Annotated in this window: 49 protein-coding genes and 2 tRNA genes (2 of these 51 running past the window's edge); 36 read left to right on the top strand and 15 right to left on the bottom strand. The window is 72.5% G+C overall.

From position 1 onward, the window contains the following. From ppdK to PVK74_RS14275, 10 genes are all read left to right on the top strand, one after another. On the top strand, nt 1–1,819 hold the 3' portion of the coding sequence (gene ppdK, locus PVK74_RS14320) for a pyruvate, phosphate dikinase (RefSeq protein ID WP_274479209.1). It extends 890 nt beyond the left edge of the window; the window shows 1,819 of its 2,709 coding nt (coding positions 891–2,709); its start codon lies beyond the left edge, outside the window; it ends in the stop codon at nt 1,817–1,819. A 117-nt stretch (nt 1,820–1,936) separates the two neighbouring features. Next, the gene (locus PVK74_RS14315; protein WP_043329055.1) at nt 1,937–2,302 is read left to right on the top strand and encodes a VOC family protein; all 366 of its coding nucleotides are present in this window, start codon (nt 1,937–1,939) and stop codon (nt 2,300–2,302) included. Then, nucleotides 2,289–3,524, top strand: coding sequence for a deoxyguanosinetriphosphate triphosphohydrolase (locus PVK74_RS14310; protein WP_140946238.1), 1,236 nt, complete (start codon nt 2,289–2,291; stop codon nt 3,522–3,524). The genes PVK74_RS14315 and PVK74_RS14310 overlap by 14 nt, the downstream gene beginning before the upstream one ends. Before the next feature lie 38 nt (nt 3,525–3,562). Beyond that, nucleotides 3,563–4,399 carry a siderophore-interacting protein gene (locus PVK74_RS14305; RefSeq protein WP_274479208.1) on the top strand — a complete coding sequence of 279 codons (837 nt, stop codon included), beginning with the start codon at nt 3,563–3,565 and terminating at the stop codon, nt 4,397–4,399. A gap of 165 nt (nt 4,400–4,564) precedes the next feature. Beyond that, nucleotides 4,565–6,199 (top strand): BCCT family transporter, encoded by a 1,635-nt coding sequence (locus PVK74_RS14300; protein ID WP_274479207.1) that lies wholly within the window; start codon nt 4,565–4,567, stop codon nt 6,197–6,199. Nucleotides 6,200–6,243: 44 nt separating this feature from the next. Next, nucleotides 6,244–7,218, top strand: a complete 975-nt coding sequence (locus PVK74_RS14295) for an ABC transporter ATP-binding protein (protein ID WP_104115043.1) — start codon at nt 6,244–6,246, stop codon at nt 7,216–7,218. Then, the gene (locus PVK74_RS14290) at nt 7,215–8,066 is read left to right on the top strand and encodes an ABC transporter permease (RefSeq protein WP_043329061.1); all 852 of its coding nucleotides are present in this window, start codon (nt 7,215–7,217) and stop codon (nt 8,064–8,066) included. The genes PVK74_RS14295 and PVK74_RS14290 overlap by 4 nt, the downstream gene beginning before the upstream one ends. Nucleotides 8,067–8,076: 10 nt before the next feature. Continuing rightward, entirely contained in the window at nt 8,077–8,322 is a 246-nt protein-coding gene (locus PVK74_RS14285; RefSeq protein ID WP_013287928.1) for a helix-turn-helix transcriptional regulator, read from the top strand. Between the two features lie 73 nt (nt 8,323–8,395). Beyond that, nucleotides 8,396–10,294: a DNA primase gene (gene dnaG, locus PVK74_RS14280; RefSeq protein ID WP_166456725.1), complete on the top strand. Its 1,899-nt coding sequence runs from the start codon at nt 8,396–8,398 to the stop codon at nt 10,292–10,294. After that, nucleotides 10,294–10,836 (top strand): hypothetical protein, encoded by a 543-nt coding sequence (locus PVK74_RS14275; protein WP_043329065.1) that lies wholly within the window; start codon nt 10,294–10,296, stop codon nt 10,834–10,836. Before dnaG ends, PVK74_RS14275 begins: the two co-directional genes overlap by 1 nt. A 92-nt stretch (nt 10,837–10,928) precedes the next feature. Here PVK74_RS14275 and PVK74_RS14270 read toward each other — a convergent pair whose 3' ends face one another. The 4 genes from PVK74_RS14270 to PVK74_RS14255 are packed head-to-tail and all read right to left on the bottom strand — an operon-like array spanning nt 10,929 to nt 13,403. Continuing rightward, nucleotides 10,929–11,183, bottom strand: coding sequence for a type II toxin-antitoxin system Phd/YefM family antitoxin (locus tag PVK74_RS14270; protein ID WP_043329066.1), 255 nt, complete (start codon nt 11,181–11,183; stop codon nt 10,929–10,931). Nucleotides 11,184–11,205: 22 nt separating this feature from the next. Further along, a complete protein-coding gene (locus PVK74_RS14265) occupies nt 11,206–11,757 on the bottom strand; it encodes a TetR/AcrR family transcriptional regulator (protein ID WP_104115041.1) in 552 nt (183 codons plus the stop codon). Continuing rightward, the gene (locus tag PVK74_RS14260; protein WP_274479206.1) at nt 11,754–12,545 is read right to left on the bottom strand and encodes an ABC transporter permease; all 792 of its coding nucleotides are present in this window, start codon (nt 12,543–12,545) and stop codon (nt 11,754–11,756) included. Before PVK74_RS14260 ends, PVK74_RS14265 begins: the two co-directional genes overlap by 4 nt. 36 nt (nt 12,546–12,581) lie before the next feature. Further along, nucleotides 12,582–13,403, bottom strand: coding sequence for an ABC transporter ATP-binding protein (locus PVK74_RS14255; RefSeq protein ID WP_274479205.1), 822 nt, complete (start codon nt 13,401–13,403; stop codon nt 12,582–12,584). A gap of 179 nt (nt 13,404–13,582) precedes the next feature. Between PVK74_RS14255 and PVK74_RS14250 the strand changes: the two genes are divergently transcribed. Beyond that, entirely contained in the window at nt 13,583–14,122 is a 540-nt protein-coding gene (locus PVK74_RS14250; RefSeq protein ID WP_274479204.1) for a GNAT family N-acetyltransferase, read from the top strand. A gap of 16 nt (nt 14,123–14,138) precedes the next feature. On the opposite strand, the gene PVK74_RS14245 is transcribed toward PVK74_RS14250, so the two are convergent. The 5 genes from PVK74_RS14245 to PVK74_RS14225 all read right to left on the bottom strand — a co-directional run bounded on the left by PVK74_RS14245 (nt 14,139) and on the right by PVK74_RS14225 (nt 21,147). Next, the gene (locus PVK74_RS14245; RefSeq protein WP_064448158.1) at nt 14,139–15,110 is read right to left on the bottom strand and encodes a TAXI family TRAP transporter solute-binding subunit; all 972 of its coding nucleotides are present in this window, start codon (nt 15,108–15,110) and stop codon (nt 14,139–14,141) included. Continuing rightward, on the bottom strand, nt 15,107–15,499 hold the full coding sequence (locus PVK74_RS14240) for a roadblock/LC7 domain-containing protein (RefSeq protein ID WP_030503989.1): 393 nt from the start codon (nt 15,497–15,499) through the stop codon (nt 15,107–15,109). The genes PVK74_RS14245 and PVK74_RS14240 overlap by 4 nt, the downstream gene beginning before the upstream one ends. Beyond that, nucleotides 15,496–17,859 (bottom strand): sensor histidine kinase, encoded by a 2,364-nt coding sequence (locus PVK74_RS14235; RefSeq protein ID WP_069088864.1) that lies wholly within the window; start codon nt 17,857–17,859, stop codon nt 15,496–15,498. Before PVK74_RS14235 ends, PVK74_RS14240 begins: the two co-directional genes overlap by 4 nt. 64 nt (nt 17,860–17,923) lie before the next feature. Further along, on the bottom strand, nt 17,924–18,943 hold the full coding sequence (locus tag PVK74_RS14230) for a TAXI family TRAP transporter solute-binding subunit (protein ID WP_043329078.1): 1,020 nt from the start codon (nt 18,941–18,943) through the stop codon (nt 17,924–17,926). Beyond that, entirely contained in the window at nt 18,919–21,147 is a 2,229-nt protein-coding gene (locus PVK74_RS14225; protein ID WP_274479203.1) for a TRAP transporter permease, read from the bottom strand. The genes PVK74_RS14230 and PVK74_RS14225 overlap by 25 nt, the downstream gene beginning before the upstream one ends. Nucleotides 21,148–22,057: 910 nt before the next feature. On the opposite strand from PVK74_RS14225, the gene PVK74_RS14220 reads away from it, so the two are divergent. The 17 genes from PVK74_RS14220 (at nt 22,058) to PVK74_RS14140 (ending at nt 44,164) form a co-directional block, all read left to right on the top strand. Next, complete coding sequence (locus PVK74_RS14220; RefSeq protein ID WP_043329080.1) at nt 22,058–23,074, top strand: YihY/virulence factor BrkB family protein; 1,017 nt, start codon at nt 22,058–22,060, stop codon at nt 23,072–23,074. 211 nt (nt 23,075–23,285) lie between these two features. Continuing rightward, nucleotides 23,286–24,464, top strand: a complete 1,179-nt coding sequence (locus PVK74_RS14215; protein WP_043329082.1) for an ROK family protein — start codon at nt 23,286–23,288, stop codon at nt 24,462–24,464. Then, on the top strand, nt 24,461–26,023 hold the full coding sequence (locus PVK74_RS14210) for a sugar ABC transporter ATP-binding protein (protein WP_043329084.1): 1,563 nt from the start codon (nt 24,461–24,463) through the stop codon (nt 26,021–26,023). Before PVK74_RS14215 ends, PVK74_RS14210 begins: the two co-directional genes overlap by 4 nt. Continuing rightward, complete coding sequence (locus PVK74_RS14205) at nt 26,020–27,108, top strand: ABC transporter permease (protein WP_043329086.1); 1,089 nt, start codon at nt 26,020–26,022, stop codon at nt 27,106–27,108. Before PVK74_RS14210 ends, PVK74_RS14205 begins: the two co-directional genes overlap by 4 nt. 92 nt (nt 27,109–27,200) lie before the next feature. Further along, entirely contained in the window at nt 27,201–28,253 is a 1,053-nt protein-coding gene (locus tag PVK74_RS14200; RefSeq protein WP_043329088.1) for a substrate-binding domain-containing protein, read from the top strand. A gap of 53 nt (nt 28,254–28,306) precedes the next feature. Beyond that, nucleotides 28,307–29,479 (top strand): Gfo/Idh/MocA family protein, encoded by a 1,173-nt coding sequence (locus PVK74_RS14195; protein ID WP_369830119.1) that lies wholly within the window; start codon nt 28,307–28,309, stop codon nt 29,477–29,479. Nucleotides 29,480–29,686: 207 nt separating this feature from the next. Next, complete coding sequence (locus tag PVK74_RS14190) at nt 29,687–30,835, top strand: inositol-3-phosphate synthase (protein ID WP_187693112.1); 1,149 nt, start codon at nt 29,687–29,689, stop codon at nt 30,833–30,835. Further along, entirely contained in the window at nt 30,832–31,740 is a 909-nt protein-coding gene (locus tag PVK74_RS14185) for an SCO3242 family prenyltransferase (protein WP_187693113.1), read from the top strand. Before PVK74_RS14190 ends, PVK74_RS14185 begins: the two co-directional genes overlap by 4 nt. Next, nucleotides 31,737–32,612 carry a sugar phosphate isomerase/epimerase family protein gene (locus PVK74_RS14180; RefSeq protein ID WP_187693114.1) on the top strand — a complete coding sequence of 292 codons (876 nt, stop codon included), beginning with the start codon at nt 31,737–31,739 and terminating at the stop codon, nt 32,610–32,612. The genes PVK74_RS14185 and PVK74_RS14180 overlap by 4 nt, the downstream gene beginning before the upstream one ends. A gap of 34 nt (nt 32,613–32,646) precedes the next feature. Beyond that, nucleotides 32,647–33,252 (top strand): EboA domain-containing protein, encoded by a 606-nt coding sequence (locus PVK74_RS14175; protein WP_069088872.1) that lies wholly within the window; start codon nt 32,647–32,649, stop codon nt 33,250–33,252. A 1-nt stretch (nt 33,253) separates the two neighbouring features. Then, entirely contained in the window at nt 33,254–34,105 is an 852-nt protein-coding gene (locus PVK74_RS14170) for a TatD family hydrolase (RefSeq protein WP_104115026.1), read from the top strand. Next, a complete protein-coding gene (gene eboE, locus PVK74_RS14165; RefSeq protein ID WP_187693115.1) occupies nt 34,105–35,292 on the top strand; it encodes a metabolite traffic protein EboE in 1,188 nt (395 codons plus the stop codon). Before PVK74_RS14170 ends, eboE begins: the two co-directional genes overlap by 1 nt. A 58-nt stretch (nt 35,293–35,350) precedes the next feature. Continuing rightward, on the top strand, nt 35,351–36,745 hold the full coding sequence (locus tag PVK74_RS14160; RefSeq protein WP_187693116.1) for an alkaline phosphatase family protein: 1,395 nt from the start codon (nt 35,351–35,353) through the stop codon (nt 36,743–36,745). Continuing rightward, a complete protein-coding gene (locus PVK74_RS14155; RefSeq protein WP_043329105.1) occupies nt 36,742–37,809 on the top strand; it encodes a polyprenyl synthetase family protein in 1,068 nt (355 codons plus the stop codon). Before PVK74_RS14160 ends, PVK74_RS14155 begins: the two co-directional genes overlap by 4 nt. Nucleotides 37,810–38,030: 221 nt before the next feature. Then, nucleotides 38,031–40,865 (top strand): RICIN domain-containing protein, encoded by a 2,835-nt coding sequence (locus PVK74_RS14150; RefSeq protein ID WP_187693117.1) that lies wholly within the window; start codon nt 38,031–38,033, stop codon nt 40,863–40,865. Between the two features lie 20 nt (nt 40,866–40,885). Further along, a complete protein-coding gene (locus PVK74_RS14145) occupies nt 40,886–42,982 on the top strand; it encodes a ThuA domain-containing protein (protein WP_187693118.1) in 2,097 nt (698 codons plus the stop codon). Nucleotides 42,983–43,156: 174 nt separating this feature from the next. Next, nucleotides 43,157–44,164: a sugar phosphate isomerase/epimerase family protein gene (locus PVK74_RS14140; RefSeq protein ID WP_043329109.1), complete on the top strand. Its 1,008-nt coding sequence runs from the start codon at nt 43,157–43,159 to the stop codon at nt 44,162–44,164. A 117-nt stretch (nt 44,165–44,281) separates the two neighbouring features. Here PVK74_RS14140 and PVK74_RS14135 read toward each other — a convergent pair whose 3' ends face one another. Both PVK74_RS14135 and PVK74_RS14130 read right to left on the bottom strand, forming a co-directional pair. Then, nucleotides 44,282–45,466, bottom strand: coding sequence for an ROK family transcriptional regulator (locus tag PVK74_RS14135; RefSeq protein WP_166456707.1), 1,185 nt, complete (start codon nt 45,464–45,466; stop codon nt 44,282–44,284). Between the two features lie 96 nt (nt 45,467–45,562). Further along, nucleotides 45,563–45,958 carry a hypothetical protein gene (locus PVK74_RS14130; RefSeq protein WP_030503967.1) on the bottom strand — a complete coding sequence of 132 codons (396 nt, stop codon included), beginning with the start codon at nt 45,956–45,958 and terminating at the stop codon, nt 45,563–45,565. A 268-nt stretch (nt 45,959–46,226) separates the two neighbouring features. Here PVK74_RS14130 and PVK74_RS14125 point away from each other — a divergent pair. The 4 genes from PVK74_RS14125 (at nt 46,227) to PVK74_RS14110 (ending at nt 50,039) form a co-directional block, all read left to right on the top strand. After that, nucleotides 46,227–46,299, top strand: a tRNA-Asn gene (locus PVK74_RS14125). A gap of 174 nt (nt 46,300–46,473) precedes the next feature. Beyond that, nucleotides 46,474–48,609 carry an MMPL family transporter gene (locus tag PVK74_RS14120; protein WP_064448175.1) on the top strand — a complete coding sequence of 712 codons (2,136 nt, stop codon included), beginning with the start codon at nt 46,474–46,476 and terminating at the stop codon, nt 48,607–48,609. Then, entirely contained in the window at nt 48,602–49,837 is a 1,236-nt protein-coding gene (locus PVK74_RS14115) for an FAD-dependent oxidoreductase (protein ID WP_274479202.1), read from the top strand. The genes PVK74_RS14120 and PVK74_RS14115 overlap by 8 nt, the downstream gene beginning before the upstream one ends. A gap of 125 nt (nt 49,838–49,962) precedes the next feature. Continuing rightward, nucleotides 49,963–50,039, top strand: a tRNA-Ile gene (locus tag PVK74_RS14110). A gap of 14 nt (nt 50,040–50,053) precedes the next feature. Here PVK74_RS14110 and PVK74_RS14105 read toward each other — a convergent pair. The 3 genes from PVK74_RS14105 to PVK74_RS14095 all read right to left on the bottom strand — a co-directional run bounded on the left by PVK74_RS14105 (nt 50,054) and on the right by PVK74_RS14095 (nt 52,837). Then, nucleotides 50,054–51,040 carry a tyrosine-type recombinase/integrase gene (locus PVK74_RS14105; protein ID WP_274479201.1) on the bottom strand — a complete coding sequence of 329 codons (987 nt, stop codon included), beginning with the start codon at nt 51,038–51,040 and terminating at the stop codon, nt 50,054–50,056. Nucleotides 51,041–51,409: 369 nt separating this feature from the next. Then, the gene (locus tag PVK74_RS14100; RefSeq protein WP_064448186.1) at nt 51,410–51,625 is read right to left on the bottom strand and encodes a hypothetical protein; all 216 of its coding nucleotides are present in this window, start codon (nt 51,623–51,625) and stop codon (nt 51,410–51,412) included. Between the two features lie 672 nt (nt 51,626–52,297). Next, nucleotides 52,298–52,837: an ATP-binding protein gene (locus PVK74_RS14095; protein ID WP_069088881.1), complete on the bottom strand. Its 540-nt coding sequence runs from the start codon at nt 52,835–52,837 to the stop codon at nt 52,298–52,300. 593 nt (nt 52,838–53,430) lie between these two features. On the opposite strand from PVK74_RS14095, the gene PVK74_RS14090 reads away from it, so the two are divergent. Then, nucleotides 53,431–53,772, top strand: a complete 342-nt coding sequence (locus PVK74_RS14090) for a hypothetical protein (RefSeq protein WP_244206252.1) — start codon at nt 53,431–53,433, stop codon at nt 53,770–53,772. 226 nt (nt 53,773–53,998) lie between these two features. On the opposite strand, the gene PVK74_RS14085 is transcribed toward PVK74_RS14090, so the two are convergent. Further along, entirely contained in the window at nt 53,999–54,706 is a 708-nt protein-coding gene (locus PVK74_RS14085) for a DUF899 family protein (protein ID WP_209962865.1), read from the bottom strand. Between the two features lie 137 nt (nt 54,707–54,843). On the opposite strand from PVK74_RS14085, the gene PVK74_RS14080 reads away from it, so the two are divergent. From PVK74_RS14080 to PVK74_RS14070, 3 genes are all read left to right on the top strand, one after another. Next, entirely contained in the window at nt 54,844–55,764 is a 921-nt protein-coding gene (locus PVK74_RS14080) for an RNA polymerase subunit sigma-70 (RefSeq protein WP_274479200.1), read from the top strand. Between the two features lie 1,082 nt (nt 55,765–56,846). Continuing rightward, nucleotides 56,847–57,188 carry a CU044_2847 family protein gene (locus tag PVK74_RS14075; protein WP_069088884.1) on the top strand — a complete coding sequence of 114 codons (342 nt, stop codon included), beginning with the start codon at nt 56,847–56,849 and terminating at the stop codon, nt 57,186–57,188. Continuing rightward, nucleotides 57,185–57,671, top strand: partial view of a S1 family peptidase gene (locus PVK74_RS14070; RefSeq protein WP_210888150.1) — the beginning only. 578 nt of this gene lie beyond the right edge of the window; the window shows 487 of its 1,065 coding nt (coding positions 1–487); the start codon lies at nt 57,185–57,187; the stop codon falls past the right edge of the window. The genes PVK74_RS14075 and PVK74_RS14070 overlap by 4 nt, the downstream gene beginning before the upstream one ends.

Genomic DNA, 57,671 nt, shown 5'->3' with positions numbered 1-57,671 from the left:
GCAGGAGCTGGAGCAGCTCGACAAGACCTCCTACGACCAGCTGCTCGGCATCATGGCCCGGCTGGAGGAGCACTACAAGGACCTCTGCGACATCGAGTTCACCATCGAGCGCGGCAAGCTCTGGATGCTGCAGACCCGGGTCGGCAAGCGCACCGCCGCCGCCGCGTTCGTCATCGCCGGGCAGCTCGTCGACGAGGGCCTGGTCGACCTGGACGAGGCGCTGCACCGGGTCAACGGCGCGCAGCTCGCCCAGCTGATGTTCCCGCGCTTCCAGCTCGACCACGAGTTCGAGGCGGTCGCCAAGGGCATCGGCGCCTCCCCGGGCGCCGCGTCCGGCAAGGTCGTCTTCACCTCGGCCCGGGCGGTCGAGCTGGCCGCCGAGGGCGAGTCGGTCATCCTGGTCCGCCGGGAGACCAACCCGGACGACCTCAACGGCATGATCGCCGCCAAGGGCATCCTGACCTCCCGGGGCGGCAAGACCAGCCACGCCGCGGTGGTGGCCCGCGGCATGGGCAAGACCTGCGTCTCCGGCGCCGACGAGCTGGACGTGAACGTGCCGGCGAAGAGGTTCACCGTGGGCGACCACGTGGTGAACGAGGGCGACGTGGTCTCGATCGACGGCACCACCGGCAAGGTGTACCTCGGCGAGGTGCCGGTCATGCCGTCCGAGGTGGTGCAGTACTTCGAGGGCGAACTCGACCCGGAGAACACCGACGACGCGCTGGTCCGCTCCGTACACCGGATCATGACGCACGCCGACGCGGCGCGGCGGCTGCGCGTGCGCACGAACGCCGACACCGGCGCGGACGCGGCCCGGGCCCGGCGCTTCGGCGCCGAGGGCATCGGCCTGTGCCGCACCGAGCACATGTTCCTCGGCGACCGGCGCGAGCTGGTCGAGCGGCTCATCCTGGCCTCCGGCGCGCGGGAGCGGGAGGACGCGCTCGCGGCGCTGCTGCCGCTGCAGCGGGCCGACTTCATCGAGATCTTCCGGGAGATGGACGGCCTTCCGGTCACCGTGCGGCTGATCGACCCGCCGCTGCACGAGTTCCTGCCCCCGCTGGAGCAGCTCGCGGTGAACGTCGCGGTCGCGCAGGAGCGCGGTGAGGACGTCGCGAAGGAGGAGGCGCTGCTCGCCGCCGTCCGGCGGATGCACGAGGAGAACCCGATGCTGGGTCTGCGCGGCGTCCGGCTCGGCCTGGTCATCCCGGGCCTGTTCGCCATGCAGGTCCGCGCGATCGCCGAGGCCGCCGTGGCGGTCGTCCGCGACGGCGGCAGGGCCTGCCCGGAGATCATGGTGCCGCTCGTCGGGGCCGTGCAGGAGCTGGAGACGGTACGCGCCGAGGCCGAGCGGATCATCGCCGAGGTGGTCGGGGACAGCGGCGTCGAGGTGCTGATCGGCACGATGATCGAGGTGCCCCGGGCGGCGCTGACCGCCGGGCAGATCGCCGAGGCGGCCGAGTTCTTCTCCTTCGGCACCAACGACCTGACCCAGATGGGCTGGGGCTTCTCCCGCGACGACGTGGAGGGCGCGTTCTTCTGGCGCTACCTGGAGCTGGGCATCTTCGGCATCTCGCCGTTCGAGTCGATCGACACCGACGGCGTCGGCCGGCTGGTCCGCATCGCCGCCGAGGAGGGCCGGGCGGCCCGCCCGGGCCTGAAGCTGGGCGTCTGCGGCGAGCACGGCGGTGACCCGGACTCGGTGCACTTCTTCCACGAGGTCGGCCTGGACTACGTCTCCTGCTCGCCGTTCCGGGTGCCGGTGGCGCGCCTGGAGGCCGGCCGGGCGGCGATCACCACCACCGGCTCCGACTCCCGCTGACGCCGACGCGGGGCCGCCGGTGTTCATCGACGGCCCCGCGTACCGCCTGGCGCGCCTTTCCGGCCTCCTCGGCGTAACCTGAGCTTCCGCCACGTGTCGATCAGGAGGGGTGGGCGCATGACCGCCGTCTGGGAGAACCTGACCATCGACGCCCGGGACCCGTCCCGGCTCGCCAGTTGGTGGGCGGAGGCGCTCGGTTATCAGGTGGTCACCGACAAGCCGGACGAGGTGGAGATCCGCCGCACCCCCGACACGCTGCCCGGTCTCGTCTTCGTCCCGGTCGCCGGGCCGAAGGAGGGGAAGAACCGGCTGCACATCGACCTGCGCCCGGCCGACCTGGAGGCCGAGGTCGAGCGCCTGGTCGACATGGGCGCGCGGCACGTCGACATCGGCCAGGGAGACGTGGAGTGGACGGTGCTCGCCGACCCGGAGGGCAACGAGTTCTGCGTGTTGCGCCAACGCGGCAACGGTGACCGGGGCTGACGACGCGGCGCGGCTGGTCGACGAGGCGCCGAAGGACACCGGGTACGGCCGGTCGCCGTTCGAGCGGGACCGCGCCCGGGTGCTGCACTCGGCGGCGTTCCGGCGGCTCGCCGCGAAGACGCAGGTGCACACCGCCGGCACCGACGACTTCCTGCGTACCCGCCTGACCCACTCGCTGGAGGTCGCGCAGATCGCCCGCGAGATGGGCGCCCGCCTCGGCTGCGACCCCGACGTGGTGGACACCGCCGGGCTGGCCCACGACCTGGGTCACCCGCCGTTCGGGCACAACGGCGAGTACGCGCTGGACGAGCTGGCCGCCGCCTGCGGCGGGTTCGAGGGCAACGCGCAGACGCTGCGGGTGCTCACCCGGCTGGAGGCCAAGGTGCTCACAGCGGACGGGCGTTCGGCCGGGCTGAACCTGACCCGGGCCGCGCTGGACGCGGTGAGCAAGTACCCGTGGCCGCGCCGGCCCGGTGAGCGCAAGTTCGGCGTGTACGCCGATGACCGCCCGGTCTTCGACTGGCTGCGCGAGGGCGCGCCGCCCGGCACCCGGCGCTGCCTGGAGGCCCAGGTGATGGACTGGGCCGACGACGTGGCGTACTCGGTGCACGACGTCGAGGACGGCATCCACGGCGGATACGTCGACCTGCGCCCGCTGCTGGCCGACGCGGACGAACGGCGGGCGCTCTGCGCCGACGTGTCCGCCACGTACTCGGGTGAGGCGCCGGAGGACCTGGGCGAGGTGCTCGCCGACCTGCTCGCCGACCCGGTGCTCGCCCCGCTGGCCGCGTACGACGGCAGCCACCGTGCGCTCGCCGCGCTGAAGGCCACCACGAGCGTGCTCACCGGGCGGTTCGTCTCCCGCGTGGTGGCCGCCACGCAGCAGCGCCACGGGCCCGGCCCGCACCGCCGCTACGCCGCCGACCTGGAGGTGCCGCGCCGGACCCGGGCGCAGTGCGCGCTGCTCAAGGGCATCGCGCTGCGGTACGTGATGCGCCGCCCCGGTGCCGAGGGCCGGTACGCGCGGCAGCGCGACGTCCTGGCCGGGCTGGTGACGGCGCTGCTGGACCGGGCGCCGGACGCGCTCGACCCGGTGTTCGCGCCGTTGTGGCGGGAGGCGGCGGACGACGCCGGACGGCTGCGCGTGGTGATCGACCAGGTCGCCTCGCTCACCGATCCGGCCGCGCTGGCCTGGCACGCCCGCCTGGTGTCGCCGAGCTGACCGGATCACCCCGGCGAGCTTAGGTTAGCCTAAGTGGCATGACGGACCGCCCGAAGAAGCTCACCGCCGCCACGGTCGTCCGGACCACGCGGCCCACCCCGCACCTGATCCGCCTGGTCCTGGGCGGTCCCGAGCTGGCCGGGCTGCCGGTGGGCGCGTACACCGACCACTACGTGAAGTTCGTCTTCCCGCCGGCCGGGGTGACCTACCCGTACCCGGTCGACCTGGCGACGATCAAGCGGGAGTTCCCGGCGGAGCAGTGGCCGCGCCTGCGCGCGTACACGGTGCGGGCCTGGGACGCCGCGGCGGGTGAGATGACGGTGGACGTGGTGCACCACGGCGACGAGGGGCTGGCCGGGCCGTGGGCGGCGGCGCTGCGGCCCGGCGACCGGGTGTTGTTCACCGGGCCGGGCGGCGCGTACGCGCCGGACCCGGCCGCCGACTGGCACCTGCTGGCGGGCGACGAGAGCGCGCTGCCGGCCATCGCCGCCGCCCTGGAGCGGCTGCCGGCGGGCGCGCGGGCGAAGGTGTACGTCGAGGTCGGCGGCCCGGCCGACGAGCTGCCCCTGACCAGTGCGGGCGCTGTCGAGGTGTGCTGGCTGCACCGCGACGGCCGCCCGTACGGCGAGCCGCTGGTCGAGGCGGTGCGGGCGCTGGAGTTCCCGCCCGGCCGGGTGCACGCGTTCGTGCACGGCGAGGCCGGCGCGGTGAAGGAGCTGCGGCGGCTGCTGCGGGTCGAGCGCGGCGTGCCCCGGGGCGACCTGTCCATCTCCGGCTACTGGCGGCAGGGCCTGGACGACGAGGGCTGGCGCTCCACCAAGCCGGCCTGGAACGCCGCGGTGGAGGCCGAGGAGGCCGCCACCGTCCCCTCCTGACCGCCCTCGCCGCCCGCCGCCCCCGCTCCCGACGCCGATCTTGGAGTTGTGGCGCCTCTGATACCGGTGTGAAGCGGGCATCCTGGGCGCCACAACTCCATGATCGACGGAGGCGGAGTGGGCGTTTCGTCCTACCCGGGCGGCTGCGCTGCCCAGGATGGGGTCATGGGGGAAGACGTGGGGGAGCGGGCCGGGACGCAGCCGGCCGACCGGGTGGTGCTCGGGGTCGGCGTGGCCGGGGTGCTGGCCGTGGTGGCCTGGGGCGTGTTCGCGCGTGGTTCCCTGGCGTCGTTCGGCGCGGCCGGGCTGAGTTGGACCGTGAGCACGTTCGGCTGGTTCTTCGTGCTCGCGGCGGACGCCTTCCTGGTGCTGGCGGTCGTCGTGGCCGCCTCCCGGTTCGGCCGGATCCGGCTGGGCGCCGACGACGACGAGCCGGAGTTCGACACGCTGGCCTGGGTCGCCATGATGTTCAGCGCCGGCATGGGCATCGGCCTGGTGTTCTTCGCCGTGGCCGAACCGATCCAGCACTACGCGACGCCGCCTCCCGCCTCCGGCGTCGCGCCGCAGACCGGGGCCGCCGCCGCGACCGCCATGCAGTACACGCTCTTCCACTGGACGCTGCATCCGTGGGGCATCTACGCGATCGCGGCGCTGGCCCTGGCGTACTCGACGTTCCGCAAGGGGCGGGGCAACCGCATCTCGTCCGCGTTCACGCCGCTGCTCGGCGACCGGACCGACGGCCCGCTCGGCCGCGCGATCGACCTGCTCGCCGTCTTCGCCACCGTGTTCGGCTCCGCGACCAGTCTCGGGCTGGGTGCGCTCCAGGTGGCGGCCGGCCTCGACCTGGTGGCCGGTGTGCCGGACGGCCGGGCCGTCGAGCTGACGATCATCGGCGCGCTCACGCTCGCGTTCGTCGTCTCCGCCTTCTCCGGACTGCACCGGGGCGTCAAGTGGCTGTCCACCACGAACGTGCTGATCGCCGTCGTACTGATGCTGTTCGTGTTCGTGGTCGGTCCGACCGTCTACACGCTGGAGGTGTTGCCGGCCTCGGTCGGTGACTACCTGAGCGGCCTGGTGCGCATGTCGACGCGTACCGGGGCGTTCTCCGATCCGGCCTGGCTGGGCTCGTGGACCATCTTCTACTGGGCGTGGTGGATCTCCTGGGCGCCGTTCGTGGGCACGTTCATCGCCCGCATCTCACGCGGCCGTACGGTCCGCCAGTTCCTGATCGGGGTGCTGCTGATACCCAGCGGCGCGAGCACCGTCTGGTTCGCGGTGATGGGCGGGACCGCCCTGCGTACGCAGACCACCGGCACCCGGGACCTGGTGGCCGACGTGGAAGCCGGGTCCGAGCAGGCGCTGTTCGGGCTGCTCGACGCGCTGCCGCTGGCCACGCTGACGAGCGTGCTCGCCATGGTGCTGATCGCGCTCTACTTCGTCACCAGCGCGGATTCGGCGTCGCTGGTGCTCGGCTCGCTCAGCTCGCGCGGCGCGCTGCGGCCGCACCGCGGGGTGGTGGTGCTCTGGGGTGTGCTGATCGGCGCTGTCGCGGCGGCGTTGCTGCTGGCCGGCGGGCTGGCCGCGCTGCAGCAGGCGACCATCCTGGTCGCGCTGCCGTTCGTCGTGGTGATGCTGGGCCTGGCCGTCGCGGTGCTCCGGGAGATGGCCGCCGATCCGGTGCTGCGCGCCGGGCCCCGGCCCCGCCGCTCCGGCCTGGCCGCCGCGGTGAACGCGGCCCGGTCGTACGAGGAGGAGGAGCCGCCCCCCGTCACCCGCTGGTTCCACAGTCGGCGCCGCTGAGTGGGGGTACCTCGGTTTGTAGTATAGGTGCTACATTTCGAGGCATGACTGCGGTCGAACTTCCTGGGGCCGTCGCGTCCCCCCGACCGCCCGACGAGGATCTCGTCCTCGACGTGCGGGATCTGCGTATGCGCTACGGCGCCGTCGACGTGCTGCACGGCGTCGACCTGACCGCCCGGCGGGGCGAGGTGGTGGCGCTGCTCGGGCCCAACGGCGCCGGCAAGACCACCACCATCGAGATCCTCGAAGGCTTCCGGCTGCCCTCGGCCGGCACGGTGCGCGTGCTCGGCAGCGACCCGGCCCGCGGCGACGAGCGGTGGCGCGCACGACTGGGCGTGGTGCTCCAGTCCTGGCGCGACCACGGCAAGTGGCGGGTACGGGAACTGCTCGCGCACCTCGGCGACTTCTACGCGCCGTACGGCACCGACCGGATCCCGCGCCCGTGGCCGGTCGACGAGCTGCTGGAGACGGTGGGCCTGACCGCGCACGCCGGCAGCCGGGTGTCGCGGCTCTCCGGCGGTCAGCGCCGCCGGCTGGACGTGGCTGTCGGCATCGTCGGCCGCCCGGAGCTGCTGTTCCTGGACGAGCCCACTGTCGGCTTCGACCCGGCCGCCCGGCGCGAGTTCCACGAACTGGTGCACCGCCTGGCCGACCTGGACGAGACCACGATCGTGCTGACCACGCACGACCTGGCCGAGGCGGAGAAGCTGGCCGACCGCATCCTCATCCTGGCCGGCGGCCGGATCATCGCCGAGGGGTCGCCCGACCAGCTCGCCCGGCGCGTCGCGGGGGACGCCGAGGTGCGCTGGACCCGCGACGGCGAGCGGTACGTGCACGCCACCCCCGACGCCACCGCGTTCCTGCGCGACCTGCTCCGCGAGCACGGCGACCGGATAGGCGAGCTGGAGGTGCGCCGGGCCAGCCTGGAGGACGCGTACCTGGCGCTGGTGCACGAGGAGGAGACCGGCATCCGGACCGGCCGGGCCGAGCGGGTGTGGCAGCAGGAGGCGGACCGATGAACCCGACCACGAACGCGCTACGGGCCGGGCTGCGCCGCGGCGTGATCGAGCTGCGCGCGACGTTCACAAACGGCCAGGATCTCTGGACCTACTTCTTCCCCACCGTGGTGCTGCTGATCGCGGTGTTCTGGATGCGCGGCTCGACGGTGCCGGGCACCGACTTCTCGCTCGGCGCCCGTACGCTGCCCAGCGCGCTCGGCATGGGCCTGCTCTTCGGCGGCCTGCTCGGGCTGGCCAACCAGCTCGTCATCGACCGGGAGGACGGCACGCTGCTGCGCGCCAAGGCCATCCCGGACGGCATGCTCGGCTACCTGGTCGGCAAGATCGTGCTGGTCTCGGCGGTCGCGCTGATCGGCGTGGTCATCCAGCTCACGCCCGGGCTGTTCTTCCTGGACGGGCTGCGGCTCGGCGACCCGGGCGCCTGGCTCACGCTGGCCTGGGTGGTGCCGCTCGGGCTGGTGGCGACGCTGCCGCTGGGCGCGGTGATCGGCTCGCTGATCGAGAACCCGCGCAACATGGGCCTGGTGGTGATGCCGATCTTCGGCCTGATCGCGCTGTCCGGCATCTTCTATCCGATCAACGGCCTGCCCGGCTGGCTCCAGGGCGTCGCCCAGGTGTTCCCGCTCTACTGGCTAGGCTTGGGCATGCGCTCGGCGCTGCTCCCCGGCGACCTGGCAGCAGTCGAACTCGGCGGCTCCTGGCGGCACCTGGAGACGGTCGGCGTGCTCGGCGCCTGGGCGGTGCTCGGGCTCGTGCTGGCCCCGGTGGTGCTGCGCCGGATGGCCCGCCGGGAGTCCGGCTCGCGGGTCGCGGCCCGGCGGGAGCGGGCCATGCAGCGGGTCGGATGAGAGGGCGTCGATGAGCGAGACCGTGCACAACCGGATCGCGGTGCTGCGCGCCGAACGGGGCATCTCCCGGCGGCAACTCGCCGACGCGCTCGGTGTGCACTACCAGACCGTCGGTTACCTGGAGCGCGGCGAGTTCCGGCCCAGCCTGCACCTGGCGCTGCGCATCGCCGCGTACTTCGAGGTGCCGGTCGAGGTGGTCTTCTCCATCGAGCCGTTCCCGCGTATCGGCGACCCCGCGGCGGCCCGCTCGGCCTGAGCCGGCGGGGACGGGCGTGGTCGGCCACACGCCCGTCCCCCCGGCCGCCGGATCGTCGGTCCGGCAGGGCAGGATGTACGCCGAGGGGGTGGCGGTCATGGCGGGGCGGATCCGGGACGAGGACATCGCGCTGGTCCGCGAGCGCACCGCCATCGCGGACGTCATCTCCGAGGTGGTGACGCTCAAGTCGGCCGGTGGCGGCAACCTCAAGGGGCTCTGCCCGTTCCACGACGAGAAGAGCCCGTCGTTCAACGTCTCGCCCGCCCGCAACGTGTTCTACTGCTTCGGCTGCGGGGTCGGCGGCGACGCGATCAAGTTCCTGATGGACGCCGAGCACCTCAGCTTCGTCGAGTCCGTCGAGCGGCTGGCCGCCCGCGCCGGCATCCAGTTGCGCTACGTCGAGGACGACAGGTCCGCGCCGCGTCCCCGCCCGCAGCAGGGGCAGCGGCAGCGCCTGGTGGCCGCGCACGCCGCCGCCGTCGACTTCTACCGGGCCCAGCTCACCACCGCCGGCGCGCGCCCGGCCCGCGAGTTCCTCGCCGGGCGCGGCTTCGACCGGTCCGCCGCCGAGCGGTACGGCTGCGGCTTCGCCCCCGACGGGTGGGACCTGCTCACCAAGCACCTGCGCCAGCAGGGCTTCACCCACGACGAGCTGGTCACCGCCGGGCTGTCCCGCCCGGCCCGCTCCGGTTCGCTGATCGACCGGTTCCGCCGCCGCCTGATGTGGCCGATCCGGGACATCACCGGTGACGTGATCGGCTTCGGCGCCCGCAAGCTGTTCGACGACGACGACGGCCCGAAATACCTGAACACCCCCGAGACGCCGATCTACAAGAAGTCGCACGTGCTCTACGGCATCGACCAGGCCAAGCGGGAGATCGCCAAGCAGGGCAAGGTGGTGGTGGTCGAGGGCTACACCGACGTGATGGCCTGCCACCTCGCCGACGTGCCGACGGCGGTGGCGACCTGCGGCACGGCGTTCGGCGGCGACCACATCTCGGTGCTGCGCCGGGTGCTGTTCGACAGCGACGAACGGGCCGGCGAGATCATCTTCACCTTCGACGGTGACGCCGCCGGGCAGAAGGCCGCGTTGCGCGCGTTCGAGGACGACCAGCGCTTCGTCGGGCGTACCTTCATCGCGGTCAGCCCCGACAACATGGACCCGTGCGAGCTGCGCCTGGCAAAGGGCGACCTGGCCGTGCGCGACCTGGTGGCCCGCCGAGAGCCGCTGGTCGACTTCGCGCTCCGGCACGTGATCAGCCGGTTCGACCTGGACACCGTCGACGGCCGGGTCGAGGCCATGCGCCGCGCCGCGCCGCTGGTGGCGAAGATCAAGGACCGGGAGAAGCGCCCGGAGTACGTGCGCAAGCTCGCCGGCGACCTCGGCATGGAGATCGAGCCGGTGCAGCGCGCGGTGCTCAACGCGGCACACGGGCCGCAGGCCGGCGGCGCCGCCCCCGCCGCCCCGGCCCGCCCCGGCCGGGCCACGCCCGCTGTGGACAGTCCGCGTTCCATGGTGGAGCGGGAGGCGCTCAAGCTGGCGTTGCAGGAGCCGGTGCTGGCCGGTCCGATGTTCGACGCGGTCGAGGTGACCGACTACCAGCACCCGGTGCACGTCGCGGTACGCGCCGCCGTGGCGGCGGCCGGCGGCGCGTCCACCGCCACCGGCGGCGCGGTCTGGATCGAACGGGTCCGCGACGCCTGCGACGACCTGGCCGGGCAGGCGCTCATCGGCGAGCTGGCGGTGGAGCCGCTGCGCATCGACGGCGAGCCGGACCCGAGGTACGTCTCGATCACCATGGCCCGGCTCCAGTGGAGTTCGGTCACCGGCCGCATCCGTGACCTCAAGTCGAAGATCCAGCGGGTCAACCCGGTGAGCAACAAGGACGAGTACTTCGCCCTGTTCGGGGAACTGCTGTCGCTGGAACAGCACGCACGGGCACTGCGCGAGCAGGCCGCCGGAGGATTGTGATGGGACTGTTCAACCGCCGGCCGAAACTGCCGTCCGCCGACCGGCCGCCGCTGGCCGCCGACGAGCGGGTGCTCGCCTGGGCCGCCGCCGGCACCGGCGAGGGCGGCAACGACGGCGTGCTGGTCGCCAGCAACCGTGGCCTCTGGCTGCCCGGCCGGGTGGAGCGACTCGGCTGGCACGACATCCTCAAGGCGGTCTGGTCCGGCCGCGAGCTGACTGTCACCCCGGCCGAGCCGGTCGCCGAGCGCGACGGCTACCTGGTGGTGGCGGACGGCCTGCCCGAGACGTACCTGCTCGTCGACCCGGGTGACCTGCCGCACCAGGTCCGGGACCGGGTCACCGGCTCGGTGGCGTACACCTCGCACCACGAGATGCCCGGCGGCTCCGGGCGGATCGCCGCCCGGCGGGTGCCCGGCGTCGACGGGCTGACCTGGACGGTCCGCTACGACCCGGGGACGCCCACCGACGACGAGGACGTGGCCGCCGAGACCGCCCGGCTGGTCGCAGCGGCGCGGGCCGCCACCACCCCCGCCGACGTCTGAGGTCTACACCTTGAGGACGTCGACCTCGTAGAGCGGGATGGTGGCGTCGCCGGTGATGGCCCAGAGCGCGACGTGGGTGTCCAGCAGCAGGGTCATGCGCCGATCCCGAAGTCGGCGGCGATCTCGGCGTTGGTCTGTGGCGAATCCCAGTCACCCGAGAGGTCCACCTGCCCCGCGAGGGAGCCGATCGCCGTGCGGTCGGTCCGGCGCACCAGCGGTACGACCTTCGCCACGGGGGTGCCCGCCCGGTCGATGATGATCTCTTCGCCGCGTTCCACCCGCTCGATGATGCGCGACAGGTGGGTCTTGGCATCATGCATGTTGTAGTGCACAGCCTCAGCCGACATGGCGCGCCCTCCTTGGCTTAGTTTAGGCACGTGGGCGGGCGCCGTCGAGGAAGAGCGCGACGACCCGGGCGGGGCCGTTCTCGTCGGTGAGGTCGGTCGCGCGGGCCAGGTGCAGGAACGCGTTCATCAGGAACTCCGGTTCGCCGGTGACCGCGCCCTCGGCACGGGCGTCGGCGAAGAACCGGGTGACCGGGGCCAGCATCAGGGCGACGTAGAGGCCCGAGACGTGCTCGCTGGTCTCGGCGGAGACGAGCGGCAGCGTGTCGTAGATGCGCTGCTCGAACGTGATCGCGTCGCCGTGCTGACCGGCGGCGACGGTGGCGAGCGCGTGCAGCCGGTGCGGCACGTCGCCGGGGCCGGCCAGCGCCGCCGAGATCCTGCCGCCGACGTCCCGGATGTACCGCTCCGCCACCGCGATGTAGAGGTCCTCCTTGCCGCCCGGGAAGTGGTGGTAGATGGACGGCTTCTGGATGCCGACGCTGCGGCCGACGCCGACCAGGGAGATGCCCTGGTAGCCGGTCGCGGCGAGCTGTTCGGCGAAGGCATCCATGATCTGGGTGCGGGTGTCGCTCATCGGTTCTTCCTGGCGTGGTGGAGGGCGAGGGCGCAGGCGGCGGTTCCGGCGACGGTGAGGGCGGCGAGCGCCGCGACGCCGATCGGGGCCGCGGCGAGCGGCGTGCCGCCGCCGAGCTGCCGGGCGGTGTCGACGATATAGGTGAGCGGGTTGACCGTGGCGATCACCCGCATCCAGCCGGCGAGTTCGTCGACCGGCGCGAACACGCCGGTGAAGAACGACAGGCCGAACACGACGAGCGTGACCAGGTTGGTGGTGGACGCCGAGCCCGACCGGATGGCGAGCGCCGTGCTCAGCAGCGCGACGCCGAGTCCGAGCGCGAGCATCAGCAGGAGCATTCCGGCGACGCCGGACCAGCTCGCCGGCCGGTAGCCGATCGCGACGGCCCCGGCGACGGTCACCACCATCTGGAGTACGACAGCGAGCAGCGCGGCGACGACCGGGCCGACGAGGAACGGCGTCGTGGTCCCGTGGGCGAGCCGGAGGCGGTCCAGGTATCCGCTGGTGATGTCGCCCAGCACGAGCGTGCCGGCCGCGCCCGCGCCGGTGGCGACGCCGGTGAGCAGGATCAGCGGCAGCAGGAACGCGATGAAGCTCGTCCCGCCCAGATAGGTGCTGCCCACGGCGTCGAGCTGCCCGGCGTAGACGAGCAGGAAGAACAGGGACTGGGCGACCGGGGCCACGAGCAGCGCCGGGGTACGGAGCACGGCCCGGGTCGAGCGTCTGATCGCCGCGAGGACGGCCGGGGCCGAAGAGCGGCGGGGCGGGGTGAGCGCGAGCGGGAGCACGGTGTCGGGCCTTTCGGGGTGCGGTGGGGGCGCGCCTCAGCGTGCGGCGAGGGCGACGAAGACGTCGTCGAGGGAGGGCTCGGCGAGATGGAGCCGGGTGATGTCGGCGGCGATCGCGCCGGCTTCGTGCAGGGCAGCGGTCAGCGCGCGGGGGTCGTCGGGGACGCTGAGGCGTACCCGGTCCGGGTGGTCGGGGTCGGCGCGGAACCCGGCTTCGGACGCGGCGACGAGCGCGGTCGCGGCGGCGGCGTCGGACAGGTCGAGCGTGAGCGTTCGGGCGCCGACGCGCCCCTTGAGCGACGCCGGTGGGCCCTGGGCGACCACCCGGCCGTCCCGTAGCACGGCGATCTCCGTGGCCAGCACGTCGGCCTCGTGCAGGTCCTGGGTCGAGATGAGCAGCGAGGTGCCGCTGTGGTTGAGGCGGGTCAGCTCGGTCCAGAAGTCGATGCGTGCGAGCGGGTCCAGGCCGGTGGTCGGCTCGTCCAGGATCACCACTGCGGGCTCGGCGACGAGCGCCACCGCCAGGTCCAGCTTGCGGCGGGTGCCGCCGGAGAGCTTGGCCACCCGGGACGAGCGCTGCTCGGCCAGGCCGAACAGTTCGACGAGTTCCCGCGTGCGGCGGGCCCGCTGCCGGCGGCCGAGCCCGAGCGCCACGCCGTGGAATTCGAGCACCTCCGCCGGGGTGGCGAGGGGGTCCAGCGCGTTGGACTGCGGCGCCAGGCCGATCAGCCGCCGTGCGTCCCGCGCCTGGGTCACGGTGTCGAAGCCGCCGACGCGCACCGAGCCCGAGGTCGGGGTGCGCAGGGTGGCGATGATCTCCAGCAGCGTGGACTTGCCGGCGCCGTTGTGGCCGAGCACGACGAACCGGCTGCCGGCGCGACGGCGAGGTCGAGCGCGCGCAGGGCGTCGCGTGTCCCGTAGGTCTTGGTCAGGGCGGAGGCGAGGACGAGCGGGGTCATGCCAGCCACCCTACCGACCGGTCGGTAGGGTGGCCAAATCCGATTGCCGACCCGCTCCGTCGCCGCTAGCGTCGCGGCATGTTCGCCACCGAGCGCGTCCGTCTGCGCCCTCCCACCCCCGACGACGCGCCGGACCTGTTCCGCCTGCACAGCGACCCGGAGCTGCACCTGATCACCGACGACGAGCCGTTCCTGCCGCACCATGTCGGGCAGGTCCGGGCCCGGCTGGAGAAGCGCGCCGCCGAGCAGCCGGAAGCCGGCGCTCCGGTGTCACTGCTGGCCGAGACCGTCGCCGACGGCACGTTCCTCGGCACCGGCGTGCTGTGGGGGATCAACACCTTCAACGGGTACGCCCACCTCGGCATCACGCTGCTGCCCGAGGCGCGCGGCCAGGGCTACGGCACCGAGGTGATCCGGCTGCTCTGCCGGTACGGCTTCCGCAACCGCAACCTGCGGCGCCTGGAGATCGAGACGCTGGCCGGCAACACGGCGATGCGGCGTACCGCCGAGCGGTGCGGCTTCGTCCACGAGGGCACCCAGCGGGAACGCGGGTACGACGGCGACGGCTTCGCCGACATGGCCATCTACGGCCTGCTGCGGCGCGACTGGACGCCGTAGCGGGACCGCCCCGCGCTCAGCCGCCGTCGCGGTAGAACCGGGCCGCGCCCGGGTGCAGCGGGATCGGGCCGGTCGCGGCCGCGCTGGCCCGGTTGAAGTTCGCCGCCTCCGGGTGCACCTGGATCAGGTCGCCCTGCCAGGTGAAGAGCACCCGGGTCAGGTCGTACGCGAGCTGCTCCGGCATGTCCGCCGCCACCAGGATCACGTTCGCCACCGTGATGGTGGGCGTCGGCTCGGCCGTGCCGTAGACCTCCTTCGGCAGCGTGGCGGTGGTGTAGACGCCGCCGAACCGGGCGCTCAGCGGCTCGATCAGGTCGTTCAGCGGCAGCAGCCGGAACTTCCCGGGCGCGGAGGAGAGCAGGTCCTTCACGCCGGGCGTGGGCAGGCCGCCGGAGAAGAACATGGCGTCCAGCGTGTTCGCCCGCATCCGCTTGACCGTCTCCGGCAACGACAGGTTGAGCCGCTGGATGCCGGCGTTCGGGTCGATGCCGCCGGCGGTGAGCAGACGCCCGGCGATGATGTCGGTCCCGGACTTCGGCGAACCGGTCGAGACGCGCTTGCCGCGCAGGTCGGCGAAGCTGTTGATCTTGCCGTCGCTGCGGACGATCACGTGCGTGTAGTTGCTGTAGACGCGGGCCAGCGCACGTACCGGCTGCGGTTGCTTGTCGAACGCCCCGCGGCCGTCGACCGCGTCCGCCGCCGTGTCGGCCAGGCTGAACGCGATCTCCATGTCGCCGCCGGCCACCCGGGTGATGTTCTCCACCGACGCGCCGGTCGGCTCCGCGCGCGCCTCGTACCCGGGCACGTGCCGGGTGATCAGATCGGCGTACCCGCCGCCGAGCTGGTAGTAGACGCCTGTGGTGTTGCCGGTGGCCAGGAAGATCCGCCCGCCGTGCCACGCCTGCCCAGTGGTGTCCTCGGCGCCGCAACCGGCCACCAGCACCGTCGCCAGCAGCGCCGCCACCAGCCGCGCCGGGCGGCCGCTCACCGGCGGACCGCCGGTTCCAGCGCCTCCGCCACCCGCTGCACCAGCGTCGCCGTCTCGTAACCGATCTGGCCCAGGTCGCAGCCGGGCGCGGCCAGCACGCCGAGCAGCGCCCGTTCCCCGACCGCCATCACCAGCATCACACCGCCGTCCATGTCGACGATCTGCTGGCGTACCCGGCCGGCGGACATCAGCCGGGCCGCGCCCACGGTAAGGCTCGCCAAGCCGCTGATCACCGCCGAGAGCTGGTCGACCTGGTCCGGGGAGAGATCCGGCGAGGACGCCAGCCGCAGTCCGTCCTCGGAGACCGCGAGCGCGTGCGAGACGTCCGGCACCTGCTCGGCGAAGTTCGCCAGCAGCCAGTCGAGCCCGGTGGAAGCGGGTGGATTCATGGTCTTCTCCCGTTGGGTGGTGTGGTGTTCGGGGCACGGCGCGTCGCGCTGGCCACCCCCTCGGCGAGGGCGGACAGCCGGGCGCGTACCACTTCGGGGTCGAGCAGGTCGGTCGCGGGCGGCGGCGCGGTGGCGGCGGGCATCGGTCCCGGCAGATGCCCGCCCACCGGCCGCCGGGGCAGCCCGGCGGCGGTGGTCGACACCGGTGCCGGTGGCACGCTCACCGGCCGGATCCGCGCCGCGCTCGGCGCCAGCAGCGCGCCGCCCGGCGCCCGGACCGTGGCCACGCCGCGCGCCGGCCCGCCGGCCGTCGGGGCGCTGGTGACGAGGTCGCGGGAACCGCCCTGCGGCCGCAGGACGGGCGCGTTCTTGAACCACGGCGCGCCGCGCCCGTGCGGGCGCCGCTCGGCCGGCGGCCGGGACGCCACCGACTCGACCCGGGTCAGCACCGACTCCGGTACGTCCACCTGCGCCACCGTGCCGGTGCCAGGGTTGTGCAACTGCACCCGGATCCCGTGCCGGGCGGCCAGGTGGGCCACCACGTGCAGGCCCATGCTGCCGGCGGCGGCGCTGGACAGGGTGGCCGGCGCGGCGAGCCGTTCGTTGATCTCGGCCAGCCGGCTCTCGCTGATGCCGATGCCCTGGTCGTGCACGCGCAGCACCAGCCCGTCGACTGTGCGCCGGCCGTCCACCAGCACCCGGGCCTCCGGCGGCGAGTAGACGGTGGCGTTCTCCAGCAACTCGGCCAGCAGATGCACCAGGTTGCCGGCCGCAGCGCCGTGCACCGCCGCGGTCGGCACGTCGATCTCCACCCGCGGATAGTCCTCGATCTCGGAGGCCGCCGCCCGTGCCACGTCGTCCAGCAGCAACGCGCCCTCGTGCCCCCGGCCCGGCTCGCCACCGGCGAGGACCAGCAGGTTCTCCCCGTTGCGCCGCAGCCGGGCGGCCAGGTGGTCCAGCGCGAAGAGCCGGGCCAGCGCGTCCGGATCGGTCTCCTCGCGTTCGAAGTCGTCGAGCAGCCGCAACTGCCGGGTGATCAGCGTCCGGATGCGCCGGGCCAGCGCCTCCGCCATCCGGGTCACGTCCAGCCGCAACTCCGCCTGCTGCCCGGCGAGCCGCAGCGCGGCCCGGTTCACCGTGTCGAACGCCTCGGCGACCTGCGCCACCTCGTCCCGACCGCGCCGGATCCCGTCCGTCATCCGGGTCGCCGGACCCTCCGCGGGCGCCCGTTCGCCCGCCGCGATCGCGGTGATCCGCTCCGGCAGCTCCCGGTTCGCCATGGTCAGCGCGGCCACCCGCAGCCGGCGCAACCGGCGGCTGGTCCGTACCGCCAGCAGCACGGCGGTGACGAGCGAGCCGAGCGCGACGGTGCTCGTCGCCCCGGCGGTCAGCACCGCGCGCAGCCGGGCCGCGGCGGCCAGGTCGGCCGCGTCCCGGTCCAGCCCGTCGGACAGGTCCCGGCCGAGCAGGTTGTACCGGCGGATCGCGCCGCTCTGCGCCACGTACCAGGCGTCGCCGTCGGTCTTCAGCGCGTCCGGCGCGCCGTCGGTGTCGAGCATCGCGTCGCGCATCCGCCGGGCCGTGGTCACGTCGGCGCCGTCGACCAGCCGGTACCAGGCAGCGTTCGCCGGGGCGGAGGCGATCCGCAGGAACTCGGCCTGCCGCTGCTCCCGGGCGCCCCGCAGCCGGCCCAGCCGGGCCAGCTCGCCGCGTTCCAGTCCGCCTCTGACGAACACCGCCCGCAGCAGGTCGCGCTCCAGCGCGGACAGGTGCTCCTGGGCGGCCACCGAGGCCACCTCACGGGCCTGGTTGGCCAGGTCGGCGTCCCGGAGTTGACTGGGCAGCGCGTCCGCGACCGCGAGCAGCGACTCCACGAGCGACACGTACGCCGGGTCGCCGCGCTCACCGGCCAGCGCCAGGTCCCGGGTCGGCGCGAGTTGCTCCAAGCGCCCGCGCGCGTCGTCCAGCACCCCCGCCAGGTCCGGGGCGGCCCGGCGCGCGTCACCCTGCGCCGAGCGGTAGCGCTCCACGGCCGTGTCGACCCGGCGGCGCTGCGCGTCCACGAGCGGGCGGCCGGACGTACCGCCGCGCTGGCGCAACGCGGCCGTCTCGCCCAGTTCGCGTTCCAGCTCGTGCACCAGACGTACGGTCGCGGTGGCGGTGCCGGCCAGCACGCGCGCCCGGTCGGCGTCGGCGGACGCGTCCAGCGCGGCGTCGGTCTGCGCCGCCCCCAGCACGACCAGCCCGGCCGTGGCGACCAGGATCGGGGCCAGCAGTTGGACGCGGACCGAGCGCAGGCGTCCGGTGCGGTCCGCGGAGCGGTGGTGCCGGCGTACGCGAGCCGGGTGGGGCAGCGGCACGGTGGTCTCCGGTCGGGTCGGGCGGGCCGGGCCCGGACGCGCGTCCGGACCCGGCCCGTTCAGGTCAGCTCGCGCCGAGGTCGCTCAGTGCCCGCTCCGCGCCGCGGTGCAGCGGCACCGGGTCGGTCTTGCGGGCGTTACCCAGCTCGATGCCCTTCGCCGCCGGGTTCGCCTGGGCCAGGGCGTCCTTGGACTCGAACACCGTCCGGGTGATCGCGCAGGCCACGTCGGCGTCGAGGTTGTCCCGCACCAGCAGCACGTTCGGCACCACGATGGTGGGCACGTCGGCCGGGGTCCGGTAGATGTCCTTGCCGATGGTGCCCGCCTGGTACGCCGGGTTCAGCTCGGCCATCTTCGGCAGCAGCGGAGTGATGTCGACGAACTTCACCTTGTCGCCGGACGTGGTGAACAGGTCGGTGACCCCGCCGGTCGGCACGCCGCCGGACCAGAAGAAGCCGTCGATGCTGCCGTCCTTCATGCCGTCGACGGTCTTGGTGAGGTCCAGCCGCTGCGCCTGGACGTCCTTCGCCGGGTCCAGCCCGGCGGCGGTGAGCAGCCGGTTGGCGATGACCTCGGTGCCGGACTTCGGTGAGCCGGTGGAGATCTTCTTGCCCTTCATGTCGGCCACCGACGTGATGCCCGCGTCGGCCCGTACGACCACCTGGGTGTAGTTGTCGTAGATCCGGGCCAGCGCCTTGACCGGCTGCGGCGCGGTGAAGCTCCCCTTGCCCTGCACCGCGTTGACAGCGGTGTCGAACAGGGAGAACGCCACGTCGTACTGGCCGGCGACGAGCTGTTCGACGTTCTGCACCGAGGCGCCCGTCTCGGCGGCCGTCCCGGTGAGCTTGCCGTCGGTGGTCTTGCTCAGCTCACCGGCGAGCGCGTTGCCGACCACGTAGTAGACGCCGGTGGCGTTGCCGGTGGCGATACCGACCCGGGTGTCCTTGGTGACCTTGCAGCTGACCTCGCGGGCGGCGTCGTCCTTCGCCGCGCCGTCCTGACGGCCCCCGCAGCCGGCGGCACCGGCGGCGACCAGGACAAGCGCCCCGACACCCGCCACTATCCTCGCGTCGATCCGTCCCACTCTCTCTCCTCCCCAAGATCCACGGATTCTTCGACCGCCGGGCGGCCGGCGTGCCCGGCGGCGCCACGTCGGACGTACACGCCCGCGACCGTGAGCGCGGCGAGCGCCGCGCCGATCGCCATGGGCAGCGGTTCCAGCCAGAGCAGGACCAGCCCGGCGATCGCGCCGAGGATCCGCTCCGGCGCGCCGGCCGGGCCCACGCCCGGCAGCCAGCCGCCGGCCGCCACCGCCAGCACCGCCACGCCGAGCGCGGAGACCAGGCCGGCCGTCACGATCCGCCCGGGCCCGCCGATGCCGAGCAGTCCGAGGCCGGTCGGCGTGATCACGAAGGCCAGCGGGATCAGGTACGCCGGCAGCGCGTACCGCAGGGTCTGCCACATGGTCGGCACCAGGCGGCCGCCGGTGACCGCGGCGGCGGCGACCGCGGCGAGCGCGGTCGGCGGCGAGACCTCGGACAGCACCGCGAAGTAGAAGACGAACATGGCCGCGGCGGGCGCCTCGACACCCAGGTTCAGCAGCGCCGGGCCGATGATCACCCAGCCGATGACGAAGGACGCGGTGACCGGCACGGCGAGGCCCAGCAGGCTGAGCGCGACGGCGGCGAGCACCGCGGTCAGCGCCAGCACCACGGCGGGCTCCGAGCTGACCGCCTGCGCGCCGCTGATCAGCAGCGAGGCGGCCTGCGGCCCGAGCCCGGTCTTCGTGGTGGTGGCGGTGATGATGCCGGCCGCGGCGCACACGGCGCTCACCGCGAGCACCCCGCGTACGCCGTCGCGCAGCGCCGCCACCAGCCGGGCCGGCGTGAGGCGGTGCCGCCGGTCCAGGAAGGACAGCGCCGCCGCGATCACGGTGGCGATGACCACCGCCCGCATCGCCGACGCGCCGAGCGCCAGCACCACGATGATCACGAGGAGCGAGAGGAAGTGGTAGCCGAAACGGGCCAGCAGCCGCCAGGCCGAGCCGCTGTCGATGACCACCGGACGGACCCCGGAACGTCGTGCGTCGATCTCGACCGAGAACAGGATGCCCAGGTAGTAGAGGATCGTGGGCACCGTGGCCCAGCCGAGCACCTGCAGGTAGGACACGCCCAGGTACTCGGCGATGATGAACGCCGCCGCGCCGAGCGTGGGCGGAGACAGGATCGCCCCGACACCGGCGGCGGCCAGCATGCCGCCCGCGCGCTCGGCCGGGTAGCCGGCGCGGCGCAGGATCGGCCAGGTCACCGCGCCGATGCTGACGGTGGTGGCGGCGCCGGAGCCGGAGACCGTGCCGAGCAGGAAACCCGAGGCGACGGCGGTGCGCCCGGCGGCGGTACGGGAGCGGCGGAACGCGGCGGCGGACAGCTCCACGAAGAACCGGCCCGCGCCGGACAGGTCGAGCACCGCGCCGTAGATGGTGAACAGCACGATGTAGGAGGCGGCGACGTCCAGCGGCGTGCCGTAGAAGCCGCTGTCGGAGTTGTAGAACGCGTCGACCAGCTGCGCGAAGTCGAGCCCCGCGTGCGCCACCGGCCAGGACTGCGGCAGCAGCCCGCCGTAGTAGCCGTACCCGAGGAACAGCACGCAGACCGCCGGCAGGATCCACCCGGTGGTACGCCGGCACGCCTCCAGCAGCAGGAGCAGCAGCCCGGTGCCGAACGCCACGTCCAGCGGATCCAGCAGGCCCTGCCGGTCCAGGAAGGCGTCGTACCCGCCGCCGCCCGCACCGACGGCGACCGGCAGCACCGGGTAGAGGCAGACCACGAGCGCCGCGAGCGCCAGCAGCCAGTCCACGGGCGTCGGTCCGCGCCGGTCGTCCACGTCGACCGCGTCGGCCTCGGTGCGTCGCAGCCGCACCCCCGAGGGGTACGCGAGGAACACCATCGGCAGGACGCCGGCGAGGAAGAAGATGAGGTAGTACTTGCTGCCCTGGGCCAGCGGGAAGAACACCTGCCAGAGCGTCAGCAGCCCGACCGCGACGGTGACGCCGGTGAACAGGAAGCCGACTCCGCCGGCGAGGACCCGTCCCGGCTTCTCCTCCTCGAACCGGGCGGCCAGTTCCCGGGCGTCCTGCTGGGCCTGATCCGGGGCGTCGTGCGTCTCGGCCGGATTGTGGTCCTCGGTGTGGTGCGGCACGGCCCGGCTGTGGTGGTGCGTCTCGCCCGGCCCGTCGTCGGACCACTCCGGACCGGCGACGACGCCCTCGTCCGGCGGGAGCGGCACCACCTCGGCGTCCACATCGGACCCCGGTCGTCCGCCGGACGGCGGCCGGGGTTTCGGGGGAGTCGCGTCGGAGGGGCGAACGGGCGGCACGAGGGGGCACGATACGCGAATTGCGCGCGCGTTGGGAACATTGCTTAACGTGATTGCAATGAGTGACGGTAATTGGGGTGACGCGCTCCGGCGGACGCTTCTTGAATCTCTTTCGTAATTGCGCGATCAAGGACTTCGGCAATGCCTTCCGGTGGTCGACCGGGCGCCTTTCCAACGATGAATGGCGAGTCACGGGAGCCGGTGGCGGTTACGGATAGTGCAGCGCGACCGACTGCTGTCGCAGGCCCTGTCGGCCCTCGGCGGTGCCGGCGCCGACCGGCGTCGGCAGTACGTGCTCCGGTGCCCGGAAGGCCCATGATCGAATTCATTCCGCCGAGGTCGCGGGCTCCTTCGTCATGACGACGCCGCCACTGCGGCACGGTGGCTGTGCCGGGTGCCGCCGCCGATTCCACCGCGCGCCCGCCGCCGGCGGATCGGACGGGTGGAACGCCATGGGTGTCTCCGCCCCCGTTTGGCACCCATGACGTTCCACTCGTCGTGACGGTTGTCGAGATCTTGGGCGAGTTGTTGTCCGCTCCGGGCGGCGGGCGCCGAGATCTCCGGTCGAGTGCGTCGCGCTGTCGTGACGGGGTGCGGCGCCGGCGGGCTTTGCTCTGCAGCCACCCGCGCGGCAGACACGCTGCGTAACCGTGTGCGCCGATGGATGCAGAGCGAGGCGGCGGGAAACGCGGACGGCCGCGATGGGCGTGAGTGGCCGCCTCGGGGGCAGGGGCGTCGGGCGGGTCTGCCGTTTTCGCGGGTGGTGGTTATGGCCGCCGTCGTCAGGGCATGTCGTCTGACGACGCGACGACGAGGAGGTGCCATGGCCGCCGACGAGGCTCCCGCCCGTGACGGGCGCGACCGCACGGAGCCGGTGGGCCCGGACGACGGTCCGGACAGCCCGACCGACCTGACCGCGACGGGCTGGATGGCGACGCTCAAGCGGACCGTCCGGGAGTTCCAGGACGACAGCCTGACCGACTGGGCCGCCGCGCTCACCTACTACGGCGTGCTCTCCATCTTCCCCGGCGTGCTGGTGCTGATCTCGCTGCTCGGCCTGCTCGGTGACCGGGCCACGGAGGGGGTCCGGGACACCGTCGGCCAGGCGGTGCCGGAGGAGAACATCCGCAAGATCATCGAGAGCGCGATCGACCAGGCCGGCCAGTCCGGCGGGCTGGCCAGCATCGCGGCCGTCATCGGTCTGGTCGCGGCCTTCTGGTCCGCCTCCGGCTACATCGCCGCGTTCATGCGCGCCTCGAACAGCATCTACGACGTGCCGGAGGGGCGGCCGATCTGGAAGACGCTGCCGGTACGCCTCGGCGTGACCGCGGTGATCGGCGTGATGCTGCTGATCAGCGCCGTGATCGTGGTGTTCACCGGCGGCCTGGCCGAGCAGGCCGGAAACGCGATCGGGCTCGGCTCGACCGCCGTCACGGTGTGGAACATCGCCAAGTGGCCGGTGTTGCTGGTGCTGGTGAGCCTGATGTTCGCGATCCTCTACTGGGCCTCGCCGAACGCCCGGCACGGCGGCTTCCGCTGGGTCAGCCCCGGCGGCGTGCTCGCGGTGGTGCTCTGGCTCGTGGTGTCCGGCCTCTTCGCGCTCTACGTCAGCAACTTCGGCTCGTACAACAAGACGTACGGCGCGGTGGCCGGCGTGATCATCTTCCTGGTCTGGCTCTGGCTGAGCAACGTGGCCATCCTGCTCGGCGCGGAGTTCGACGCCGAGCTGGAGCGCAGCCGGGCCATCGCGGCCGGCCACCCGGCCGACGAGGAGCCCTACGTGGAGTTGCGCGACGACCGCAAGCTGCGCAAGAAGGGCAATGCCTCCTCCCACCACTGACCGCTGACCGCACCTCGCCGCCCCGCCCGGATGCGCCCGGGCGGGGCGGCGCGTTTTTCTGGCCCGGCACCTCTTTTGTTCGTATGGACAAAAGTTTGCATCAGGCGTGCCGAAGCTATGGACATGCGACCCGGAAGGCTCCTACTGTGTCGGACACAACACACATCGCCATGGTCGATGTGACGGACTTCCGATGCGGAGGTGACTGCCGGTGCGGACGGTCGACCCCCTGCACGTACGGCTCCTGCGGCTGCTCCGGGACGAGGGCGCGGTGTCCCGCGCCGAACTCGGCGACCGCCTCCAGATGCCCCGCCCGCGCCTGCTCGCCGAGCTGGAACGGCTCGTCTCCCTCGGGTACGTGGCCGAGGCCGGGCTGGCCGCCTCCCGGGGCGGGCGGCGCTCCACCCTGGTCGAGCTGAGCCCGCACCTGCGGTTCGCCGCCGTCGACCTGGGCGCCAGCTCGATCGACGTGGAGGTGGTCAACGGCCGGCTGGAGCCGGTGGCCGCCTACACCGAGACCGCCGACATCCGCTCCGGCCCGAAGGTGACGCTCCAGCGCGTCAACGAGCTGCTGCACAAGGCCAAGGTGGACGGCGCGTACGAGCGGCTCGACGCGGTCGGCATCGGCGTGCCGGGGCCGGTGAGCTTCCGTGACGGCGTCCCGGTCTCCCCGCCGATCATGCCGGGGTGGGACCGGTTCCCGGTCCGCGAGCTGCTGACCCGGGAGCACGGCTGCCCGGCGGTGGTGGACAACGACGTCAACATCATGGCGATCGGGGAGCGGCACGGTGGCGTGGCCCACTCGGTCGACGACTTCCTGTTCATCAAGATCGGCACCGGCATCGGCTGCGGCATCTACCTGCACGGCGAGGTCTACCGGGGCACCGACGGCTGCGCCGGGGACATCGGCCACATCCAGGTCGACCCGAACGGTCCGATGTGTTCCTGCGGCAACGTCGGCTGCCTGGAGGCGGTGTTCAGCGGAGCCGCGCTGGCCCGCGAGGCGACTGTCGCGGCCCGCACCGAGGTCTCCCCGGCGCTGGCCGAGCGGTTCGCCGCCCGGGGTGTGGTGACCGCGCTCGACGTGGCGCAGGGGGCGATCGAGGGGGACGTCTCCTGCATCCAGTTGATCCGGGACGGCGGCCGGCGGGTCGGCAGCGTCCTGGCCGGGCTGGTCAGCTTCACCAACCCGTCGATGATCGTGATCGGCGGCGGACTGGCCCAGCTCGGCCACATCCTGCTCGCCGAGATCCGCAGCGTGGTCTACCGCCGCTCGCTGCCGCTGGCCACCGGCAACCTGCCGGTCGTCCTGTCCGAGCTGGGCCCGCGCGCCGGCGTCGCCGGCGCGGCCGTGCTGGCAAGTGACCTCGCGTTCGGGGAGGCAGCATGACCGGGAAGCCGCTGGTCGAGGCGCCCGCGGACGCCGTCGCGGGCGAGGTGGTCCTGCGCCTCACCGACGTCGTCAAGACGTTCCCGGGGGTACGCGCGCTCGACGGCGTGCAACTCGAGGTGCGGGCCGGTGAGGTGCACTGCCTGCTGGGGCAGAACGGCGCCGGCAAGTCCACCCTGATCAAGGTGCTGGCCGGCGTGCACCGGCCGGACTCCGGTGAGGTCGTGTGGCGGGGCGAGCCGGCGTCGTTCGCCAACCCGCAGGCCGCCATGCGCGCCGGCATCGCCACGATCTACCAGGAACTCGACCTGGTCGACGACCTGTCGGTGGCGGAGAACGCGTTCCTCGGCCACGAGCCGCGCCGGTTCGGCTTCGTCCGGCGGGGGCACATGGCCCGCCGTACCCGGCAGATCCTGGCCCGGCTCGGCCACCCGGAGATCCCGCCGGGGCGGCTGGTGCGGCACCTGCCCGCCGCCGGCAAGCAGATCGTCAGCATGGCGCGGGCGCTCTCCCACGAGGCCCGGCTGATCATCATGGACGAGCCGAGCGCGGTGCTGGCCCACGACGAGGTGGCGAACCTGTTCCGGATCATCCGGGAACTCACCGCGCAGGGCATCGCTGTCATCTACATCTCGCACCGGCTGGAGGAGATCCGCGAGATCGGCGACCGGGTCACCGTACTCAAGGACGGCCGGACCACGGCGGCGAGCCTGCCGGCCCGCGAGACGCCGACCCGCGACCTGGTGGCCCGGATGACGGGCCGGACCATCGAGTACGTCTTCCCGCAGCGCCCGGCCGACCACGGGGGTGGCGCGGAGCTGCTGCGGGTGGACGGGCTGACCCGGCCCGGCGAGTTCGCCGACGTCTCGCTCCGGGTCCGGGCGGGAGAGATCGTCGGCATCGCCGGGCTGGTCGGCTCGGGCCGGTCGGAGCTGCTGGAGACCATCTTCGGCGCGCGCCGGGCGCACGCCGGGACGGTCCGGGTGAACGGCCGGACGCTGCGTCCCGGCAGTGTGGGCGCGGCGGTACGGGCCGGGATGGGCATGGCGCCGGAGGAGCGCAAGAGCCAGGCGCTGCTGCTCGGTGAACCGATCTACCGCAACGTCACGCTCGCCACGTTCGGCAGGTACGCCCGCCTCGGGTTCACCGACGCCGGGCGGGAACGCGCCGAGGCGGACCGGATCGCCGAGTCGCTGGAGCTGCGGCCCCGCGACGTACGGCGGCCGGTGCGCACGCTGTCCGGCGGCAACCAGCAGAAGGTGGTGGTCGGCCGGTGGCTGCTCGGTGACACCCGGCTGCTGCTGCTCGACGAGCCGACCCGGGGCGTGGACGTGGGCGCCCGGGCCGAGCTTTACCAGGTGATCCGCGATCTGGCCGCCCGGGGCGTCGGGGTGCTGCTGGTCTCCAGCGAGGTGCCCGAGGTGCTGGGCCTGGCCGACCGGGTGCTGGTGATGCGGGAGGGCCGGGTGGTCCGCGAGGCGCCGGCCGGCGAACTGGACGAGAACACCGTGCTCGACCTCGTCATGGCGGGGTCCCTCATGGAAGGCGCACCGGCATGAGCGATGTAACCGAATCCGCCCTGCCCGCGCAGTCGCCGCCGGTGGAGCGGACGGAGACCGCCAAGGTCGACGCGCCGGCGAAGCTCTCCTGGTGGCGCGGCGACGGCGGGGAGGGCGTCAAGCGCAACCTCGGCCTGCTCGCCACGCTCGTCGTGCTGGTGGTCATCGGCATCCTGACCCGCCCCGACCTCTACGGCGACCCGAACTGGGTGTGGGGCAACACGCTCACCATTCTCAAGCTCGCCTCGGTGGTCGGCGTGGTCACCGTCGGCATGACCTTCGTGATCATCGGCGGCGGCATCGACCTGTCGGTCGGCGCGATCGTCGCGCTGGCCGGGGTCTGGTGCACCACTGTCGCCACGCAGAGCTACGGCGCGGGCGGCATGATCTTCACCGCGCTGACCGTCGGGCTCGCCGTCGGCGTGGTGAACGGGCTGCTCGTGTCGTACGGGCGGCTGGTGCCGTTCATCGCCACGCTGGCGATGCTCGTCGCCGCCCGGGGGCTGGCGGCGGAGATCTCCGACAAGCAGACCCAGGTGTCGGGCAACACGTTCATCAACGGCATCGCCAGCACGAACGTGCTCGGCATTCCGCTGCTGGTCTACATCCTGGTGGCGGTGGTGGCGGCCGGCTGGGTGCTGTTGAACCGGACCACGTTCGGCCGCCGTACGGTGGCGGTCGGCGGCAACCCGGAGGCGGCCCGGCTCGCCGGCATCAACGTGCGCCGGCACACGGTGCTCCTCTACGCGCTGTCCGGCCTGTGCTGCGGCATCGCCGCGGTCATGCTGACCGCGCAGGCCACCTCCGCGCAGGCGGCGATGGCCAACCTCTACGAGCTGGACGCGATCGCCGCCGCGATCATCGGCGGCACGCTGCTCAGCGGCGGGCGGGGCACGATCATCGGCTCCCTGCTCGGGGTGATCATCTTCTCCACGATCACCAACCTGTTCGCCATCAACAACCTCTCCGCCGAGGCCCAGAACATGGTCAAGGGCGGCATCATCGTCGCCGCCGTCCTGGTCCAGCAGGTGCAGTTCGGCAGCCTCACCCAGTTCCTCGCCCGCAACCGGGCCACCACCACCTGACCCCACCCGCGCACACCAGGCTGCAGTCGTACCGACTGCGGTCCGGCCCGCCACACCCGAAACCACCCCACCACCTCATCCCAGGAGGCGTCATGAGAACACCGCGCCATGACCTGTCCCGCCGCCGGCTGCTCTTCGGCGGGGCCGCGGTCTCCGCCGGGGTGCTGCTCGCCGGTTGCACCAGCAACGAGCAGAGCCCGACCGAGGCACAGACCAAGGCGGCCGGTTCCGGCGCCAACACCGAGCCGGGCAAGAAGGTGACCATCGGCTTCTCCGCCCCGGCCGCCGACCACGGCTGGATCGCCGCCATCACGAACAACGCCAAGGCGCAGGCCGGGGCGTACCAGGACGTGGAGCTGAAGTCGGTCGAGGCCGGCGCGGACGCGGCGGCCCAGCGGGCGGCGCTGTCCACGCTGATCTCGCAGAAGCCCGACGTGATCGTGCTGCTGCCGCACGACGGCAAGGAACTCAACGCGTTCGGCCTGGAGGCGATGAAGGCCGGCATCCCGGTGGTGAACCTGGACCGGGCCTTCCCGGACGCGCGCGCCTACCGGTGCCAGATCAAGGGCGACAACTACGGCATGGGGGTGGCCGCCGCCACGTACATCGCCGAGCAGCTCAAGACCAAGGGCGTGAGCAACCCGGTGATCGGCGAGATCCCCGGCATCGAGTCGCTGGAGCTGACCCAGGAACGGTCGAAGGGGTTCGCCGACACGCTCGCCTCGTACGGGTTCAAGGTCGCCAACCGGCGCCCCGCCGAGTTCACAGTCGACTCCGGGCAGCAGGCCGCCACCGGCCTGTTCCAGGCGCTGCCGAAGATCGACGCGGTCTGGAACCACGACGACGACCAGGGCATCGGCGTGCTCGCGGCGGTCAACCAGGCCAACCGCAAGGAATTCATCATGGTCGGCGGCGCCGGCTCCAAGAAGGCCATGGAGGACATCGCCGCCGACAACACGGTCCTCAAGGCCACAGTCACCTACAGCCCGTCGATGGCCTCCTCGGCCATCTCCCTGGCCCGCCTGATCGGCCAGGGCAAGGGCATGTCCGACCTGGTCGAACTCCAGGTACCGAAGGAGATCGTGCTCGCCTCCGAGACGATCACCAAGGAGAACGCGAGCGACTACCTGAAGCTCGGGTTCTGACACACGGGGGGAGACCCACCTTGTCCAGTCACGACAGCATCCTGCGGGTCGGCATGGTCGGCTACGCGTTCATGGGCGCCGCGCACTCCCAGGCGTGGCGCACCGTGAACCGGGTGTTCGACCTGCCGTCCCGGGTACGGATGGCGCTCGTCTGCGGCCGGGACGAGCCGAAGGTGGCCGAGGCCGCCGACCGGCTCGGCTGGGACGGCTACACCACCGACTGGCGGCGGCTCGTCGAGTCCGACGAGATCGACGTGGTCGACATCTGCACGCCGGGGGACAGCCACCGCGAGATCGCGCTCGCCGCGCTCGCCGCGGGCAAGCACGTGCTGTGCGAGAAGCCGCTGGCGAACAGCGTCGCCGAGGCCCGCGAGATGACCGGGGCCGCGGCCCGGGCCCGCGAGTCCGGGGTACGCGCGATGTGCGGCTTCAACTACCGGCGGGTGCCCGCTGTCGCCCTGATGCGGCAGCTGGTGGCCGACGGGCGGATCGGCGAGATCCGGCACGTCCGGGCGGTCTACCTCCAGGACTGGATCGTCGACCCGCAGTTCCCGCTGGTGTGGCGGTTGCAGAAGGACAGGGCGGGCTCCGGCGCGCTCGGTGACATCGGCGCGCACATCATCGACCTGACCCAGTACGTCACCGGTCAGCTCGTCAGCGGGGTCAGCGCGCTGACCGAGACGTTCGTCCGCCAGCGGCCACTCGTCGCCGGGTCGAGCGGCCTGGCCGCGCAGGCCGACGGTAACGGCAGCGCCATGGGCCAGGTGACGGTGGACGACGCGGCGGTGTTCGTGGCCCGGCTCGACGGGGGAGCGCTCGCCACGTACGAGGCGACCCGGTTCGCCACCGGCCGCAAGAACGCCCTGCGCGTCGAGATCAACGGCTCGCGTGGCAGCGTCGTGTTCGACCTGGAACGCCTCAACGAGCTGGAGTTCCTGGACGCCACCCGGCCCGCCGCCGAGCAGGGCTTCAGCCGGATCCTGGTGACCGAGCCGGACCATCCGTACCTGGGTGCGTGGTGGCCGCCCGGCCACATCATCGGCTACGAGCACTCCTTCACCCACCAGGCGCGCGACTTCGTCGAGGCGGTCGCCACCGGCGCCGACCCGGCCCCGTCGTTCGCCGACGCGCTGCAGGTCCAGCTCGTGCTCGACGCGGTGACCCGCTCGGCCGAGCGGGCCGCCTGGACGGAGGTGGAGCCCGCGCTGGCCGAAGCTTCCGCCTGATCCGAGGCGGGCCAGGCCCGCCCGACACTCACCGGCGCCGGCTGGCGAGGGCCCGCCCGCGGTTGCGCCCCGCGGCGGGGACGAGGCCGGCTCCGGGGAGCGTGCCGCCGGTGTCCGCCGGCACGACCAGCACGGCCCTCCGGTGCGGCCGGACCGGGATTCCCCGGCCGCACCGGTGGACCGGCCTTACCTGGGGAGGTAGCGCGAATGCGTACGGGTGTGTGGCTGGTGGGTGCGCGCGGCTCGGTCGCCACCACCGCCGTGGTCGGCGGGCTGGCCCTGCGGGCCGGGCTCACCGCGCCGACCGGATGCGTGACCGAGCTGCCCGACCTGCGCGGGCCCGCCCTGCCGGGCTTCGCCGATCTCGTCTTCGGCGGCCACGACGTGGTCGCCACCCCGCTCACCAAACGCGCCGAGGCGCTCGCCGCCGCCGGCGTGCTGCCCGCCCGGCTGGCCGATGCCGTCGCGCCGGACCTGGCCGCCCTCGAGGCGGCGCTGCGACCCGCGCCGGCCGAGGGCGACCAGGGCGAGCGGATCGCCGCCGTGGTGCGCGACCTGACCGGGTTCCGCACCCGGCACGGGCTGGACCGGGTGGTGGTGGTCAACGTCGCCGCCACCGAACCGGCGCCCGCACCGCACCCGGCCCACCACGACCTGGCCACGCTGCGCGACGCGCTGACCGGCCCGGCCGGCGTGCTGCCGCCCAGCTCCGCCTACGCGTACGCGGCGTTCACCGCCGGCTGCCCGTACGTGGACTTCACCCCGTCCACGGGCGCCCGGCTGCCGGCCCTGGCCGCGCTCGCCGCCGAACGCGGACTGCCGTACGCCGGGCACGACGGCAAGACCGGCGAGACGCTGCTCAAGTCGGTGCTCGCGCCGATGTTCGCGATGCGGCACCTGGCCGTGCGCTCCTGGTCCGGCACGAACCTGCTCGGCGGCGGCGACGGCGCCACGCTCGCCGACCCGGCCGCCAACGCCGCCAAGGTCGGCAGCAAGCAGCGGGTGCTCGCCGAGACGCTGGGCTACCTGCCCCAGGGTGGCACCCGGATCGAGTACGTCGAGGAACTGGGCGACTTCAAGACCGCCTGGGACCTGATCACGTTCGCCGGTTTCCTCGGCACCGGCATGCGGATGGAGTTCACCTGGCACGGCTGCGACTCGGCGCTCGCCGCGCCGCTCGTGCTGGACCTGGCCCGGCTCACCGCCGCCGCGCACGCCGCCGGCCGCCACGGCCCGCTGACCGAACTGGCGTTCTTCTTCAAGGACCCGCTCGGCGCGACCGGCCACGCGCTCGGCGAGCAGTGGACGGTGCTGCGGGACTTCGCCGCCGGCCTGCACGCCCGGGTGACGTCGTGACCCGCCTGGCCGACCTGGCCGAACTGGTCCGGGCGCCGGCCGCGCTCTCCGTACCCGGGGACGTGCTGTCCGGCGCCGCAGCGGCCGGGGCGCTGGGCCGCCGGACGCCCGCCCTGGCCGGCGCGTCGGTGCTGCTCTACTGGGCCGGGATGGCCGCCAACGACTGGGCGGACCGGCGGCTGGACGCGGTCGAACGGCCGGAACGGCCGATCCCGTCCGGCCGGGTGCGCCCGTCGGTGGCGCTCGGCGTCGCGTCCGGCCTCACCGCCGCCGGGCTCGCGGTCGCCACCGCCGCCGGGGGCCGCCGGGCGGCGGCGGTCGCGCTGCCACTCGCGGCCACCATCTGGGGGTACGACCTGTGCGCGAAGAACACCGCCGCCGGCCCGGCGGTGATGGCCGCGTGCCGTGGGCTGGACGTGCTGCTCGGCGCGTCCGGCGGCCGGGTGGTCCGGGCGCTGCCCGCAGCGCTCACCATCGCCGCGCACACCTGGACGGTGACCGCGCTGTCCCGCCGCGAGGTGACCGGCGCGGACCGGCGTCTGCCGGGCCTCACGCTGGCCGGCACCGCGCTGATCGCGTTCACCACCCCGGCCCGGCCCACCGTGTTAAGCGGGGCCCCCTCCTCTACCGGATGCGTTAAGAGGGGGCCCTTCCTTCGGCTCGGGGAGCTGGTGCCGGCGGTGCTCGCGGCCGGGTACGCCGTCCGGTACGGCCGGGCGCAGGCCCGGGTGCTCGCCGATCCGTCACCGGCCCGGGTACGCGCCGCCGTAGGGGCCGGGATCACCGGGCTGCCCGCCTTGCAGGGTTCGCTCACCGCCCGCGCCGGGGCGCGGCTGCTCGGCCTCGCCGTGGCCGGCGCCGCCCCGCTCGGCCGCCGCCTGGCCCGACTGATCTCCCCGACATGACCGCCGCCGACCCGCTGCCCGGCCCGGGCGCGCTGCGTTTCGGGTACGGCACCAACGGCTTCGCCAACCACCGCCTCGGTGACGCGCTCGCTGTTCTCGCCGACCTCGGCTACCAGGGCGTCGCGCTCACCCTGGACCACGACCACCTGGACCCGTTCGCCCCCGGCCTGGCCCGCCGGGTCGCTGCCGTGCGCCGCCGGCTGGACGCGCTCGGGCTGTCGGTGGTGGTCGAGACCGGCGCCCGCTACCTGCTCGACCCCTGGCACAAGCACGCGCCGACGCTGCTGCACGACGACCCGTCCCGGCGGGTGGAGTTCCTGCGCCGGGCCGTGCGGATCGGTGCCGAGCTGGGCGCGGAGGCGGTCTCCTTCTGGGCCGGCGTACGCCCGCCCGGCGTACCGCCCGGCGTCGCCGCCGACCGCCTGGTGGCCGGCTGCGCGACGGTGTGCGCCGAGGCGGCGGAGGCGGGCGTGCCGCTGGGTTTCGAGCCCGAGCCGGGCATGTTCGTCGAGGACATCGCCGGGTGGCGGCGGCTGCGCGAGGCGCTCGGCGCGCCGCCCGGCTTCGGCATCACGCTCGACATCGGGCACTGCCGGTGCCTGGAGCCGCTGCCGGTGCCGCGGTGCGTGTCCGAGGTCGCCGCGCACCTGGTCAACGTGCAGATCGACGACATGCGCCGAGGCGTGCACGAACACCTGGAGTTCGGCGCCGGCGAGATCGACTTCCCGCCGGTGCTGCGTGCCCTGGCCGACGCCGGCTACCGCGGGCTGGTGGCGGTGGAGCTGCCCCGGCACTCGCACGCGGCACCGGCCGTCGCCGCCCGCTCACTGGACTTCCTGCGCGCCGCCGCCTCGCGCGGCGAGGGGCGGTGACCCACCACCTTCCACCCGGCAGAGGGGAGACGGCATGACACCCGACCGACTGCGCGCCGCGCTTCGGGGCGTACCCGACCCGCAGTGGCTGGACGCGGCGCTGCGCCGCGTCGCGACCGAACCCACGGCGATCGAACGGTTCTTCGCCACCGCCGCCCGGCGGTGCGGTCGCGGGCCGCTGCCCGACCCGCCCGGCTGGACGGCCGACGAGGCGGCCCGCGCGCTGCTGCTGACCACGCTGCCGAACGGCCACGCCGCCGCGGCCGAGACGCTCTACCGGCAGGGCGACGCCGCCGAGAAACGCGCCGTGCTGCGCGCGCTGCCGCTGCTGCCCATCGGCGCGGAGTGCGTGCCGCTGCTGCACGACGCGATCCGCACAAACGACACCCGGCTGGTCGCCGCCGCGCTCGGCCCGTACGCCCGGCACCTGGAGCAGCCGGCCTGGCGGCAGGCGGTGCTCAAGTGCGTGTTCACCGGCGTGCCCCTGGCGGTGGTCGACGACCTGCCGGAGCGGGCCGACGGCGAGCTGGCCCGGATGCTCGCCGCGTACGCCGCCGAGCGGCACGCCGCCGGCCGGACCATGCCCGACGACGCGGCCGACCTGCTGCGCCGGCTGACCATCCCCACCCCGGAGGCGTGACATGCGCATCTTCGACCCGCACATCCACATGACGTCCCGCACCACCGACGACTACGAGCGGATGGCCGCCGCCGGGGTCCGCGCGCTGGTCGAACCGGCGTTCTGGCTGGGCCAACCGCGCACCAGCGTGGACAGCTTCGTGGACTACTTCGACTCGCTGATCGGCTGGGAGCCGTTCCGGGCCGGGCAGTTCGGCATCCGGCACCACGCCACAGTGGCGCTCAACCCGAAGGAGGCGAACGACCCGCGCTGCCGCCCGGTGCTCGACCTGCTGCCCCGCTACCTGGACAAGGACGGCGTGGTGGCCGTCGGTGAGATCGGCTACGACGCGATGACGCCGGCCGAGGACGCCGCGCTGGCCGGGCAGCTCGCCCTGGCCGTCGCGTACGACCTGCCCGCGCTGGTGCACACGCCGCACCGGGACAAGGCACGCGGCGTACGGCGCACGCTCGACGTGGTCGCCGAGTCGGACATCGCGCCGGAACGGGTGCTCGTCGACCACCTCAACGAGGTGACTGTGGGGCTGGTCCGGGACACCGGCTGCTGGCTGGGCTTCTCCATCTACCCGGAGACGAAGATGTCGCCGCCGCGCATGGTCGAGCTGCTGAAGCGGTACGGGACCGAGCGGATGCTGGTCAACTCGGCCGCCGACTGGGGGCGGTCGGACCCGCTGCTGACCCGGGCCACCGGGGAGGCGATGCAGCTGGCCGGGTTCAGCGCCGACGACGTGGACCGGGTGCTGTGGCGCAATCCGGTCGAGTTCTACGGCCAGTCCGGCCGGCTCGACCTGACCGCCCTGGAGGCGAGCGACCCCACCTTCGCCGGCAACTCGATCCTGCGCGGAGGCGAATGATGCGGCTGCGCCACGCCGACGGCACGACCGTCCATCTCGGCTACTGCACGAACGTCCACCCGGCCGAGGACCTGCCCGGCATCGTCGCCCAGCTCGACACGTACGCGGTAGCGGTGCGCCGGGCGCTCGGCGCCGACCTGCTCGGGCTCGGGCTCTGGCTGGCCGCGCCGGTGGCCGCCGCGCTCGCCGCCGACCCGGCGGCCCGCCGCCGGCTGCGTCACGAGCTGACGGTACGGGGCCTGGAGGTGGTCACGCTCAACGGCTTCCCGTACGCCGGGTTCCAGGCCCCGGTGGTCAAGGGCGCGGTGTACCACCCGGACTGGACCACGCCGCAGCGCTCGGCGTACACGCTGGACCTGGCCCGGGTGCTGGCCGACCTGCTGCCCGACGACGCGGTCCACGGGTCGGTCTCGACGCTGCCGCTGGCCTGGCGTACGCCGTGGGACACCGCGCGCGCCGCGACCGCCCGGCGCCGGCTCGACGCGCTGGCCGACGGGCTGGCCGCGGTGCAGCGGGAGACCGGCCGGGTGATCCGGGTCGGCTTCGAGCCGGAACCCGGCTGCCTGGTGGAGTCGACGGGACAAGCACGCGAGGTATTCTCAGCCATGGATACCGACCGGCTCGGGATCTGCCTGGACCTCGCACACCTGGCGTGCGCCTGGGAGCAGCCGGCGGATGCCCTGGCCGGGCTGCGTGCCGCCGGTCTCCCCGTGGTGAAGGTCCAGGTGTCCGCCGCCGTCGAGGCGCCCGATCCGGCCGGGGCGGGCGCGGCGTTGCGCCGCTTCGTCGAGCCGAGGTTCCTGCACCAGACCCGCGCGGCCGGTTGCGCCGGCGCCGCCGATCCGGCCGATCCGGCGTACGCGGCCGACGACCTCGACGCCGCGCTCGACGCGGGGCTGCCCGGTGCCTGGCGGGTGCACTACCACGTGCCGCTGCACGCCCCGCCCGAACCGCCGCTGCGCTCCACGGTGCCGGTGCTGCGGGAGGCGCTCGCCGCGCTGTTCGCCGGTCCGGCCGCCGGCTGCGACCACCTCGACGTCGAGACGTACACCTGGGGGGTGCTGCCGGAGGCGCGGCGGCCGCGCGGCGACGCGGAGCTGGCCGCCGGCATCGCCGCCGAGCTGGCCTTCGCCCGCGACGAGCTGACCGCGCTCGGGCTGGCGCCGACGGCGGTGATGTCCTCGTGAGCGCGAGGAGTGAGCCGGTCCTGCGAGCCCCGCAGTCGCGAACGAAGGCCGGCACCGCATGAGCCGGCGGCTGGTGGTGCTCGACGTGGTCGGGCTGACCCCGCGGCTGCTGGCGCACATGCCCCGGCTGCGCGCGGTGGCCGAGGCCGGGTTCGCCGCCGAGCTGGGCACCGTGCTGCCGGCGGTGACCTGCTCGGCGCAGTCCACGTTCCTCACCGGCGAGCTGCCCGCCGGGCACGGCGTGGTGGGCAACGGCTGGTACTTCCGCGACCTGGGCGAGGTGCTGCTCTGGCGGCAGCACAACGCGCTGGTCGGCGGCGAGAAGGTGTGGCAGGCGGCCCGCCGCGTCGAGCCGGGCTACCGGGTCGCGAACGTCTGCTGGTGGTACGCGATGGGCGCGGACGTGGACTGGACGGTCACGCCGCGCCCGGTCTACCACGCCGACGGGCGCAAGGAGCCGGACTGCTGGACCGACCCGCCGCGGCTGCGGGACACGCTCACCGACGCGCTCGGCACGTTCCCGCTGTTCAGCTACTGGGGGCCGGGCGCGGGGCTGCCGTCCTCGGCGTGGATCAGCCGGGCGGCGCAGCGCATCCTCGCCGACCACGCCCCCGACCTGACCCTTGTCTACCTGCCGCATCTGGACTACGACCTGCAACGCTTCGGTCCGTCCGGGCCGGAGGCCGCCGCCGCGGCGGCGGAGCTGGACACCGTGCTCGGCCCGCTGCTGGACGCGGCCCGTGATCGGGACGCTACTGTGGTGGCGTTGTCCGAGTACGGCATCACCGACGTGTCCCGCCCGGTGGACGTGAACCGGCTGCTGCGCGCCGAAGGATTGCTGCGGGTCTACACCCAGGCCGGGATGGAATACCTCGACCCGTGGACGTCACGCGCGTTCGCGGTGGCCGACCACCAGGTGGCGCACGTCTACGTCCGGGATCCGGCGGACGTGCCGGCGGTGGCGAAGCTCTGCGCGGCGCTGCCCGGCGTGGCCGAGGTGCTGGACGCCGCCGGGCAGGCCGGGTACGGCCTGGACCATCCCCGCTCGGGCGAGTTGGTGCTGGTGGCCGAGCCGGACTCCTGGTTCACCTACTACTACTGGCTGGACGACGCGCGGGCACCCGACTTCGCCCGGCTGGTGGAGATCCACCGTAAGCCGGGCTACGACCCGGCCGAGCTGTTCTTCGATCCGGCCGCTCCGGGCGCGGCGAAACGTCGTGCGGCGGTGGCGCTGGCACGCAAGAAGCTCGGCCTGCGCTATCTGATGAACGTGGTCGGGCTGGACGCCGGGGCGCGGGCGGTGCGTGGTTCGCACGGGCGCCTGCCGGCCGATCCGGCGGACGGCCCGGTGCTGCTCTGCTCCGACCCGGCCGCGATCCGGCCCCGGGTGGAGGCGACCGATGTGAAGGCGTTGTTGCTGGAACTCGCCGGATTGGCCTGGGAGGCACCATGACCGTGACCGTCGCACCGACCGACCCGGCCCTGCTTCGGGGCCGTTTCGACGCCGAGCTCGCCGCGTTCCTGGACGCGAGAGGGCCGGGTCGGCCGGACGACGGTACGGGGACTGTTCACTCCGCTTTGCGCCGGTTCGTGCTGGCCGGCGGGAAGCGGCTGCGACCGCTGTTCTGCTACTGGGGCTGGCGGGGCTTCGGCGGCCCGGACGAGCGGCCGATCGTGGTGGCCGCGGCGTCGCTGGAGCTGTTCCACGCGTTCGCGCTGATCCACGACGACATCGTGGACCGCAGTGACCGCCGCCGGGGCGCGCCCACGCTGCACCGCTTCTTCGCCGACCTGCACGAGCGGTCCGGCTGGCGCGGCGACCCGGCGGCGTACGGCCGGCAGGCGGCGGTGCTCTGCGGGGACCTCTGCGCCACCTGGTCGGCGCAGATGTTCCACGGCTGCGGGTTGCCGCCCGAGCGGCTGCGCGGCGGGCAGGTCCTGCTGGCCCGGATGCGCTCGGAGGTGATCGCGGGGGAGTACCTGGACGTGGTCGCGGCGGCCGGGGACGGTTCGGTGGCGAGCGCGCTCGCCGTGGTGCGGCTGAAGACGGCCCGTTACACGGTGACCCGTCCGGTGCAGATCGGCGCCGCGCTGGCCGGCGCGACGCCGGCGGAGGTGGCGGCGCTGGCCGGGTTCGGCGATCCCCTCGGGGACGCGTTCCAGCTCCGCGACGACGTCCTCGGCGTCTTCGGCGATCCGGCGGTGACCGGAAAGTCCAATCTGGACGACCTGCGCGAGGGCAAGCCGACGGTGCTGCTGGCGCTGGCCCGGGCGTCCGCCTCCCCGGCCGGGGTGGCCCGGCTGCGCGAGCTGGTCGGCGATCCGGCGCTGGATCAGGCGGGCGCCGCCGAGGTGCGGGGCATCGTCGAGGAGTCCGGCGCCCGGGAGGCGGTGGAGCGGATGATCCGTACCCGGGCCGACGCGGCAGTGGTCGCGCTGGACGCGGCGGGGCTCGCGGAGCCGGCCCGGCGGGTGCTCGCCGCGCTCGTGGAGCGGGCTGTCGACCGCCGCGAGTGACACCTACTTTTGTCGCGTGGCGGCGAAAGTGTAAGCCGATCGATCAGAAGCTATGGACAGGCTGATCGAAAGGTTTTAATGTCGTGCACAGTACCTAGCTGACCCGACGAGGCGATCCGCCCCCGTACCGCCCGCCTCGCCGAGGCGCAGCATCCCCCGCTCGGCATCCGGCGCGACGCGCGCCCGGTCCTGGCTGCGCGCGTCAGGAAGGACAGCACAGCATGTCCAGCCACCACCACCCCCGTGCCCGACGACCGTTCGCCGCTGCCGCAGCGCTGCTGCTCGCGGCCACCGCCGGCACCGTCACAGCGGCCGCGGCGCCCGTCCCGGCGTCCGCCCACCCGATCACGGCGAGCGACTTCCAGCAGGTCGAACTCGCCCGCGGCGTCGCCGAGACCGGCGAACCGATGTCCCTGGCGGTGCTGCCCGACCGGTCGGTCCTGCACACCGCCCGCAACGGCACGCTGCGCCGCACCGACGCGGCCGGCGCCACCACAGTCATCGGCACGCTGCCGGTCTACACCCACGACGAGGAGGGGCTGCAGGGCGTCGGCGTCGACCCCGGCTTCGCCTCCAACCGGCACATCTACCTCTACTACGCGCCGCCGCTGTCCACCCCCGCCGGCGACGCGCCCGCCACCGGCACCGACTTCTCCGCCTGGCAGGGCGTCAACCGGCTGTCCCGGTTCACGCTCAACGCCGACTTCACGCTCAACCAGGCCAGCAAGGTCGACGTGCTCGACGTACCGGCCGACCGGGGGCTGTGCTGCCACGTCGGCGGTGACATCGACTTCGACGCCGCCGGCAACCTCTACCTGTCCACCGGCGACGACACCAACCCGTTCGACTCGGCCGGATACGCGCCGATCGACGAGCGCACCAACCGCAACCCCGGGTACGACGCGCAGCGCAGCGCCGGCAACACCAACGACCTGCGGGGCAAGATCCTGCGGATCAAGGTGAACGCCAACGGCACGTACTCGATCCCGGCCGGCAACCTCTTCGCGCCCGGCACCGCGCGGACCCGCCCGGAGATCTACGCGATGGGCTTCCGCAACCCGTTCCGGATCAGCGTCGACAAGGCCACCGGCGTCGTCTACGTGGGCGACTACGGGCCGGACGCCGGCACCACCACCGCCCGCGGCCCGTCCGGGCAGGTCGAGTTCAACCGGGTCACCGGGCCCGGCAACTACGGCTGGCCGTACTGCACCGGCACCAACACGGCCGCCGAGACGTACGCCGAATGGGACTTCGCCACCGGCGCCGCCGGACCGAAGTACGACTGCACGGGCGGGCCGACGAACAACTCGTTCCGCAACACCGGCCTGACCACGCTGCCGGCGGCGAAGCCGTCCTGGATCCGCTACGCCGGTGACGCGGGCAGCCCGCCCGAGTTCGGCGGCGGCTCCGAGTCGCCGATGGGCGGTCCGGTCTACCGGTACGACGCGGCGAACCCGTCCACCACCAAGTTCCCGCAGTCGTTCGACGGGCAGTTCTTCGCCACCGAGTTCGGCCGGGGCTGGATCAAGCCGATCCACGTCAACGCGGACGGCTCACCCGGCACCATCGACAGCTTCCCGTGGACCGGCAAGCAGGTGATGGACTCCGCGTTCGGCCCGGACGGGGCGTACTACGTGCTCGACTACGGCACCGGCTACTTCAACGGCGACGCCAACTCGGCGCTGTACCGCTTCGACTACCTGGGCGGCGCCAACCGCGCCCCGGTGGCCCGCGCCGCCGCCGACCGGACCTCCGGCGCCGCGCCGCTCGCGGTGGCCTTCTCCTCGGCCGGCTCGTCCGACCCGGAGGGCGGCGCGCTGACGTACGCCTGGACGTTCGGCGACGGCGGCACCTCCACCGCGGCGAACCCCTCGCACACCTACACCGCCAACGGCAGGTACACCGCCACGCTCACGGTGCGCGACCCGCAGGGCGCCACCGGCACCGCCAGCGTGACGATCACCGTCGGCAACACCGCCCCGACTGTGGTCATCGAGACACCCGGCAACGGCAAGCTGTTCTCCTTCGGCGACACCGTGCCGTTCCGGATCACCGTCACCGACCCGGAGGACGCGACCATCGACTGCACGAAGGTCAAGATGACCTACGTGCTCGGCCACGACCAGCACGGCCACCAGATCACCTCGGCGACCGGCTGCACCGGCTCGATCGCCGTACCCGTCGACGGTGAGCACGACGACGCGGCGAACATCTTCGCGGTCTTCGACGCCGAGTACACCGACTCCGGCGGCCTCACCACGCACACCCAGCACACACTCCAGCCCCGGCACCGGCAGGCCGAGCACTTCAAGACCTCGTCCGGGATCAACACGTTCGACAAGGCCACCGCCGAGGGCGGCAAGACCGTCGGCGACATCCACAACGGAGACTGGATCGCGTTCCAGCCGTACCTGCTCGCCGACGCCACCGGGTTCACCGCCCGGGTGTCGTCCGCCGGGGCCGGCGGCACGCTCCAGGTACGGGCCGGCTCGGCCACCGGCGCCGTCCTCGGCTCGGCCACCGTCCCGGTCACCGGCGCCTGGGACACGTTCACCACAGTCACCGGCACGATCGCCAATCCGCCGGCCGGCACCACCACGCTCTATCTGACGTTCGCCGGTGGCACCGGGGCGCTCTACGACCTGGACGCGTTCACGCTCACCACGTCGGCCGTGCGCACCGGCCCGGTGAAGGGCCTGGCCGGCAAGTGCCTGGACGTGCGCAACGCCGCCACCGCCGACGGCACGCAGATCCAGCTCTACACCTGCAACGGCACGACGGCGCAGTCGTGGACCGTGACGCCGAACGCCACGGTGAAGGCGCTCGGCAAGTGCCTGGACGTGTCCGGCGGGGCCAGCGCGGACGGCACGAAGATCCAGCTCTACGCGTGCAACGGCACCGGCGCGCAGAACTGGTCGGCGCAGGCCGACGGGACGCTGCGCAACCCGCAGTCGGGCAAGTGCCTGGACGTGTCTGGCAACAACTCGGCCGACGGCACGGCGGTGCACCTGTGGACCTGCACGGGTGCGGCCAACCAGAAGTGGACGCTGCCGTGAGGTGGGAAGGAAGAACGCCGATGAGACTCCTCCGTATCGCGCTGGTCGCGGTGACCGCCGTGGCCGCCACCAGCGCCGGCACCCCGGCGAGCGCCGCCGACGCCCCCTACGACGTGCTCGTCTTCTCCAAGACCGCCGGCTTCCGCCACGACTCCATCGCGGTCGGCACGCAGGCTGTGCGGGAGCTTGGCGCGGCGAACAACTTCACGGTCACCGCGACCGAGGACGCCGCCCAGTTCACCACCGCCAACCTGGCCCGTTTCGAGGCGGTGATCTTCCTCAACACCACCGGGGACGTCTTGAACGCCACCCAGCAGTCGGCGTTCGAGGCGTACATCGGCGCCGGCGGCGGGTACGTCGGCGTGCACTCCGCCGCCGACACCGAGTACGACTGGCCGTTCTACGGCAACCTCGTCGGCGCGTGGTTCGCGTCCCACCCGGCCATCCAGCCGGCCACCGTCAAGGTGGAGGACCGGGCGCACGCGGCCACCGCGCACCTGCCGCAGCAGTGGAACCGCACCGACGAGTGGTACGACTACCGCTCCAACGCCCGCTCCACCGCGCACGTGCTGGCCAGTCTCGACGAGTCCTCGTACTCGGGCGGCTCGATGGGCGGCGACCACCCGCACGCCTGGTGCAAGACGTACAGCGGTGGCCGGTCCTTCTACACCGGCGGCGGCCACACCCAGGCCTCCTACGCCGACGCGGCGTTCCGCAACCATCTGCTCGGCGGCATCCGCTACGCGGCCGGGCGCACGAAGGCCGACTGCCGGCCGGAGACCGGCTACACCGCGCTCTACAACGGCGGCACCACCGGCTGGTCGCAGGCCGGGCCGGGCAGCTTCACCAACACCGACGCCACGCTCACCTCGGTCGGCGGCATGGGCCTGTACTGGTACAGCGCGAAGCAGTTCACCAACTACTCGCTGAAGCTGGACTGGCGGCTGGCCGGTGACGACAACTCGGGCGTGTTCGTCGGCTTCCCGCCGTCGAGCGACCCGAACTCGGCGGTGGACAACGGCTACGAGATCCAGATCGACCCCACCGACGCCGCCGACCGGACCACCGGCGCGATCTACGGCTTCAAGTCCGCCGACCTGGCGGCCCGGGACGCGGCGCTGAACCCGGCGGGGGAGTGGAACACCTACGAGATCCTGGTCGAAGGGGAACGGCTGCAGGTGTTCCTCAACGGCGTACGCATCAACGACTTCACAAACACCGATCCGGTGCGGTCGCTCGCCGGGCACGTCGGCATCCAGAACCACGGCACCGGCGACGACGTGTCGTTCCGCAACATCCGGATCAAGGAGCTGGGCGGGACGCCGCCGCCGACCGGCAACACCACGGTCCAGGCCGAGGCGTTCGGTTCGGCCAGCGGCGTCAGCGCGTACCCCAAGGCCGGTGCCAACGGCGGCCAGACCCTGGGGTACGTGGATCCGGGCGACTGGGCCGCGTACCCGGGGCTGGACCTGACCGGTGTGACGTCGCTGCGCGCCCGGGTGGTCTCCGGCGGCCCCGGCGGCACGCTCCAGGTGCGGACCGGCTCGCCGACCGGACCGTTGCTCGGCCAGGTGGCGGTGCCGAACACCGGGAGCTGGACCACGTTCGCCGACGTGTCCACCGCGCTCACCGGCGTGCCGTCCGGTACGCAGACCGTGCACCTGACGTTCGCCGGCAGCGGCACCGGCCTGTTCGACGTGGACGACTTCACGCTGGTCCGCGGCACCGCAAGCGGCGGCACCGGCCCGATCAAGGGGCTGGCCGGCAAGTGCCTGGACGTGCGGAACGCCTCGTCGGCGGACGGCACCCAGATCCAGCTCTACACCTGCAACGGCTCGACGGCGCAGACGTGGACGGTGACGCCGAACGGGCCGGTGAAGGCGCTGGGCAAGTGCCTGGACGTCTCCGGCGGCGGCAACGCGAACGGCACGAAGATCCAGTTGTGGTCGTGCAACGGCACCGGCGCGCAGACCTGGTCGGCGCAGGCGGACGGGACGCTGCGCAACCCGTCGTCGGGCAAGTGCCTGGACGTGTCCGGCAACAACTCGGCCGACGGCACGGCGGTGCACCTGTGGACGTGCACGGGCGCGGCGAACCAGCGCTGGACCCTGCCCTGAGGTAGGCCATAGAGTGGAGGCGGCGACCGCGAGGTGGCCGGTGACCCGGCGGGAGGCGCAACCCGCCCGGGAGGCAGACGCTCCGGCGTCCACCGGTGCCCTCAGGCCGCCGCCTCCGGTCGTCCTCGCCCCGGTCCGCGACGGAATCCCCCATCACCACAGGGGAGAAGGACAATGGCGCGACCCATCACGCTCTTCACCGGCCAGTGGGCCGACCTTCCGTTCGACGAGGTCTGCCGGCTCGCCGCCGAGTGGGGCTACGACGGGCTGGAGATCGCCTGCTGGGGCGACCACTTCGAGGTGGACAAGGCGCTCGCCGACGACTCGTACGTCGAGCGCAAGCGGGCCACCCTGGCCAAGCACAACCTTCAGGTGTTCGCCATCTCCAACCACCTGGTCGGGCAGGCCGTCTGCGACCACCCGATCGACGAGCGGCACCAGGACATCCTGCCGGCCCGGATCTGGGGCGACGGCGAGCCGGAAGGGGTGCGGCAGCGGGCCGCCGAGGAGATCAAGGACACCGCGCGGGCGGCGGCGAAACTCGGCGTACGCACCGTCGTCGGCTTCACCGGCTCGTCCATCTGGCACACGGTGGCCATGTTCCCGCCGGTGCCACCGGCCATGATCGAGCGCGGCTACCAGGACTTCGCCGACAGGTGGAACCCGATCCTGGACGTGTTCGACGAGGTGGGCGTGCGGTTCGCGCACGAGGTGCACCCCAGCGAGATCGCGTACGACTACTGGACCACGAAGCGCACGCTGGAGGCGATCGGGCACCGGGAGGCGTTCGGGCTCAACTGGGACCCGTCGCACTTCGTCTGGCAGGAGCTGGACCCGGTGAACTTCATCTTCGACTTCGCCGACCGGATCTACCACGTCGACTGCAAGGACGCGAAGGTCCGTACCGGGGACGGCCGCCGCGGCCGGCTCTCCTCCCACCTGCCCTGGGCCGACCTGCGGCGCGGCTGGGACTTCGTCTCCACCGGCCACGGTGACGTGCCGTGGGAGGACTGCTTCCGGGCGCTGAACGCGATCGGCTACGACGGCCCGATCTCGGTCGAGTGGGAGGACGCCGGCATGGACCGCCTGGTCGGCGCGCCGGAGGCGCTCCAGTTCGTCCGCCGCCTGGCGTTCGACGCCCCGAGCGCCGCCTTCGACGCCGCCTTCAGCAGCCGCGACTGACCCTCCTTCTGCCGCTCGCGATCTTGCACTTGCGGCCCACGTGATGCCGCTTATGCCCGTCTCGGGAGGGCCGCAAGTGCAAGATCGACGGGGTGAGGGCGCGGGCGGGGGCGGGGGTCAGCGGGCGGCGTAGGTCTGGGTGCTGACCAGGTGGGCCGCGCCGATCAGGGCGGCGGTGTCGCCGAGGTCGGACAGGACGATCGGCAGGCTGCCGGTGGCCAGCGGCGTGGAGCGCCGGTAGACCACGCCCCGGATCTCGGCGAGCAGGACCGGCCCGATCCCGGCCGGCGCGCCCCCGATGATGACGATGGCCGGGTTGACGAAGCTGACCAGCCCGACCAGCACCTGCCCGAGCCGGCGGGCGGCGTCGCGGACGATGGTCTGCGCCGCCGGGTCGCCCTCGGTGGCCGCCGCCGCCACGTCGGCCACCGCCAGCGTCCCGGCCGCGGCCAGCCGGTCCGCGAGCACCGTCGAGCGCCCGGCCCGCGCGGCCGTCACCGCCTCCCGCACCAGCGCGGCATCCCCGCAGTACGCCTCGACGCACCCGTTGTTGCCGCAGCCGCAGAGCGGCCCGTCCTCGCTGAGCTGGAGGTGGCCGATGTCGCCGGCCCCGCTGGCCGCGCCCCGGTAGAGCGAGCCGGCGAGCACCAGCCCGCAGCCGACCGCGTCGCCCAGCTTGACGGCGAGGAAGTCGTCGAACGGGCGGCCGGTGCCGGCGTGCCGTTCACCGAGGGCCATCGCGTTGGCGTCGTTGTCGACCTGCACCGGGCAGCCCAGCTCGGCGGCGAGCGTGTCGCGTACCGGGAAGCGGTGCCAGCCGGGCAGGGCCGGCGGGGAGACCGGCGTGCCGTCGCGGACCTCGACCGGCGCGGGCAGCGCGACACCGACGCCGGTCAGCGACGTCAGCCCCGCCTCGACGCGAAGCTTGCCGAGCAGCTCGACCATGCGTCCGACCACCACGTCCGGGCCGAGCCGGACGTCCACCGGCTCGTCGTGCCGGGCCAGCGGGTTCAGCTCGCCGTCGGTGAGCGCGACCCGCAGCGTGCCGCCGCCGACGAGCACCGCGCCGAACCGGACCTGCGCGCCGATGCGCAGCAGCGACGACCGTCGCCCGCCCCGCGAGGCAGCCGGGCCGGCGCTCTCCACCAGGCCCAGCGCGGTCAACCGGTCCACCTCGGCGGCGAACCGGGCCCGCGGCAGGCCGAGGAGGTCGGTCAGCTCGACCCGGGACCGCGGGCCGTCGTCGCGCAGCAGGCGCAGCAGCCGCGCCTGATCCGCCGTTTCCGGTCCGACCATCGGCATGTGGTCACCTCCCCACGGAGAATGTGCCACATCGGCGCCCGAGCACACGGGAGCGGGCCGGTCACCCGGAGGTGACCGGCCCGCTGTCCGCTTGCGTCAGAGCGTGTTGCCGGTGGACGGCTTGGTGCTCGTGCCGGTCGTGGTCGAGCCGGACGCGCTGGTCGAACTGGTCGAGCCCGTGCCGTTGGCGCTGCGGCTGCCGACCGCGGCCGGCGTGCCCGCGAACGGCTTGTCGGCCTCGGTCATGCCCGGCTTGCCACCGTTGCCGGTGGCGAGCTTCTCACCCAGCTTGGTCTGCCCCAGCTTGTCCTTGCCCTCGGAGTAGAGCCGGGTCGCCTGGGCCTGCGCGACCCCGGCCGCCTCCTGGACGGTCGGGTGGTCGAGCACCTTGCGCCCGCGGACCACCAGCTCCTCGTACTTCTCCCGGCCGGCACGGGCGCCCAGGACGAATCCCGCAGCCAGCCCGCCAAGAAACATGATCTTTCCGCGCATGGCGGCTCCTTCCGTACCTGACGCTCTTGCCGATTTCCGCCGGCTCGGCGGAACGACCATCTTGCGCCTGCGTTCTCTGTCGACGGCTAACTACCCATCCTGCTCTCCGCTCATGCCTCCCTGTGCCGAGATGGCGATTTGTCCGTAATCCTGGCGCGTCCGCCGGTCCGGTCCTCCTCCGGTAACCCCCTGGCGCACAACCCCCCGATGTCCTGTACTCTTGTCCCCGTCGCACGGAGCGGAGAGATCCGATCCGAGCGGTGCACGGTCCCCTGTAGCTCAATTGGCAGAGCAGCCGGCTGTTAACCGGCAGGTTATTGGTTCGAGTCCAATCGGGGGAGCTTCGCTCCACGTCACGCCCGTCGGCCCTGCCGGCGGGCGTTTCCCGTTCCGGCCCCTCGCGTGTCCCGGCTGCCCGGTTTCCGCCCGCGAGTCGTCAGTCGCCCGGCAGGATGGTCGGCGTCGACCTAGACTCCCGCTGCGTCGATTGTTGCGTCGATTCGAGGACGGTGGAGATGGCCGCAGGACGCAGCCGCTGGACCGCGACGCTGATCGCGGTAGCCGTGGTGCTCGGCTGGCTGATCATCGGCGGCGTCGCCGGGCCGTACTCGGGCAAGCTCGGCGAGGTCTCCACCAACGACAACGCCTCCTTCCTGCCGGCCGACGCCGAGGCCACCCGCGCGCAGGACCTGGCCGCCGGATTCGTCGACCGGGAGACCACGCCGGCGCTCGTGGTCTACGAACGCGCCGGCGGCCTCACCCCGGCCGACCAGCAACGGATCCAGGCCGACGCGGCCCGCTTCGCCGACGTACCGGGCGTGGTCGGCCCGCTGCCGCCACCGGTCGTCAGCCAGGACCGGCAGGCCGCCCAGGTGATCGTGCCGATCGACAGCGGCGAGGGCGAACAGATCCGCGCGGTGGTGGAACGCCTGCGCGACATCGCCGGCCCGGACCGCGACGGGCTCACCGTCGACGTCGCCGGACCCGCCGGGCTGCTCGGCGACCTGATCGAGGTGTTCGGCGCGATCGACGGACCGCTGCTGCTCGTCACCCTCACCGTGGTCCTGGTCATCCTCCTCGTCGTCTACCGCAGCCCGGTGCTGTGGATCTTCCCGCTGCTGGCCGCCGGGATGTCGTACTCGCTGGCGGCCGTCTTCGTCTACCTGCTCGCCGACCACGACATCGTCAAGCTCAACGGGCAGGCACAGGGCATCCTCACCGTGCTCGTGTTCGGCGCCGGCACCGACTACGCGCTGCTGCTCATCGCCCGCTACCGGGAGGAGCTGCACCGGCACGAGCGGCCCTGGGACGCGATGAAGACCGCCTGGAAGGGCGCCGCGCCGGCCATCGTCGCCTCCGGCGCCACAGTCATCGTCAGCCTGCTCTGTCTGCTGCTGTCCAGTCTCAACTCCAACCGGGCGCTCGGCCCGGTGAGCGCCGTCGGCATCGCCGCCACGCTGCTGGTGATGCTCACGTTCCTGCCCGCGCTGCTGGTCCTCGGCGGCAGGTGGGCGTTCTGGCCCCGGCGGCCCCGGCACGACGAGGCCGACCCGCGCGCCGAGCACGGCATCTGGGCGCGGATCGCCGGCTTCGTGGCGCGCCGCTCCCGTACCGTCTGGGTCGTCACCGCCGTGGCGCTCGCCGTGCTCGCGATCGGGGTGACCCAGCTCGGCGCCACCACGCTCGGCCAGTCCCAGCTGTTCACCCAGCGCACCGACTCGGTGGCCGGGCAGGAGGTCATCGACAGGCACTTCCCGGCCGGCACCGGCAGCCCCGCCACCATCTTCACCACCCAGGACACCGCGCGGCAGGTCGCCCAGGTGGCGCAGGGCGTACCGGGAGTCGCCTCGGTGCTGCCGCTCGGCCAGCGCGGCGAGAACGCGCCGCCCGACCCGAACGCGCCCCCCAAGGTGGTCGACGGGCGGGTGCAGCTCAACGTCACGCTCGCCGACGCGCCGGACAGCAACGGCGCCGAGCGGACCATCCGCGACCTGCGCGAGGCGGTGCACCGGGTGCCCGGCGCGGACGCCGTGGTCGGCGGCTTCACCGCGATCAACGTGGACACCGCCGACGCCTCCGTCCGCGACCGCAACGTGATCATCCCGGTGGTGCTGCTGGTCATCGCGGTCATCCTGGCCGTGCTGCTGCGCGCCCTGGTCGCCCCGGTGCTGCTGATCGCCACGGTGGTGCTGTCGTTCCTGGCCACGCTCGGCCTCTGCGCGCTGCTGTTCAAGTACGTGTTCGACTTCCCCGGCGTCGACCAGTCGTTCCCGCTGTTCGCGTTCGTCTTCCTGGTCGCGCTCGGCATCGACTACAACATCTTCCTGATGAGCCGGGTCCGGGAGGAATCGGTACGCCGCGGCACCCGCGCCGGTGTGCTCGTCGGCCTGGCCGTCACCGGCGGCGTGATCACCTCCGCCGGCATCGTGCTCGCCGCCACGTTCTCCGCGCTCGCCGTACTGCCGCTCGTTGTGCTCGTCGAGCTGGGCGTGGCCGTCGCCGTCGGCGTCCTGCTCGACACCATAGTGGTCCGCTCGCTGCTGGTGCCCGCGCTCGCGTACGACATCGGGCCGAAGGTCTGGTGGCCGGGCCGGTTGTCGCGGTCGCACCGCGAGGGCGACCGGGCCGGCGCGGGGGTGGACCGTGCCTGACACCGACGTGGTGGTCGTCGGCGGCGGCCTGGCCGGTCTCGCCGCCGCCCGGCGGCTGCACCGGGCCGGCGTGCCCTGGCGGCTGCTGGAGGCGAGCGACCGGCTCGGCGGGCGGGTCGCCACCGACCGCGTCGACGGGTTCCTGCTGGACCGCGGCTTCCAGGTGCTGAACACCGCGTACCCACGGCTGGCCGGCCTGGTCGACGTCGGCGCCCTCGAGATGGGCTGGTTCACGCCCGGCGTGCTGGTGCGCCGCGGCGACCGGCTGGAACGACTCGTCAACCCGCTGCGCGAGCCCGCCGGCGCGCCCGCCACGCTCACCGCCGGCATCGGGACACTGACCGACCGGCTGCGCTTCGGCGCGCTCGCCGCCGGCTACGCGACGCTGCCGGTCGGGCGGCTGCTCAACACACCCGAGACCAGCGCCGAGAAGGCGCTGCGCCGGGCCGGGCTCTCCGACGCGATCATCGAGGAACTGCTCCGGCCGTTCCTGTCCGGCGTGCTGCTCGACCGCGAGCTGGCCACCTCCAGCCACGTCCTCGCGGTCATCATGCGCTCCTTCGCCCGGGGCCGCATCGGCCTGCCCGCGGACGGCATGGCGGCGCTGCCCCGGGCGCTCGCCGCGCCGCTGCCCGCCGAGCTGATCGACCTGAACACCCCGGTCACCGAGGTCGCGCCCGGCCGCGTCCGCACCCCGTCCGGCGAGATCACCTGCCGCGCCGTCGTGGTCGCGGCCGACCCGCCGGCGGCGGCCACGCTGCTGCCCGGGCTGCCGAGGGTACGCATGCACGCCTACACCACCTATTACCACCGCACCGAGACGGCGCCACTGGACGAGCCGATCCTGCTGCTCGACGGCGACCGGCGGGAAACGATCGCCAACACGGTGGTGGTGAGCCGGGCCGCGCCCACGTACGCCCCGGATGGCCAGCACCTGGTCGCCACCTCGGTGGTCGGCCCGCAGACCCCACCCGAACCGGTGATCCGCCGCGAGCTGGACCGCCTCTACGGCCGCTCCACCGCCGACTGGACCCACCTCACCACCGTCACCGTGCCGGACGCGCTGCCCGCCGCCCCGCCGCCGCAGGGCCGCCTGCGCAAGCCGGTCGCGCTCGGCGACGGCCTGTACGTGGCCGGGGACCACCGGGACAGCCCGTCCATCCAGGGCGCGCTCGCCAGCGGCTGGCGCACGGTCGGCGCCGTCATCGCCGATCTGCGGCGCGCGTAGAGCCGTTGGCCGGTGGGTTGCGCGTTGTTATCCTCGCGTAGCCCATCGTGCTGTCGCGGTAGTCTTTCCGCCCGGCCGGTGGTGGTCCGCGAAACGATCGGCGGGTTACGATCCGGCGCGGTGACGGGGCGGTAGCTCAGCCGGTTAGAGCAGGGGACTCATAATCCCTCGGTCGCGGGTTCGAACCCCGCCCGCCCCACCAGCCGTTTTCCCAGCTCAGCCATGCTGGGGACGACCCAGGCGAACCGCGTCCAGGTCCGGACCCAGGCTCACAGTCCGCACTGAGTCCGCAGCGGCACGACCCGCCGCCCGGTCGAGGCGATCCGCCACCTGGTCCAGGTCGTCCTCGAACAGGTCCGCGTACACGTCCAGCGTCATGGCCGCCGAGGCGTGCCCGAGCATCCGCTGCACCGCCTTGACGTTGGCGCCCTCAGCCACCGCGAGACTGGCCGCCGTATGCCGCAGCTCGTGCGGAGTCAGGCCCGCGAGCCCGACCGACACCGCAGCCCGATCGAAGACGCGGCGACGGAAGTTGTTGTTACGCAACACCTCGCCGGTCGGGGAGGTGAACACCAGCTCGTCACCGGAACGACCGGCGATCTGCGCGGCGATCGGCTCGACCAGGAACCGGGGGAGCGGCACCGACCGCCGCTGATGAGTCTTGGGCGTACCGAACACCGCCCGACCGTTGACCTCGGTCACCGACTCCGCCACCAGCAGCCGGCGCTTCACCAGGTCCACCCGCCGCACGCGCAGCGCGGCCAGCTCGCCCCACCGCAACCCGGTGTAGGCCAGCACCCGGATGATCAGCCCGTGAGGCTCTGCCGCTGCCGCCAGCTCGCCCACCTGGCCGTGCGACAGGAACACCTTCTCAGCCCTGCCGATCCGTGGCAGCCGCACACCTGACGCGACGTTGCGAGTCAGCCGACCATCCCGAACGGCGAGGGCCAGCAGCAGCGAGAACACCCGGTGCGCTTGCCGAACGGTGGACGGCGCAAGACCGGCCTGCGTCATCCGGCGCACCCACTCACCAACGTCGGCGTGCGTGACTGCCGAAAGCGCGACGCGTTCCCACACCGGAAGCACCTGCCGGCGCAGAAGACTGCCGTACCGCTGGCGAGTCGACGGCTTGAGCTGCACCTGATTGGCGAACCACCGGGCAGCCCAGTCACCAACCGTGACCCGCGACAGAGCCGGATCCACCCACTCACCGCGGGCAAGTGCCGTCTTCATCAAGGCGGCCCGCAAGCGGGCCGCGCCGGCCGCGCTCGGCCTGCTGGCGGCGCAAGCGCCGGCATCGGCCGGCGCGCCGGCCGTTAAGAGCCTTTGCCTCCGGCGGGGGCCAGACGACTCCGAGATGGAGTTGCCGAACGGTTCAGGTTCGTGGGTGGTGGGATGCCATCCCGCCAGCCACCGACCCAGGCAGAGCCGAGCAGACCAGGGCCAGGGTGACAAGGTCGTTCGTCCGATAGGGCGCTCCACCTTGTCACCCTGGCCCTGGCCCGCTCCACGGTGTGTGGGTCGGCGGCAGACGGGATGGCAGATATGAGGTTGTCGGAGCGTGAGGTGCGCCTACAGGCCGGTGCCGCCGTCGGGCATCTTGTTCCTCTCCGACATGCCGGAGGCGAAGCGCTCTGCGTCGCGCCGATGCTGTTCGCTGGCGGCTCGGCGGGAAGCAGTCGAATCCACATCCGAAGAGAGCTGATTGCGCTGCCGCCGACTTAAGAGAGCGACGATTCCGCCAGCCAGCACCAAAAGCACCACGAGAGAAACCACCACCGTCGTCATACCATCGACGCTACGTCACGCGCGCCACTTTTTGCCATCACCGATGGCCGTACAGCCATCCGTACAGCCAAGCCGGCCGACCTGCCCGGTCGGAGGCCGACCAAAGGCGACATGACGAGCAGGTCAATGGCGGTCACCGATACTGGCCGACAGCGGGCTTGATCTTTGCAATGCAGGTCTGGCGAGCGCCGTTCTCGTGGCGGGGAGCAGTCCGCATCCAGTCCGCAAGAGGTCGACGGACGGTGGGGGAGTGGTGAGAGACGTCGAGAGGTGTTTCCGCTGGTAGGAGCCCACTCGGGCAGGTCACCGGGTCGCCCATCTTGATCTCATAATCCCTCGGTCGCGGGTTCGAACCCCGCCCGCCCCACCAAGCCGTTTCTCCAGCTCAGCCATGGTGCCGACGGCTCGGGTGCACTGCGTCGAGGTCATGGCCGCCTTCACATTGGCCCCTCCGCCACCGCGACACTGGCCGCCGTTGTGCCGCAGCTCGTGCGGCGTCCGGTTCGCAAGCTCGATCGACGCCGAAGCCCGGTCGAAGACCCGGCGACGGAAGTTGTTGTTACGCAACACCTCGCCCGTTGGGGATGTGAACACCAGCTCGTCACCGGGGCACATCAGTGGGCGTCGGGACGTGCGGTCTGCCGATGGGTGGTTGGTTCGGAATCCTTGGTGTCAGGGGACCGACGGAGGCCAGCGATGCCTGCGCCAGTCCTCCCACGTCGCGAATTCTGCCGGCGGGCAGTCGACGGGTTCACTGCCGTCGAGTTCCCCTTCGGTCGGGATGCTGATGAGGGCAGCCCACCTGTCGAGTTCCTCGTCGGACATGTGCCACGTCGTGTGCGGCTCTTCGGCTTGGCGTTGGTCGAGTCGTCTCCGTTGCTCGGCCGGTGGGAGTTCGAAGTAGCGCATCTCCACCGCCGCGCCGAGGTCGGCAGCTGCCTGCCGTAGCGCGGAGCGCTCATCTCGACCCCAGAGGCCGAAGTCGATGACGACGTTGATGCCGAGATTGAGGGCGCGCAGCCCAATCTCGATGAGCCGTCCTTCGATCACGTCCGAGGCCGACGGCGGGTTCGCGAGGCCGTACAGGGCCTTTACCCACTCGTCCTTCGTGAGGCGAAGAGCCTGCTCCTCGACTTCTATGCGCCGCGCTTCTGTGGTCTTCCCGGTGCCTGGCAGTCCTACCGTCAGGAACAGAGTCGGTCGTGTCGTCATCGTTTCCCCATCTGAACGGTCGCGCCATCATCGCTGACGCTCGCTCATGCCGCGACCAGCGCGTAGGTGTCGCCGATCAGTTGGCGGACGGGTGTCGCGCATCAGCCGACGGAAGACAAGAGTTCTACACCGCGAACTGCCGAATTGGCCTCTTTAGGATCAAGGCGGCCTGCTGGCGGCGCAAGCGCCGGCATCGGCCGGGCCGGCCGGCCACGCTGACGGGGCCTACCAAGGGCTTGAAGGGCTGTGAGGCGGGACGATCGGCGTAGGCGTCGCTCCCAGTTGAGGTTGGGGCGATCGGCTGCCGCGCAGCGGAACTGCTTGCCCCCGGCCTCTCGTAGGTCGCCGAATGCGGTTTGACGACGATGAGGGCCAGGGCGTGAACCGTCCCCGGGTGCCCGATCCTCTACGCCACCCGCCCGGCGTCAAGGGCGCTGCGCGTCGGTATGCCGATGGCCTACAGCCATCCTTGACCCCCACCGGGCACCGCAGTTCTTGGCACCTATCCGGGGGACGGGGGCAGACTGGCGGCTATCCGTCGAGGATCTGGACGGTCTGCGACGGCATCTTGATCCAGAGGGGCAGCCTTGGATGTGAACCGCGACGAATCAACGGTGACCGTCCCACTTGACCGGGCGATCGAGGTAGCTCGCTTCCTTGAGTGCCTCACCCGCTCGATTGACCGGATCGGTTCAAGGATGGCAGGCGGCCATGCAGACGCCGGGACCGTCGACCGCTTCATCGACGAGTGGCTGATCGGCCCTCAAGCGTCTCGGGCGCGAAGGGTCCTATGGGATGCCATCAGTCAGGTGATCGGTGAGGAGGCGGTGGAGGGAATCGCTGAAGCAGTGCCCAGATTCCCGGACGCCTCACCTGATGAGGTGGGACGGCTTCGACAGGAGCTGTCGGCGTGGCAGAAGGCGCTCGATGGGTAGCCGCCTCTTGCGGGACGAGAGGCTTGCGGGCAGTTCGCACCCAGTCCGCAAGAGGCCGACCGCCGCTGGGGGAGTGGTGAGAGATATCGAGAGGTGTTTCCGCTGGTGAGAGCCCATTCAGGCAGGTCGCTGGGTCGCCCATCTTGATCTCATGATTCCCTCGGTGGCGGGGTCGAACCCCGCCCGCCCCACCAGCCGTTTTCCCAGCTCAACTACGATCAGGACGTCATCGCGGTGCAACGCCGGGGCGCGACCATTGCGCGGTGGGGCGGCCGTCGAGACGCCACGGGTGCCCGGTGACCCGCGGCCAGCCTTCAGGCGAGTTCTCCCAGTTCTCCTGCCGGCCGTACACCGTGAGATCCAGAGCGTGGTAGGTGGTCATCAACGCCTCCACGCCCCGCCCGGTGGTCCAGTAGGTCTCGTAGACCTTGTCGCCGTCGCGCAGGTAGCACGCGATGAACCCGAAGTGACGACCGTCGGCCAGAGCCGGGTCGGAGTCCTTCGCCGAATACCAGGGGAACCGGTAGCCCATGAACTCCGCGAACGGGGCGCTTTCGTCGTAGGGACCCTCGCAGAAGACGGCGTAGGTGACGTCCCGAGCATGCAGGTAGTCCAGCGTCTGCATGTGACAGGTCGAGAAGGTGCACCCCTCACACTGATCCTCGTACGGATTGCCGTCGTGCCACATATGGAAGTAGGCGATGAGCATCCGGCGGCCCTCGAACACCTCCACCAGTGGGGTGTCCCCGCCCGGGCCCCGCACCGTCACCGTCGGCATCAAGGTCATCGGTAGCTGACGACGAGCGGCTGCGATCGCGTCTCCTTCGCGGGTGTGGGCCTTCTCCCGTACGAGCAGTTCGTCGCGCTTGCGCAGCCAGGTCTCCCGGTCGACGACCGGGGGCGCGGCGGCGCTGGACGCGGGGGTTGCCGTCATGGCTGTCTCCTTCGTGGAGTGGGGATCGGTCACAGGTACAGACGACCGGGCCGGCGATTGTCATCGGTGACCGATGACGGATGGGGTCCACGGTCGTCAGTACGGTTGTGAGCACCACTCAGCCCCGGGGAAATCACATGTCCGACTCGCCTGACGAGCAGGCGGTCTGGCTGCAGCGCGCCTTCGACGAGCACCGGCGTGAGCTACACGTCCACTGCTACCGCCTCGCCGGGAACGTCACCGACGCGGACGACCTGGTGCAGGAGACCTTCCTGCGTGCCTGGCGGGCTCGCGACCGCTTCGAGGGTCGGGCGTCGGCGCGGACCTGGTTGTACCGGATCGCCACGAACGTCTTCCTCGACAGCCGCAAGGCGGCCGGTCACCGGACGGTGCCGTACGGTGATCCGCTGGAGTGGTCCACCGAGCTCGGTCCCTATCCCGACGCCCTGCTTGCCGACGATGCGCAGGCCGGTCTCGCCGCTCGGGAGACCGTCGAGCTGGCCGTGATCGCAGCGCTCATGTACCTGCCGCCGCGGCAGCGGGCGGCCTTCGTGCTGCGCGACGTCCACGGCTGGACGCCGCAGGAGATCGCCGTCGCGCTCGACACCGCCGTAGCGGCCGTCAACAGCCTCCTCCAGCGGGCCCGCCACACCCTCCGGGGGCGCGCTCCGTCGGACCCGAAGGAATGGCGCCGCCCGCAGCTCACCAGTGAGGACGAAGAGATCCTGCGCCGCTACGCCGACGCGAAGGACCCGGAGACGATACGGGAACTGCTCGCCGAGGACGTACGGATCACGATGCCGCCCGAGCCGCCGGTCGTCGGGATCGACGCGGCCGCGGAGTTCCTCGGCCGACCGCTCGACTGGCGTACGTTCCCCACCTCGGCCAACGGGCGCCCGGCACTGATCAACTATCTCCGCCGGCCCGGCAGCCGGCACTACGAGGCGTTGGTCGTCGACGTACTCCGGATCGAGAACGGGAAGATCGTAGAAAGCAACGCCTTCATCGGTGCCCGTCACGTCGCCGCCTTCGGCATGCCCACCACGCTCGAGGCCTAGACAAGTAAGCCTCAAGCTCAGGATTCCTACGAACTCGGCGGCGTGGTTCCGTCGCAGGGGACACCGACACCTAGTTGTACGTGCGCCGTCTGCCCCCGCGACGTGATGGTGAGCAGTAGGCAGGCCGGCCGCGCAACCCAGGTGCCGCCGACGAAGGCCAGCCACTGAGGTCGGTCATCGACAGGAGCGCAGGCGCGCACGTGGGCGCTCATGGCCGGCACCACTGACGAGCCCCATCCGAGACGCGCCTTGTCCTCCCAGCCGGCTGCCACCCGAAGATCGACCACTGCGCCGCCGCGTACGACCAGGCCCCATTTGGCGAACAGCCGGGCTGCCGGGTCCGGTTGCCCCGATTCCGCTACTTGAAGCACCGGCCGGGCAGGTACCGCGACGTCCTCTCCCACGAGCCGATAACCCGCCGGCGGTTCCGTGATCGTATCGACCGATTTGGTGCACGACTCCTGCCCGGCGCCCACGTCAGCTGACGGGGTCGCGCTGGGGTCGGTGCCCAGAGACGCAGTTGGCGTGGGTGGTCTGGCCCCACCCTGGCTCGAACCGCTTGAGGACGTACAGGCTGCCGGTGCCGCCATCAGGAAGATGCTGAGCGGCCACCACACCATGCGGCTGGTCCTTCTCACGCGCATCACCTCCTGAACGGCGAGGCCTTCGACGGTAAGGGCGCGACTCGTGAAGCGTCACCGTACCGGAAAACGGGATGCGTGCGATGCCGCCAATCTTGATCTCGTAATCCCACGGTCGCGGATGCGAACTCCGCCCCGCCAGGTCAACGACGTCCTACGCCACCACTCCGCCCATTCGGTTACCAGTCTCGCGCCGACGCAGATTTGATCATCGGGCCAAGTCCTCAGTGGAGCGCGATATTCGACCAGAAGTCGTGTTGCTGACATCCGAACCGGCCGAATGTCTGATCCTGGCATCAGTGCGCGAACGCCAGGATCGATTTCAAGCCGGTTGAACGATCCTCGCAAGTTGCGGGTGTGCTGCCGGTCGATCCTCGACGCATTGTCGCGTCGTCTGCATTGTCCCGCTGACCTCTTTTTCCTTCCGTCTGAAGGAGTGCTGTGCCAGTTACCAGGCAATTCGCGGTGCATGGAGCGGATCCGGTCCTCATCGAGGTCGATGGCCAGGACCTGGATATTCGTGGCGAGAGCGCCGGCATCGGACCGGTGGGCCGCAGCGGTCGTACCGAACCGAGATCCTTCGAAGAGTCCCTTCGGAGCGTACGCGCGGCGGCTCTGGAGGCCATGCGAGTGTTCCGCGAGGACCTGGGGCCGAGCGAGGTCAAGCTCACCTTCGCGGTGAAGATGACGGCTGAGATGAACGCCGTCATCGCGAAGACCGCGTACGAAGGAAACCTCGGTGTCGAACTGGTCTGGCGACGGGAAGACTCCGCACCGAAATGATCACCTCCTCTGAACCCTGGCGGCTGCGGATCCGAGCCACGACGAATGATGGTGCTCCGTCGGAGGTGCTGGGAACCGCATTCGTCGTGGCGCCGGGCGTGGCCCTCACGTGCGCTCACGTGGTCGAGGGCCGGGTCCGGTGCTGGGCGGAGGCGCCGGGGGGCTGGGGCTCGGGCCAGGTCTGTTCCACCCGCTACGCGGTGCCGGGCTGGAGTCCGGGCCGGTACGACGGGACCGACGTGGCAGTCGTCGACGTGCCGGAGAGCTGGCCTACGGCGCCGCTCGGGCCCAGTGCGCCGCCGCGGCCGGAGACGCCGCTCGACGCGCTCGGCTTTCCGGAACAGTATTCGGCGGCGGACGACCGCGGTCAGCGGACCCGGGTCCAGGTCATCGGGCCTGATGAGACCGGGAAGCTCATCCAGGTGAACGGTCTGCCCGGATTCGACGGCCAGATCCAGCGCGGATACAGCGGCGGCCCCGTTG

This window comes from Micromonospora chalcea (genome assembly GCF_028768405.1).
Lineage (GTDB): Bacteria > Actinomycetota > Actinomycetes > Mycobacteriales > Micromonosporaceae > Micromonospora > Micromonospora chalcea.
The sequence above is the reverse complement of the archived record's forward strand: the minus strand, read 5'-3'. Positions and strand labels throughout refer to the sequence as shown.

Excerpts from the sequence above, each read along its gene's own strand:
- PVK74_RS14315 (WP_043329055.1), top strand. The coding sequence starts at position 1,937 with ATGACCGCCGTCTGGGAGAACCTGACCATCGACGCCCGGGACCCGTCC.
- PVK74_RS14305 (WP_274479208.1), top strand. The coding sequence starts at position 3,563 with ATGACGGACCGCCCGAAGAAGCTCACCGCCGCCACGGTCGTCCGGACC.
- PVK74_RS14300 (WP_274479207.1), top strand. The coding sequence starts at position 4,565 with ATGGGGGAAGACGTGGGGGAGCGGGCCGGGACGCAGCCGGCCGACCGG.
- PVK74_RS14295 (WP_104115043.1), top strand. The coding sequence starts at position 6,244 with ATGACTGCGGTCGAACTTCCTGGGGCCGTCGCGTCCCCCCGACCGCCC.
- PVK74_RS14290 (WP_043329061.1), top strand. The coding sequence starts at position 7,215 with ATGAACCCGACCACGAACGCGCTACGGGCCGGGCTGCGCCGCGGCGTG.
- PVK74_RS14285 (WP_013287928.1), top strand. The coding sequence starts at position 8,077 with ATGAGCGAGACCGTGCACAACCGGATCGCGGTGCTGCGCGCCGAACGG.
- dnaG (WP_166456725.1), top strand. The coding sequence starts at position 8,396 with ATGTACGCCGAGGGGGTGGCGGTCATGGCGGGGCGGATCCGGGACGAG.
- PVK74_RS14275 (WP_043329065.1), top strand. The coding sequence starts at position 10,294 with ATGGGACTGTTCAACCGCCGGCCGAAACTGCCGTCCGCCGACCGGCCG.
- PVK74_RS14270 (WP_043329066.1), bottom strand. The coding sequence starts at position 11,183 with ATGTCGGCTGAGGCTGTGCACTACAACATGCATGATGCCAAGACCCAC.
- PVK74_RS14265 (WP_104115041.1), bottom strand. The coding sequence starts at position 11,757 with ATGAGCGACACCCGCACCCAGATCATGGATGCCTTCGCCGAACAGCTC.
- PVK74_RS14250 (WP_274479204.1), top strand. The coding sequence starts at position 13,583 with ATGTTCGCCACCGAGCGCGTCCGTCTGCGCCCTCCCACCCCCGACGAC.
- PVK74_RS14240 (WP_030503989.1), bottom strand. The coding sequence starts at position 15,499 with ATGAATCCACCCGCTTCCACCGGGCTCGACTGGCTGCTGGCGAACTTC.
- PVK74_RS14220 (WP_043329080.1), top strand. The coding sequence starts at position 22,058 with ATGGCCGCCGACGAGGCTCCCGCCCGTGACGGGCGCGACCGCACGGAG.
- PVK74_RS14210 (WP_043329084.1), top strand. The coding sequence starts at position 24,461 with ATGACCGGGAAGCCGCTGGTCGAGGCGCCCGCGGACGCCGTCGCGGGC.
- PVK74_RS14205 (WP_043329086.1), top strand. The coding sequence starts at position 26,020 with ATGAGCGATGTAACCGAATCCGCCCTGCCCGCGCAGTCGCCGCCGGTG.
- PVK74_RS14200 (WP_043329088.1), top strand. The coding sequence starts at position 27,201 with ATGAGAACACCGCGCCATGACCTGTCCCGCCGCCGGCTGCTCTTCGGC.
- PVK74_RS14195 (WP_369830119.1), top strand. The coding sequence starts at position 28,307 with ATGGTCGGCTACGCGTTCATGGGCGCCGCGCACTCCCAGGCGTGGCGC.
- PVK74_RS14190 (WP_187693112.1), top strand. The coding sequence starts at position 29,687 with ATGCGTACGGGTGTGTGGCTGGTGGGTGCGCGCGGCTCGGTCGCCACC.
- PVK74_RS14180 (WP_187693114.1), top strand. The coding sequence starts at position 31,737 with ATGACCGCCGCCGACCCGCTGCCCGGCCCGGGCGCGCTGCGTTTCGGG.
- PVK74_RS14175 (WP_069088872.1), top strand. The coding sequence starts at position 32,647 with ATGACACCCGACCGACTGCGCGCCGCGCTTCGGGGCGTACCCGACCCG.
- PVK74_RS14170 (WP_104115026.1), top strand. The coding sequence starts at position 33,254 with ATGCGCATCTTCGACCCGCACATCCACATGACGTCCCGCACCACCGAC.
- eboE (WP_187693115.1), top strand. The coding sequence starts at position 34,105 with ATGCGGCTGCGCCACGCCGACGGCACGACCGTCCATCTCGGCTACTGC.
- PVK74_RS14160 (WP_187693116.1), top strand. The coding sequence starts at position 35,351 with ATGAGCCGGCGGCTGGTGGTGCTCGACGTGGTCGGGCTGACCCCGCGG.
- PVK74_RS14155 (WP_043329105.1), top strand. The coding sequence starts at position 36,742 with ATGACCGTGACCGTCGCACCGACCGACCCGGCCCTGCTTCGGGGCCGT.
- PVK74_RS14150 (WP_187693117.1), top strand. The coding sequence starts at position 38,031 with ATGTCCAGCCACCACCACCCCCGTGCCCGACGACCGTTCGCCGCTGCC.
- PVK74_RS14145 (WP_187693118.1), top strand. The coding sequence starts at position 40,886 with ATGAGACTCCTCCGTATCGCGCTGGTCGCGGTGACCGCCGTGGCCGCC.
- PVK74_RS14140 (WP_043329109.1), top strand. The coding sequence starts at position 43,157 with ATGGCGCGACCCATCACGCTCTTCACCGGCCAGTGGGCCGACCTTCCG.
- PVK74_RS14135 (WP_166456707.1), bottom strand. The coding sequence starts at position 45,466 with ATGCCGATGGTCGGACCGGAAACGGCGGATCAGGCGCGGCTGCTGCGC.
- PVK74_RS14130 (WP_030503967.1), bottom strand. The coding sequence starts at position 45,958 with ATGCGCGGAAAGATCATGTTTCTTGGCGGGCTGGCTGCGGGATTCGTC.
- PVK74_RS14120 (WP_064448175.1), top strand. The coding sequence starts at position 46,474 with ATGGCCGCAGGACGCAGCCGCTGGACCGCGACGCTGATCGCGGTAGCC.
- PVK74_RS14100 (WP_064448186.1), bottom strand. The coding sequence starts at position 51,625 with ATGACGACGGTGGTGGTTTCTCTCGTGGTGCTTTTGGTGCTGGCTGGC.
- PVK74_RS14095 (WP_069088881.1), bottom strand. The coding sequence starts at position 52,837 with ATGACGACACGACCGACTCTGTTCCTGACGGTAGGACTGCCAGGCACC.
- PVK74_RS14085 (WP_209962865.1), bottom strand. The coding sequence starts at position 54,706 with ATGACGGCAACCCCCGCGTCCAGCGCCGCCGCGCCCCCGGTCGTCGAC.
- PVK74_RS14080 (WP_274479200.1), top strand. The coding sequence starts at position 54,844 with ATGTCCGACTCGCCTGACGAGCAGGCGGTCTGGCTGCAGCGCGCCTTC.